Here is a 57671-nt window from a genome sequence, read left to right as displayed (position 1 = left end):
TATGTAAAACATTATGATTGAAATGATGCTCAAACCAAAAACAAACATTAATGTAAAGCCAAATGTGTCATGAAGAACGTATAGGGTAAATGGAGATAAAATGATTAGCAAAAAAATATTTTTAATTATCATTTTTTTTGCAACTGCTTTAGAAAAATGTGAATATTTATTCTTTATTAACTCATAATGATAATAATCTGACGTATTCAGATACATCAGAACTCGTAGCTGTATTTGGATAAAATTTGAAAAACAACCATTTAATCCTGAACTCGTAACTATTTTTTGAATTGTTTCATCAACACCAACAAAATCCATATATATTAACCGCCTATACAAAACAAGGACAATTATAAAATCAGTTACCACATACAGTACTAAAGCGAATTCTAGTAAAAAAAATCCAAAATCAGATTTAATATCAACTAACGAAATTGTAAAACAAAACAACAGAAAAAAGTTAGCCAACGACATTATTTTATTCATTTAACTACCCATACATTACTTTATTTGCACTTGACAGTTGTATAGTAATTTACACGAAGATTATTGCAGTAGTGTGAATTTGTCTTTCGGTCATGTAACTAATTAGTTCTCGCCAGAATTGAGTGAGCTTTAATTAAAAGTTATAAATTAATCAGACTAATCGCTTTAATGAACTTATGTGGTTCATTTACACCAAGATAAATGGCATCAATACCGTTGACAGGATGTGTGAGTAAAATACGGACATTAGGTACACCACTGAAATTGTAACGCTTAATATGTTCACTTCGAGCAATCACATCGTGATTGATATGAATTGAGGTGATGTTAGACAGACTAATCGTAAATTGGTTAAACACCCCATAGCGCACATATAATGTTTGTTGGTCAATGCTGATAGGACGACGTGACATCGCGCGATACTCTGCAATGAAAAAAGCCAAACTAAAACAGGTTAAACCTGTAATGATGTTTGCAGCAAAAGGTGACCATATAAAATGAATAAGTAAATGCATTAAGGGGATTTCAAAAGCAATCATTAACATAAAACCAAGTGAATTCGATTGATTAGCATCCTTATGGTGATAATAAAAATGTTGCTCCCCTTTATAGCTACTTGGTTTAATAAAACGACTGCAAAAAACAAAACTCCATACTCGCGTTTCAAGCATTAGCACACTGGCCAGTATGCCATTGCCTACGAGGTTTATAATTGAATTATCAATAGCTATATCAGGATCTTCACCGCTTTTTACGGCTTGCCTAATAGCAAGTATTACGCACAAAATAGCACTTAACTCTATGATAAAAAATCCCGTAATTAGTACATAGCGTAAATCTGTTAAGTGTAGCCATAAGACTTGATTTTCAGCTGGAATAACATAACTACCGAGAGCGACAAACAGCGCAAAGTAACTTAATGACTTGAGCAAGGCTAACTTGTTGGATTTTACACACACAAAACAAATTAATGGCATTGTCACCATCATATCAATCAGTAAAAGCCATTCACTTTTTACTCTGCCAAAATCGTTCAGCCACATATCATGGGTATAAAAATACCACCAAGCTATCGACATGAAAACGAAGCAAACAAAAGGAAGCTTTAGTATTAACTTGTGCTTTGTCATGGTGGATATATTCCTTTATAAACACATTATTTAGTATTGTTACCATTAGTCATTAATAGCTGAATTAATTACTCTCGCCTTAGATAAATAAAACAATCCGTGGCTTGTTTAACATCATCAACCAGATAATCTTTAGTATGTTTTTCAACAAGCTCAAAACCTTGCGCTTGGCATAGTTTAATCACATCTTCAGATTGAAAATAGTGTATATGCACGCGGTCACCCACTGCTGATTCTTGGGTGACGGAATTCTGATAATCATCTTCCATAAAGCTAATAAACAATAAACTGTTGGCAGCTAATACATTAGCTAAATCAGTAATAAATTGTGTTAACTCGAATTGCTCTAAATAAGGGATACAAAACGCACATATAGCAATATTAAATGTATCAGCTGAAGATTGAGGGCATAAATCATTCAAGTCACGCATATCTCTAACATGATAATGACATTGCGGATTGTTTTGCTTAGCAAGTTTAATCATCGCTGGTGCAAGGTCAAAACCGGCAATATCAATATTCAGTTTTTCATTATCTGTGGAGCGCCAGTTCAATAAGTATTGGCTAACATTACCAGGGCCGCAACCAACCTCTAGTATGGTTGATCTATGCAATGTTTGCTTTTCAAAGATTAGTCCACATAACTTATCTAAACTGTCGCTATATAAATCACAGTCCATGTATTTATCTTGATATTTTTGGGCCATTTTATTAAAAGTTGAGACAGTCTCATTGACCTTATCCATACAATTATTCAGTCCATTTAGTCAGCTTACAGAAACAAAAATATTCAATTCACAGTGGGTAAAAGATTAACCAATATTACAATTTTTGGATATAAAAAAACCACCCTTAGGTGGTTTTTACAATCATTGCGTATCTAGAACTAAACTAGTGCTAGTGCTAGTGCAATAATTAAAGTGCGCTAATCGCGTCTTTACATAACTGAGTAATACGATCCCAGTCACCCTGCTCCATTGCATCAGTTGGCGCAATCCAGCTTCCACCAATACAATCAACGTTTGGCAGGGCCAAGTAACTTTTGTAACTCGATGGCGTAATACCACCCGTTGGACAAAAACGAATATTAGCTAAAGGACCCGAGAAAGCTTTAAGCGCATTCACGCCGCCAGACGCTTCTGCAGGGAAGAATTTAAAGTGGGTATAACCCAGCTCCATTCCAACCATTACTTCAGAAATACTCGCAACGCCAGGAATTAAAGGCACATTACCTTTTTTCGCAGCTTCAAGTAATCCTTTTGTAGCACCAGGGGTAATGATAAATTGTGAACCTGCATCAATGGCTTGCTGAAGATGAAGTTCATTTAAAATTGTACCTGCACCCACAATCGCTTCTGGTACTTCTTTAGCAATTAATTCAATTGCTTCTAAAGCACACTCTGTGCGTAAGGTAATCTCTAAAACACTTATGCCACCCGCAACCAATGCTTTCGCTAACGGTACAGCATGCTCAATTTTATTGATAACCATTACAGGAACAATCGGACTGCGTTTAAAAATATCTTGCGGCTGTATTGTCCAGTTATTCTCAAGCATTCGTTAATCTTCCTTAAAATTAGTAAATTTCGTCAATGGCACTGGTACTGCGAGCGCCTGTTTCAGGACTGCTTAAACTATTTCGAAGTGCACCAAATAGTTCGCGTCCCATGCCATAACTTGAATGATGTAAATCCACTTTACCGGCAACACGTGCAGCTAAGGTTGCTTCATCCACAAGTAAACTTAATTCGCCAGTTTCGGCATTAACACGGATTAAATCGCCATCTTCTACTTTGGCAATCATTCCACCATCTAACGCTTCTGGCGTTAAATGAATTGCAGCAGGTACTTTACCCGACGCACCAGACATACGTCCGTCGGTGACTAATGCAACTTTAAATCCTTTGTCTTGGAGCGTGCCAAGGTACGGCGTGAGTTTGTGTAATTCAGGCATACCATTAGCTTTAGGTCCTTGTCCTTTTACAACAACGACACAATCTCTGTCTAATTCACCCGCTTGGAAAATGGCATCAAGTTTGTTTTGATCGTCAATAACAACGGCAGGACCTTCAACAATACGGTTACCGTTAGGTACTGCAGAGACTTTAATCACTGCACGGCCTAAATTACCTTTAACCAATTTTAAACCACCATTATTTTGGAATGGTGTAGCAACATTGGTTAAAACTTCTTTGTCTAGACTTTCAATCGGTCCATCTACCCAGGTTAGCTTGCCATCAAGAATACGTGGTTCTTGAGTGTATTTACGTAGTCCGAAACCTGCGACGGTATTAACATCTTCGTGAATAAGGCCAGCATCCAGTAATTCTTTAACTAAAAATGCCATTCCGCCTGCAGCGTGGAAATGGTTAATATCTGCATGACCATTCGGATACACTTTCGCCATTAATGGCACACAGTCTGATAAATCAGAAAAGTCATCCCAGTTAACAATAATGCCAGCTGCACGAGCGGCGGCAACAATATGCATTGTTAGGTTAGTTGACCCACCTGTTGCAAGAATACCGACAATACCGTTAACCACTGATTTCTCATTAACGACTTCGCCAATTGGTGTGTATTGGGTGCCCATTTCGGTTAAACGACACACTTGCTTGGCAGCCATAGCGGTTAATTCATCACGTAATGGATCGTCTGGATTCACAAAAGATGACCCAGGAAGCTGCAGCCCCATGATTTCAAGCATTAACTGGTTTGAGTTTGCAGTACCGTAGAAAGTACATGTCCCCGCACTATGGTAAGAGCTTGATTCAGCTTCAAGCAATGCAGCGCGATCAACTTTACCTTGGGCAAATTGCTGACGTACTCGTGCTTTTTCTTTATTTGGAATACCCGACTTCATTGGCCCTGCTGGGACAAACATCATAGGCAAATGACCAAAGCTCAGTGCGCCAATCAATAAACCAGGTACGATTTTGTCACAAATACCCAGCAGTAATGCACCGTCGAACATATTGTGAGAAAGACCCACTGCAGTTGACATAGCAATGACTTCACGGCTAAGTAAGCTGAGTTCCATGCCAGGCTGACCTTGAGTCACACCATCACACATTGCAGGAACACCTGCTGCAACTTGTGCAACACTACCGACTTCCTGACACGCTTTCTTTAAAAATTCTGGATAAGTCTCATATGGTTGATGTGCAGAAAGCATGTCATTAAACGCAGTAACAATACCAATATTGGCTTTTGTTAATTGACGCAATGACTCTTTATCTGCAGGCTGACAAGCAGCAAAACCATGAGCTAAATTACCGCAGCTTAATGCACTGCGATGAACACCTTTGGCACTGGCATCATTTAATGCCGCTAAATATTTTTTACGAGAATCTTTGCTGCGTTCGATAATTCTATCGGTTACAGCTTGAACTACTGAGTGCATAATGGACTCCTTTAAGCGCTATAGAACACATCAACGGGCGTCTTGCGCTGCGCTAATACTGCTCTAATAGGCATTTCGTTCACATCGTCATTTTCTAACGCTTGGCGATATACGGATAATTTTGACTCACCTACAAGGTGAAGATAGATTTGACGGCTGTTTAAGATTGCACCTTTAGATAAAGTAATACGTGCATGTGGCGCTGTCGTTGGATTAACCGCTGCACACAAAGACTCGGTGGTAAACGCATTATCTAATTCAGCGCTGCACGGGAACCAAGAACAGGTGTGTCCATCTGTTCCCATACCTAAAACAACGACATCAAAAGGTTTAGGGAAATTAGCTAATGACTCAATGGTCATATCACAGCCTTTCTCTGGGCTATCAAACATGTTTTTTAAACCGCGAAATTTTGCATTTGCAGCACGATTTTGTAATAAATGTTCACGGACTAAACGCTCATTTGAGTCATTGGCTTCAGCATCAACCCAACGTTCGTCAGCCAATGTAATGTATACATCAGCCCAATCAATAGTTTTATTACTGAGTAATTTGAATAATTTCAATGGTGTTGAGCCACCAGAAACAACTAAGCTAGCTTTACCTCGGCTATCAACTGCGTCTTGTAATTGGCTAGCAATTTTATCAGCAAGCTTTGCTTCTAAATCGCTAGGTGTTTCAAATGATTTAAATACAGATTCTTTTATCATCATCAATCCTTACTCGTCCCAAGAACGGCCGTCTTTAGTAATAAGAGCAACTGAAGCAACTGGGCCCCAAGTGCCTGCAGGGTAAGGCTTTGGCTTTTCGCCGCCGTTTTCCCAAGAGCTCATGATGCCGTCAACCCAAGTCCATGCTTCTTCAACTTCATCACGACGAACGAATAAGGCTTGGTTACCAATCATGGCTTCTAATAACAAACGTTCATAAGCATCAGCAATGCGTTCGTTTTTGAAAGTATCGGTGAAACTTAAATCAAGCTTGGTAGTTTGAATGCGCTGTTTCTCTTCCAAACCAGGCACTTTATTCATCATTTGAATTTCAACGCCTTCATGAGGCTGTAGACGAATCGTTAATTTATTTGGAGGTAAATTACGCATGCTGTCGCGATACAAGTTCAACGGTGGATTTTTAAAGTAAACCACAATTTCAGAACTCTTAAATGGCATACGCTTACCACTACGTAAGTAGAAAGGTACGCCTGCCCAACGCCAGTTATCAATATCAACACGCAGTGCTACAAAAGTTTCAGTGCTTGATTTAACGTTTGCACCTTCTTCTTCAAGGTAACCAGGTACTGGGCTGCCTTTTAAGAAACCAGCGGTGTATTGACCGCGCACAGTATTCTCAAAAACGTTATATGGTGTGATTGGACGCAATGATTTAAGGACTTTTACCTTTTCATCACGAATGCTGTCAGCATCAAGATTGACTGGAGGATCCATTGCAACAAGGGTTAACACTTGTAATAAATGGTTTTGGATCATGTCACGCATTTGACCTGCAGTATCAAAATAACCCCAACGGCCTTCAATACCCACTTCTTCAGCGACAGTAATTTGCACATGATCAATGGTTCGATTATCCCACTTCGATGCAAATAAAGAATTTGCAAAACGAAGTGCTATCAGATTTTGTACTGTTTCTTTACCTAAGTAATGGTCAATACGGTAAACCTGATTTTCATTGAAATACTCAGATACTTTATTATTGATAACTTTTGAAGACTCAAGACAAGTACCAATTGGCTTTTCAAGCACGATACGCGTATCAGAGTGAATAAGGTTTTGTTCATTAAGACAACGACAGATATCGCCGAAGATAGAAGGAGGTGTTGCAAAATAACTTACCATGACGCGCTTAGTAGGCTCTAATAAGTCATGGAATGCTTTATAGCCTTCAGCTTCTGTAAAGTTAGTGCCGATGTAATGGCAACGAGCAATAAATCTTTCTAGGGTTTCTTCACACAATTCGTCTTTAACAAATGTGTTTAACGCTTTATGTACTAAGGCGACAAACTCTTCATGAGTGAAGGCATCTTTAGCGACACCAATCACTTTCGTATCTTTATCTAGCAGGTTTGCTTTATCTAATTGATAAAGTGAAGGCAGTAATTTACGTCTCGCGAGATCGCCCTTCGTACCAAAAAGTACAAAATCGCAAGCCTTAGCCCCTGATGATGAGTTACTCATTGCTTTACATACTCCTTTATATTGTGTGCTCATTGGCTATTATTTTGTGCTGCCGATGATTTAAAACACACTTTTGTTGTAATATAACAACAGAATTAGATTTGTGCATCAATATTTTGAAAATATTCGTTTGTCTTGTATCTAGCCTTTTTAACATAAAACCTGATAGTATTTTGGTGATTAAATTACTCTACTATCTCTTTATAGTTACAGAATAACTCAGTAAACTGACTACATAACGTTTATAGAAGTACGAAAATTACTTCATTTACTATTAAAATGTAATTTATGATATAAAATTACATCATCCATTTTAGCGGACAATTGCTTATGAATACCCTTGAAAAGGTGCAAAAGAGCCTTACACAATTTAGTAAGTCAGAGCGTAAAGTGGCAGAAGTTATCTTATCTTCTCCACAAACAGCTATCCACTCTAGTATAGCTACGCTTGCGAAAATGGCTGACGTCAGTGAGCCAACGGTGAATCGCTTTTGTCGCCGTCTAGATACTAAAGGCTTTCCTGATTTTAAATTACATCTAGCGCAAAGTCTTGCTAACGGCACGCCTTATGTTAGCCGTCATGTCGAAGAAGATGATTCTCCAGAATCATATACAACAAAAATCTTCGAATCTTCAATGGCATCCCTTGATACAGCACGTCAAAGCCTAGATGTAGTAGCAGTTAATAAAGCAGTCGATATCCTGACTCAAGCTAAAACCATCTCATTTTTCGGCCTAGGTGCTTCATCTTCTGTTGCTCACGATGCGCAAAATAAATTCTTCCGCTTTAATGTTCCAGTTATATGCTTTGATGATGTACTGATGCAACGAATGAGCTGCATTGGCTGTGATGAAGGTGATGTGGTTGTACTAATTTCACATACTGGACGTACCAAATCATTAATTGAAATAGCCCGTATTGCACGTGAGAACGGCGCTGCCGTGATTGGTATTACTGCACGTAATTCCCCTCTTTCACACGAATGTACTCTACCAGTGACGATGGAAGTGCCAGAAGATACAGATATGTATTTGCCTATGGCATCTCGTTTAGCACAGCTCGTCACAATTGATGTTCTGGCAACCGGGTTTACCCTTCGCAGAGGCCCACGTTTTCGAGATAATTTGAAGCGTGTTAAGGAAGTTTTAAAAGAATCACGGGTTAATAAAGATCTTACTATTTAAATATTTCCTTTAAATGACAAGACTGAAAAGCCGAACAGTATTAACTGTTCGGCCTTTTTTTTGTCTAAAGATCGATTATGTCACAAAAATAAAACACAAAAACCGTTCTTTTTGTTTGTAACTTTCCTACATAATGCCAAAATCTCTGTTAATATAGTTTCATTATATGTACCGAATTCTTTTTCTTTAAATTAACGGAGTATCTTATGTTCCGCAGAACTAAAATCGTTACTACACTTGGCCCTGCAACTGATCGTGATGACAATTTACGTAAAATCATCGCAGCGGGTGCGAATGTGGTGCGTCTTAACTTCTCACATGGTTCACCAGAAGATCATCTTAAACGTGCTACTGACGCTCGTAACATCGCTAAAGAGTTAGGTGTTCATGTCGCAGTATTAGGTGACTTACAAGGCCCTAAAATTCGTGTTTCTACTTTCAAAGATAACAAAAAAATTCAACTGAATTTAGGTGATATCTTTGTTTTAGATGCGGCATTAGGCAAAGGCGAAGGTGACGAAAAGCAAGTTGGTATTGATTACAAAGAGTTACCAAGCGACGTTGTTATCGGTGACATCTTAATGCTTGATGATGGTCGTGTTCAACTTCGTGTTGATTCAGTAGACGGTCAAAAAGTTTTCACTACTGTTACTGTTGCTGGTCCTCTATCAAACAATAAAGGTATCAATAAGCAAGGTGGCGGTTTAACTGCACCAGCATTAACTGAAAAAGATAAAGCTGACATTTTAACAGCTGCTCAAATTCAAGTTGATTACCTTGCCGTTTCATTTCCACGTACAGGTGCAGATTTAGACTTAGCTCGTAAACTTGCTGAAGAAGCTGGTAGCTATGCATTAATCGTATCAAAAGTGGAACGTGCTGAAGCTGTTGGTACTGACGAAGCAATGGACGATGTTATTAAAGCATCTGATGCTGTAATGGTTGCTCGTGGTGACTTAGGTGTTGAAATTGGCGATGCTGCATTAGTGGCTGTTCAAAAGAAACTCATTAAGCGCTCACGTCAACTTAATAAAGTTGTTATTACAGCGACGCAAATGATGGAATCAATGATTTCAAGTCCTATGCCAACACGTGCAGAAGTAATGGATGTAGCTAACGCTGTATTAGATGGCACAGATGCGGTAATGCTTTCAGCTGAAACTGCTGCCGGTGACTTCCCAGAAGAAACTGTGTTAGCAATGAGCAACGTTTGTAAAGGTGCAGAACAACATCCTTCAGTGATGTCTTCTAAACATAGATTGGATCAAAAGTTCAATTCTATTGAAGAAACTATCGCCCTTTCTACTATGTATGCAGCTAACCACCTTGAAGGTGTTAAAGCGATTATCAGTTTGACTGAATCTGGTGAGACAACTAAATTAATGTCTCGTATCAGTTCATCATTACCTATTTTTGCGCTGTCACGTCATCAAAAGACGTTAGCAAAGCTTGCATTATTCCGTGGTGTGATGCCAGTTCAGTTTGACTCTACAGCAGTCGCAGCAGATGCATTAGCTTCTGAAGCACTAAAAGCTGTCGCTAAAGCTGGTTACCTTAAATCAGGTGACATGGTCTTAATGACTAAAGGTGATGCGATGGAAACAGTTGGCGGCACAAACACTTGTAAAGTGTTAGTCGTAGCTTAGTTGATTTTGTAACTACATTTACATCAAGCTCAATGGTAATTAACTCGCTATTTAGCTTCATAAAAAAACCACCTCAATGAGGTGGTTTTTTATTACGTGTGTTTTAATCTTTCAAATAACATTAATTATAGAGATTCAAAATCATTCACATTAATCGCAGCTAAACGTTTTGTATCAGCATCAACCAATTGGTCGTACTCTTGCTGATCAATAACATTGTTTTCTAACGCTTCACTGAAACTAGCTAGAGCTGGAAGTTTTGGCGTGAGTTCACCTGCCTTCTGTGCTTTTCTCAAGCGAGCATATAAATGCTTACACTCAATCTTTGCAAGAAAAGCTTGTTCAACTTCAGCAATACCACTCTTATCCCCTTCAAAATCAGCACATAAGAAAGTAATACGATCCCTTGCTGGTGATGGTTGTAAGAAGTTGTCTGCTAATGTCGTCGCTTGTTTATCTGATGGCGCATTAAAATGATTGCCTAATGGGAATATAATCACTTTCAATAATATGCCGACAAGCTTACTTGGGAAGTTACGTGTTGCTTCATGAAGCGCTTTAGCCGCAAGATGTAAACGTTCTGTCATTACATAATGCACAATCGGCAAATCGTCTTGTTGACGGCCGTTGTCTTCAAATTGCTTTAAAGTGGCAGATGCTAAATAAAGTTGGCTAAGTACATCACCCATACGCGCAGAAATCATTTCTTTACGCTTTAAGTCACCGCCCATTATTAGCATAGACAAATCCGTCATGATGGCTAAACCCGATGATAATCGGCTCATGTCTTTGTAATACTGCTGGGTGGTACCACTCACTGGCGATGAATTAGTTTTACTGGCTGTTAATGCATTAAAGAACGCCATAGCACCATTACGTGCTGCGTAGCCCATATGACCCATCAACAAAGCATCAAAACGGTTAATTGCTGCTTTTTGATCTTCCATCGCTGCCGTTTCCATTTCAGCAAGGACATAAGGATGACAACGTGTTGCTCCTTGACCAAAAATCATCAGAGAACGAGTGAGGATGTTTGCGCCTTCAACCGTTATCGAAATTGGGCTAGACATGTATGCATGACCTAAGTAGTTTTTAGCGCCAAGCTGAATGCCCTTACCTGATTGAATATCCATTGCATCTTCAACCACATCTCGACCCAGTTCAGTCATATGGTATTTGGCAATAGCCGTTACTACTGACGGTTTAACCTTGAGGTCAATACCTGTTGTCGTTAAACAACGCGCGGCTTCAAGTTGATAAGTATTAGCAATGATACGGGCTAAAGCTTCTTGTACACCTTCAAACTTACCAATAGGCATACCAAATTGTTGTCTGACATAACTGTAAGCAGTTGTTGTTTTGGTCGCCATTTGCGCTGATGCCGTGGCAAGTGCAGGTAGAGAAATACCGCGACCAGCTGATAAACACTCAACCAACATTCTCCAACCTTTACCGGCAAATTGAGGGCCACCAATAATCCAATCAAGGGGGATAAATACATCTTTACCTGTGGTGGTGCCATTCATAAATGCCATCATAAGTGGGTTATGGCGACGGCCTATTTCAACCCCTTCATGATCGGTAGGAATTAACGCACAAGTAATACCAATGTTTTGTTCATCACCTAATAAACCTTCAGGATCGCGCATTTGAAACGCTAATCCGAGTACGGTCGCAACAGGTGCTAAAGTGATATAGCGTTTATCCCAAGTTAAACTTAAACCTAGGGTATCTTCACCATTAAACTCACGACGACAAACAATACCAACATCTGGAATAGCACCAGCATCTGAACCTGCTTCAGGGCCAGTTAACGCAAAACACGGTAATTCTTCACCAACCGCTAATGCCGGTAACCAACGCTCTTTTTGCTCTTGAGTACCATAGTGAGTCAATAATTCACCAGGACCTAGTGAATTAGGTACCATAACTGTCACAGCAGCACTGATACTTCTGGTTGCAATTTTACTTACAATAGTTGAATTCGCATAAGCAGAGAACTCACGACCACCAAACTTTTTAGGGATAATTAAGGCGAAAAAACCTTCTTTTTTAAAGTAATCCCATAATTCAGGAGGTAGATCTTTACGATTATGAACAATGTCATAATCGTCAATCATTGTGAGAGCTGTCATCACTTGATTGTTAATAAAGTCTTGTTCTTCAGCAGAGAGTGTTGGTTTGCCGTAGTTATGTAATGTATTCCAGTTAGGGTTACCACGGAATAACTCACCTTCCCACCACACATCGCCAGCTTCCATAGCTTCTTTTTCAGTACTTGAGAGCGGTGGTAACACTTTTTTGAAAAAACTAAAAACAGGACGCGTAATAAAACGCATCCTTAAATTTCGGACACCAAATAGCACAATCAGTGCTATTAAAACTAGTATGAGGACAGTCATGTTAATCCCTTATTCCTTTGCTAAAATGGGTACTGAAACGCCAGCTGCCATATATGGTATGACTTTACGTATAATTGCTTCGGTATCGTTATGTTCACCATAATCTGCTGCAGCAATTTCATTTAATGCATCTGCAGAAGCCATAGTGAAAACAATTGTGCCTAAGGTAAAGTGTAGACGCCAAAACATTTCTGCAGGCGGAATATGCGGCGCACTTGCTGAAACCGCTCTTACGAACGCTTCTAAATATTGTCCATAATGCGTTGTGATAAACCAACGCAAATGACCTTGACTCTCAATATAACCACGACCTAACAACTGTAGAAAAATCGTTGTTCCACCATGACGTACCTGATTGAGTTCCAGCAAGGGCTTAATTAGCGATGAAAATATTTCATTCAAATTAGCAAGCTCTGGATTTTTAAATAACCTTTGTATTTCAGCTGCTGCACTAGGCATAAACACATCTAAGTAGCGTGCTAACACCGCTCGAATGAGTTCTTTCTTTGAACCAAAATGATAGTTAACGGATGCCAAATTGACTTCAGCTTTACTGGTAATTAACCTTAACGATGTTTCTGAAAAACCTCTTTCGGCAAATAATTTTTCAGCGGCATCAAGAATTCTTGTTTTTGTATCTGTTCTGCTTGCCATTCCATGACCCATTTCAATTAAAACACTCGTTTAAATTAAACATTGAGCGCACACTTGTCAATCTAATTTACTGTTAACAGACTAAGTTAATAGCAGGTTTATAGGCATCACAGCGGGTTCTGTTAACTTATATGCAATATAAGCCTTATTTATGTAAACTAACGCCGACAATAAAAATAAGGAAAACGATAAGATGAAACACCCTTTTAAACAGCCGTCCAAAATTGCATTGGTTATTTCAATTGCATTAGGGCTTACTGCCTGCCAACAAGCAGAAGAAGAAATCATCACTTCAACAGCGGAAGTTCAAAATACTGTTATTAAAGCAACATCTACAATTGATAGTGAATCAGCAATTAAGTTTATTAATCAAGCAGAAGCTGAGTTGGCTCAACTGTCTATAGAAGGCGCTCGTACTGAATGGGTATATAGTAACTTTATTACTGAAGATACAGCCGCACTCTCAGCTGCTATTGGTGAGAAAATGACTTCTCGCTCAGTTAGCTTTGCTACCGAAGCCGCCAAATATGCCAATGTAGAACTCGATCCTGTCAATGCCCGTAAGTTACATATTCTACGCAGTAGCCTTGTTTTGCCCGCACCTCTCGATCCAGTAAAGAATGCAGAACTTGCACAAATCAGTTCAGAATTAAACGGCTTATATGGCAAAGGGAAATACTGTTTTGATGATGGACGTTGTCTCACGCAGCCTGAACTTTCAGCGTTAATGGCAGAGTCTCAAGATCCCGCTGTATTATTAGAGGCTTGGCAAGGTTGGCGTGAAATAGCTAAGCCGATGCGCCCTTTGTTTGAACGAGAAGTTGAACTTGCTAATGAAGGCGCTAGAGACTTAGGTTTTGCTGATCTATCTGAATTATGGCGTAGTCAATATGATATGAAACCAGACGACTTTTCAGCAGAACTCGATAGATTATGGGGTGACATTAAGCCTTTATATGATTCTCTACATTGTTACGTACGTGGCGAGTTAAACGAGCAATATGGTGATGACATAGCACCTAAGCAAGGTCCAATTCCTGCTCATCTATTGGGTAACATGTGGGCACAGCAATGGGGAACCATATACAATTCAGTGGCACCTGAAGATGCTGATCCTGGTTATGATGTAACAGCACTACTTGCTGCAAATAATTATGACGAAATTAAAATGGTTGAACAAGCTGAAGGCTTTTTCTCATCTCTTGGTTTCGATGAATTACCAGATACTTTTTGGACACGTTCCCTTTTTGTTCAACCCAAAGATCGTGATGTCGTTTGTCATGCATCGGCTTGGGATTTAGACAACGAAGATGATATTCGTATTAAGATGTGTATTCAAAAAACTGCTGAAGACTTTACTGTTATTCATCATGAGCTTGGCCACAATTATTATCAACGAGCCTATAAAAACCAGCCTCATTTATTTAAAGGCTCTGCCAATGATGGTTTCCATGAAGCTATTGGCGATACCATCGCATTATCAATCACCCCAAGCTACTTAAAACAAATAGGTTTACTTGACGAGGTACCTGATGCTTCTAAAGACATAGGTCTATTATTAAAACAAGCACTCGATAAAATTGCTTTTATGCCATTTGGCTTAATGATTGATCAATGGCGCTGGAAAGTCTTCAATGGCGAAATATCACCTGAACAATACAATCAAGCTTGGTGGGATTTACGTGAAAAATATCAAGGTGTGGCTGCACCGATAGCACGTACAGAAGCAGATTTCGATCCCGGGGCTAAATACCACGTACCAGGTAACGTGCCTTATACACGCTATTTCTTAGCTCATGTACTTCAATTCCAATTTCACAAATCTTTATGTGACATTGCTGGTAATGAAGGCCCTGTCCACCGATGCAGTATTTACGGCAACAAAGAAGCTGGCGATAAGTTAAATCAAATGCTAGAAGCTGGACTCAGTCAGCCTTGGCCTGAAGCACTGAATATTGTTACTGGTACTAAGTCAATGGATGCTAAAGCGGTATTGGATTATTTTGCGCCATTGCAGGTTTGGCTTGATGAGCAGAATAAAACCGAAAATCGTCAATGCGGTTGGTAATCGAGTCAATATAGATACACCTATTGGTTTTGGTAAATAATCAAAACATTAATGAGCACCTAATTAAGGTGCTCTTTTTGTAGCTACAGTAATATTTAGCCTTAAATCAATTCTAGGCACATTAACCTGATGACTGCTAATGTCAGTCTTTCCATATCCTAATCAATTAATATAAATCGAATACAAATACCAACAACATAACCTTTTCCTTCTTCAATCACACAAAATCTTATTTACCCCTTTACTAAACACAACGCCACAATTTAACCAGATCAAAACAAATGAGAAACAGGTGAGCAACCAAAACCTACACACCTTTTAACGACATTAATATGACACCTGTTGTTATTTTGACTTATACGATCTAGATCACATAAATAGCCGTTTATGAGACAAGTCTTTGTGGTAATTTACGTTCGAACACAAAGTGAATGGAGTTACTTGTGCAGCGAATGCGTAGGTGATCCTATTACATCAACAATCCACATTCGGATTTCTGTTGATTTCAATACCGTTAAAAACCCGCCTTCGTTTAAAAATATAATTAATCATTCAATTATTAATTAGCCCTTCTTCATTCTAAGTATTGTTTTCTTGAATTATTCAGGAGCAAGGAGTTTTGTGTGAAAAAAAGTAACTATGTAAAACTAAGAAATGGTCGAGCTAAACGGATCCGTAAAGGTTCGACATTAAATTATGCTAACCACAAAACTAGCATTCACTTTCTCTTCATCACTATGGCAGTGTTGTATTTCGTCATGTAAGTGCAAAGCCGGTTCAATGATGCCTTTTGTGAATAATTCAGCAACAACACATAACATGTAAGCTACTGTTAATTAACTTATTAGTTCCGATCTTAAACATTTTATAACCATCAGCTTTGCTTTATTCAATATCTTTTATGAAATGTCTCACTAGTTCACATTTATGGATAAAACATAGTTATTTTTTTAGATGAAAATGACAAAGTTATTAATGGAATCAATTTCACTAGCACTCAAACCTCAGTACTACTAACTAATATTTGAACGTGAGTGATCGTTAATTAATGACTGTTATTAGTGATTGTCAACAATGGTTGTTGATTACAATTTTTTGCTTAAAAAGATTTAATCATTAGCTTTGATTGAATGCTTCTATTGAGAAGAATATTGACTCCGAATCGGTGTATCTAAGCCGCAATATCCTTTGTTTTACTTAATACAATTTAATGATCTCCAGGAGTTATGGTCGAGTCTACAAGACATCAAACCTAATCCCTCAGCCTTCTAAAACATTAAATCGGTTTCAAAAAATGAAACCTAGGCACAACATGAACAAGAAAAGTTATCAAAAACACAGAAATGAGCGATCACAACGTTTAAATAACGAAAGCAGTGATAAAGCAAACAACACAACCACAATCATTATATTTGTGATTCTTATCGGTGTACTTGGCTATTTACTGATATAACTGCAGCAAAGATAAACAACACGTAAAGCCCTTTCCCACGGGCTTTATTAATCACATATTCCTAACGACATATGCATTATCTAAAGCCGCTGCCTTTGCGATTGGTTTCACTTGCTACTACGCGTTGCTGTTCAGATTTGACTAACATCACAAACAAAGCTCCTGTTCCACCTTGTTCGCGGGTTGCACTGTGAAAAGCTTGTACCTCTTCTAACTGAACTAACCAATGATTAACAGCCGACTTCATCAATCCAGCAAAAGGTTTGCTTTTAAACCCTTTGCCGTGAATAACTAATATATTTCTCTCACCTCGCCCATAGGCTTGTAAAACAGCATCGATTAACAATTCACGTGCTTGAACCAAACGATAAGCATGCAGATCTATTACAGATTTAGTTTTATATTTACCTAAACGTAAATGACGAAACACTTCTTCTTGGACACCATTGATTTTATAGCTAATGATCTCCTCTGGTTCAACCGGTAGTATCAAAGCAGGATCAACAGTAAGTTTATCCAAATACTCGTTTTGTGCTGCCGCAGCTCGTCTTGCTAACTGTGAGTCAGTCGGCAAATGAGTGGATTGATTAAAATGACTATCATTGACCTTAAGTGGCTTAACACCTGCCATTTCTTCCCAAAATAAATCACTGTCTTCTTGCTGCATCATCAACTCCTACACAATTTGTAAAGATTCCACGCTTTTGCTGCGGATTATAATAATTTATAGTGTCATCCATATCTTGAACTGCATACGCATTCATTTAAAACTCATTTTAAGAGCATTATATTTACATGAGCCATATAAAACTTTTGTTTATTTTCGTTTTATCTTTTTTCAGTCACTTTTCAACTGCTGAAACAATGACAGACAACGACTTAATTAATGCTAACTATAAAGTCTTTTCTTCAGGATTTGAAAAATTAGATCTCAACATCATTGATCAAATTTATGCTGACGATGCCGTTTACATTTCAGAAACCTTCGATAAAGAAATTGTGACAGGTAAAGAAAATATCTTATCCTTGTATAAAGTCTTTTTTAAGAAAATCGCCAAAAAATCAGCCCATATCGATGTCGATTTTAGAGTCATCAACCGAGAATTGACCGATGAAAATGCAACCGATGTAGGTTATTACTTAGTGCGTTTCCATCCCCGTAAAGAAACTGGCGAACCAACGAGTGTATTCTCAGGAAAGTTTGTTCTCGTGTCTCGTAAAGTTGGTGAGCAACAATGGCAGTTTATTGTTGATTCAAATACTAAAGTTAAACCTGATTTCTACTTCTCTGCAAAACCAAGTTCAAACTTATACTACGGGCGTCAATTTAATCCGCTAATAGAATCACACGAAGAAACCACGGCTTTACTTGAAAATCATCAAGAGTCTGACGAACACGACCATTAATTTGTTCATGATTAGTCAATAAAATCGAAATTAGAAATGCCTTAACGACGGTGAATCGATAAAGATATTCTGTTACGCTTTAAAAATCTGTACCATTGTCATTTCAATACTAATCAATAAAATGCCAGCAGATCATTAGCCATTAACATGACAATAAACATTCAATCTCCTTGCCCTTGCGGCAGAACACTCACTTACGCCCAGTGTTGCCAGCCATTTCACTTAAAATTTAACACTGCAAATGATGTAGAAACACTCATGCGCTCTCGTTATTGCGCTTTTGTTCTACAGCATCATCAATATTTAATCGACACCCACCACCCTGACTACTTAAACGGCTTAACCGTTGAACTTCTAGCGCAAGGCGCAGATGACACTGAATGGTTAGGATTAGACGTAGAAGAATCGCAACATGATTTGGTCGAAGGCACAGTCGCTTTTAAAGCATGGTATATAAACAATAATGACATAGATGCTATTTACGAGTGTTCACAATTTCAGAAGTTGAATGGCATGTGGTATTACACAGAAGGAGAACAAAGAGCGGCTGAGTTACCCAAACGAAATGATAAGTGCGTTTGCTACAGTGGAAAAAAGTTTGAAGCTTGTTGCATGCGAAAAATTGTCTAACGTTAAAGCTTTAAAGTGAAATCAATGCTTAATGTACCGCTGTATTTTGCTCAAAAATGAACTTTGAAAATTCGTTTTCTCTTATAGCGGGACTGTATAAATACCCTTGTGCATGATGGCAACTACTATCTTCGAGGAATATTTCCTGCTCTTTAGTTTCAACCCCTTCCGCTGTCAATGATATGTTCAAGGCTTTGGCCATTGCGATAATTGCGCTAACTATCTCTCGGCTTTCATGGCTAGTGGTTAAATCTGATATAAATGAACGATCTATTTTTAACTTAGTAATAGGAAATTGCTTTAGATAACGCATAGAGCTATAGCCCGTACCAAAGTCGTCAATGGCTAAGCCTACACCCAAGTCAGCTAATTCTTGACACAAACGAGTGGCATGTCGAATATCACCCATTAATTCTGTTTCTGTTATTTCTAGAATCAAACTCTGTGGTTTTATTCTATAACGAGTGACTAAATTCCAAACTTGCTCGAATAAATTGCCACTGAAGAACTGTCTTGCTGCAACGTTAACATGCATCACTATGTCGACATCTTTACGCTGCCATAAATTAAGCTGTTTACAAGCCGCTTCGAGTACCCAGTCACCGATAGCATTAATCATTCCTGATTGTTCTGCTATTTCAATGAACGCACCAGGATAAAGTATGCCCTTTTTAGGGTGATGCCAGCGTATTAACGCCTCAGCACCAATATATTTATGGTTTTTTAAATCCATTAACGGCTGATAGTAGAGCTCAAATTGCCTACCACGGATAGCAGACATTAAATCTCTTTCTATATCAGCATTATTTTTAAACGTGGCTAATAAATCATCATTGAATATCTGAAAATTCAACATGGCTTTCTTCTTGGCATATTGCAGTGCAATATCAGCACAAGATAAAGGTGAGAATTGTGTTGCAACAGCAGCGACATCCACAACCGCGATGGCCGCTTTAGGATCGACTTTTTCGCGACCGATAACAGAAGGAACAGCTAGCTTTTGATAAAGCTTAAAAACAACTTCTTCAAGAATTTCTGTTGATTCAAGATCAGGTAACAAAACGGCAAACTCATCACTGCCTACACGTGCAACATCAATGGCATTATTACTCAGTGCAAAGTGTTTTAATCTACGTGCAACTTCAGTTAACAGTGCATCACCTTGCTCATGACCACTGGTGTCATTAAAACGTTTGAAGCCCATCAAATCGATTAGAAACAGTATACCGTTTGAAGCTCGGTCAAGTTGCTGGGTGAAATGCAGCCGATTATGCAAGCCTGTTAAAGTACAATTCCAAGCAAGGTTTTCTAATTCGTCTTTATGTCGACGCTGCTCAGAAACATTAATACAAGAAACCAAGGCATAATAATTACCTTGCTCTGTTACAAAGCGGTTGGCTTGATACTGTACCCAGTATTTAGTGTTATCGACTCTCTCCAGCTCTGCTTCACCTTGAATCGTTTCACCAGCAATTAATTTTTCAGAGAGTTCATTGGCAAGTTCGCGTTTACCACGGAAAAAATCTAAAGTAATTAACTCGTTATCTTGAACAATTTCGCGAGCAAGCCCTGTCATCTTTTCATGAGCAGGATTGACGTACTCAATGATCTGAGTTTTCAGATTGATTAACATCAGTACATGCTTAGCTTGTTCTGTCGCACTATGAAACAAAGTTAGTCGTTCATTATTGTCATAGGCATAACGCGTTGCGAGGGTCAGTGCTAATTGATCTGCAAATTGACATGCAAATTCTATGTTTGGTATGGATAATTCAACTTGGTGATCAAACTCAATACAAAGTAGACCTTCGATATGCCCATTTATTCGGATGGCCACATCAAGATTAGATTCAATTCCAGTTTGTTTATAATAGTCAGAAAAACAGCTTAAACGCTTATCAGTTGCTGAAATGCTACTGGCAATATGTCTATAACGGCGGATTTCTTCAAAATATGATTCAGAGGCAAAATTATCATGACGTAATTGCTTAATCGCATCACTAATAGCGACTACAGGGGAAAGGCAGGCAACAACTTTTTGCTCAAGTGCTTTATTTCGTAGAGAAATAACAGACACACAAGTGGCATTAAAATGCTTCAACAGCAATTTACAGACTAATTCAGAGGTTCCGGTGAAGTCCCCCTTTTCTTTAGCCACAGAGTTTACAATTAACTCTAATAAGTGTTGCTCAGTTTGCTTCATTATTATTCCCAAAAAGACAGCATAGCAATCGGGTTGACCTCATTCTTAGGAGGTCTTTATCCATTTAAAATCAGGGTAATTATCATACCCATAAGTGTTATACAGAAAAAAACCTGTATATAGGAATAAACAAAAGGTCTATCCCAAAAGTATTAGTGTTACGAAGGTTACACTTACGACATAAAATTGCAAGATGTAACCCTTAAATTTAGATTGTAACCAAGAGTTTTCGCTTTTACAGACTGTTTTCTAACTGAAAAATCATTTTTTCAGCTGTAAACTCAAACTCAATAAACACCGTGATGTGATTGTCGGTTTCATCAAAACGAGTGTTAACAGAGTCAAAACGTGTTTCTGCTTTTTCAATAATCGCCTGAGCATCCGCTAAGGCTGTTTCGCCTTCAACTTGCAAAATCAACTGTGTATCTTGTTCATCGATCACAGTACCGATATCAACAAATGAACCACAATCATTACAGCTATCACTAACTTGAACGTCTTGCTTAGTAATCGTTTTAATCATATTAATCGCCTTTCACTGCTATAAAGCGTCAGCATAACGTAAAAACTGTCATTTATTATCTAGCTAGTTCACACAATTAGCAGAACATAATATTCAACAAATGTGACAACAACAATCATTACAGTTTAAAAATCAAGCAACTGCATAAAGCTGGTTTGCTAAAGTCTCACTTATTTTACGCTGAGTGGCTAATTGATCTAAGAAATGAATTTGATTTATTTCTGTAATTTCTGGAACTGATTGTTGGTGTTTTAATTTAGTAAGCTCATCGCAATTAGCCAAAACGATTTGCATTTCATCCTCATATTGCCCGCGAGTCACTAATGCTTCGGGTTTTAAAGCTTGTTGTAAATGAAATTGCGATACCCCGCCGCGTTGAAAATCAGTGGCGTGATCTATAGCTTGCTGTTGTGATAAATCACATACGAGTTGTTGAGCTTGAGGTAACTGAAAAGTTTTGTATAGTTTTTCATCGACATTGAGTTCTTTATCAAGTTGAAATTGTGACATGTCACGAGCATCAACAGACAACATAGATAAAAGAAGGCCAAATTCACCACGACGATCATGTTCAATCGCATCATTTAAACGATTGCCCAGTTGTAGTTCATTGACTAAAGGAAACTCAATTTGCATATAAAAACATCATTAATTACTGCGATTGTTATTTTATCGACCACTTGAACAAATACTTGAGAGTTATTTTCGATTTTGGCTTTACTTATATTTAATTCGTGACTATTATTCTCGCCGCAATTGAGGAGGGGTTCCCGAGTGGCCAAAGGGATCAGACTGTAAATCTGACGGCTCAGCCTTCGAAGGTTCGAATCCTTCTCCCTCCACCATTTGCACCAATGATAAATATACCGTTTCGTGGAGGGGTTCCCGAGTGGCCAAAGGGATCAGACTGTAAATCTGACGGCTCAGCCTTCGAAGGTTCGAATCCTTCTCCCTCCACCATTTATCGGTATGGTTATTATTAAAATAAATTGTTGTGGCCAACAATTTTGCATAAAAAGTAAGACAAGTAAGAAAATGTGGAGGGGTTCCCGAGTGGCCAAAGGGATCAGACTGTAAATCTGACGGCTCAGCCTTCGAAGGTTCGAATCCTTCTCCCTCCACCACTTCTTATGCTTTAAAATGAAATCTCATTTTATTCTTTATTTCTTGATTAAGTCTATCTCGTTTTTAAACTGATATTTTTTTGATCTTGTTCACATTAATCGGAACACCTTCTATTACCTAACTGTAAATTAATGATTTTTACCTTTCATCGGCTAAAACATCCTTTAAGCAAAATATAAATAAGACTATGATATTGATCTCTTTTCTTTTAAAGGTTCCATTATGTCTAAACAATGGGTTAAACAGGCAATCGCCAAAATCGAAGCGGACTTTCAGAGAAGCGCTGACACGCACTTAATCAAATTAGACCTTCCGCAACTTGATGGCATCGATATTTACCTTAAAGATGAAAGCACTCACCCAACTGGCAGTCTCAAACACCGATTAGCTCGCTCATTGTTCTTATATGCCATATCCAACGGCTGGGTAAACGAACATACCAGTATCATAGAGTCATCATCAGGCAGCACTGCCGTATCAGAAGCATATTTTTCACGTTTATTAGGTCTACCTTTTATTGCCGTCATGCCTTCATCGACCGCAAAAACCAAAATTGAGCAAATCGAATTTTATGGCGGCCAATGCCACTTTGTTGATCATAGCAGTAAAATATATGCAGAATCGCAACGTTTAGCAGAGGAATTAAATGGTCACTATATGGATCAATTTACTTATGCTGAACGTGCGACCGATTGGCGTGGTAATAACAACATCGCTGATTCTATATTTAATCAAATGCAAAAAGAGCCCTATCCAATACCTGAATGGATTGTGATGAGTCCAGGCACTGGTGGTACATCCGCTACCATAGGCCGTTATTTAAACTATCAGCAATTATCGACCAAGTTATGTGTTGTTGACCCAGAAAACTCGGTCTTTTATGACTACTATCATCAAGGCGATCAATCAATCACGTGTGAAAATGGCAGTAAAATTGAGGGTATTGGTCGACCAAGAGTTGAGCCTTCATTTATTGCAGGTGTTGTAGATGACATGAAAAAAATCCCAGACGCTGCTTCTCTTGCAACCATGAATTGGCTTGCCAAGTTGATTGGAAGAAAAGTCGGTCCCTCTACAGGAACTAATTTATACGGTGTGCTGGAACTTGCCTGCGCAATGAAACAGACAGGCCAAACGGGTTCGCTAGTGACGCTTTTATGTGATTCAGGTGAACGTTATCTTGATACTTATTATAATGCACAATGGATTGATAACAATATCGGCTCAACAGCGCAGTATGATGCATTGTTGGAAAAGTTTAATACGTCTGGATCACTTAAATAACTTATTTATTGACTGATTAGTTTGCATAAAAAAACCGCTTAATAGCGGTTTTTTTTATAATCAGAATGCTGAGTAACTTAACGTGAAGTTCTCTTGTACAACTTATTAATCAATATCTAAATACTTATGTGTTTGGATTGATAATCGCCAATTACGTGCAATACAGGTTTTCATCGCAAGTTCAGTCGCTCTTGGCTTTTGACTGATTGGTTGCAAACAAATGGTTTTACCTGTGGTATCTATTGGGTTTAACAATTCATCCAATTCATCGATATGTTTTTGAGTTGCTATAGGATGTTTTATCTCATTTGCACGCATTAATGCTTGATCAAGTACGGCATAACCACCCTTCATGTTCACTTTTGGCGATACGGTAACCCAAACGTCTTTATGACAAACCACATCAAATGTGCCACTGGTTTCAATTTGTATATCGTAACCTGCGTCAATCAATTCATTGGTTAATGCTGATAAATCATATAAACATGGTTCACCGCCCGTTAGAACAATATGCTTTGCGGTAAAACCTTTCGCTTTAAAGGCATTAATAAGGCTTGATGCATTATGTTCTGACCAGCGGCCGATAGTGCCATCAACTTGAATAACTTGTTCTTGTGAGACGTTGTTTTCAGCTAGCACTTCCCAGGTTTGCTTGGTATCACACCAGGAACACCCTACAGGACAGCCTTGAAGACGAACAAAAATCGCTGGTACGCCAGTAAACGTTCCCTCGCCTTGGATTGTTTCAAACACTTCGTTTACTGGATAATTCATGTAAATGCCTTACTTTTAAAAAGTGCAGATAATCATCTGCTATATAAAGAGTATGTTTTGTTTCGAGGGCGCATTTATAGATGATTTTCAATGTAGCTGCAAGTTTTTGCTATAGCTTGCTGCAATAAGATAAAATAGCGGGATAATGTATTTTTCAAACTAATAGCGAGTCATTCTTAAACAACTGAGGTTCAGTTTGTTTAATAACGAGCCGATATGAGTTTTACAGTGAGATTTTATGTCAAAAGCAATCGTTGTTTTTAGTGGTGGTCAAGATTCCACAACGTGCCTAATACAGGCAATGACAGAATATGATGAAGTTCATGCAATAACCTTTGACTATGGTCAACGTCATCGTCAAGAGATTGAAATAGCTCAATCATTAGCTAAACAGCTTAATATCGCCAGTCACAAGGTCATGGATGTCAGCTTATTGAACGAGCTCGCTATTTCAGCGTTAACTCGAGATTCAATTCCAGTCTCACATGAACTTATGGAAAACGGTCTACCAAGTACGTTTGTCCCAGGTAGAAATATTTTGTTCTTAACTCTTGCTGGTATTTATGCGTATCAGCTAGGTTGCGACGCCATTATCACGGGCGTTTGTGAAACCGATTTCTCGGGTTACCCAGATTGTCGCGATGAATTTATTAAGTCCATGCAACAATCACTGGCATTAGGTATGGATAAGCCACTTAAAATTGTGACACCATTAATGTGGCTAAACAAAGCTGAGACTTGGGCACTGGCAGATAAGTACCACTCGTTATCATTAGTCACTGAAGAAACGCTCACTTGTTACAACGGCATTAAAGGCAGTGGCTGCGGAGACTGCCCTGCGTGTTTATTACGTCAACGTGGGTTGGATGATTATCTTAGTAATAAATCTACTGTGATGGCGTCTTTAGAGTCTAAGCAATAACGTTATTCGAATTATTTGATTCTAATCAGAATCGTTATCAAAGATTAAAATTTATTCTTAGCTACAATTAACACTATGACTCAATTTAAATGGATTTTTACTATGCCAAGAAGCCGCAACAGCAGTGCAGGAACCTACTATTTCGCAATAGTAATCAGTGTCATTTGCACTGTGTTATTTGTCTCAACGATGACACCAATGGCAAACATAAACATTGATGCTTTGCTCAGTTATCGTTACGACAATATCGCTGCTGGTGAACTATGGCGGATTGCGACTGGCAACTTACTCCATACTAACCTATGGCATTTGCTAATGAACTTAGCTGGTTTTTGGGTCATTTTGTTTTTACATGAGATGCACTACAAAGGTCATGCTAGCAAGTTTATGGGATTGTTTTTCAGTTTATGTATTCTTGAAGGCCTAGGTTTGTACTTCTTTTATCCAGAACTTAAAGGATACGTCGGTTTAAGTGGTCTACTGCACGGCTTATTTACCTTTGGCGCGTTATTAGACATCCGAAAAGGGTATATTTCAGGCTACTTATTACTCGTCGGAGTCTGTCTTAAAGTGGCTTATGAAATGTACTTTGGCGCGAGTGAAAGTGTTAGCTCACTGATTAACGCAAGAGTCGCCACTGAGTCACACTTCATTGGTGTACTTAGCGGATTACTTTGTGGTCTTGTTTGGTTGCCTCTTATCAGGTTTTTCAAACATCAGAAATTGGTTTCAGGTTAGCATTAAAAAATTTAAATGGGAGCCAAGCTCCCATTTCCGGTTTACTCTTTATTGACGTAAGCCAGCATTATTAATAAAACAAGTACCCCAATCAAACCGATAGGCAACCAAGTATTTATCTGCAGTACAGTATCAACACTAGAGCCCTGATGAATCCCCGTGGAATTGATAAATTGCTCAATTTTATTCAGGCCTAGGTAGTCACTCCATATGCTAATGAGGCCTAAAATCTGGATACAGGAAATAGTAAACAAAATTTGGTTTTGGCGTTTATTCGACTGTTCTGCTTTTCTAGCATAAGCTCTTTCTAAATAGTCCTTAAAAAAGCTCACGTATGTTTTTGCATGCTCTAAACTACTTTCAACATTCCATTTAGACTCAATTTTCTGGTAAACGTCTTCATTATCAGATTCTATAGCTAGCTTAAAATTTTCATTGTTCATTCGTAACAACTCAATTTTATTAATATATTCATCAATAACGTTCCGTTTGGAGCTTAATGTTTTCTTCGTGTTATTAGCTAAGATATGACTATTTAACTTATCTAGCACACGACTATAAAAACTCACGTAGTACCAAGTCGACTGTATATGATGTTGTATTGGTGCAAAACGATAATATCGACCAATATCTTTGGTAATAATGGTGTGAAAGCGACTAAAAAAAGCATAGTGCACGCAATCATTGTCAATAATCGTTGTGTTATTACCTTTAACCCTTTCAGCAATGGCATTGCAGCTTAAAAACTGTTGTTTCACTGCTTTATTTTGCGGTGATTCATCCACAAAAAAAGTAATGTTTCCAGAATTGTTACCAATGTAGGCAAGAGGTCGAGTGCTACTTCTTAATGAGATATGACTGATTGCTTGGATCTGTTTACATACAGTTAATCGAACAGCATTACCCCACTCACTCAGTGATGAGTCATCGTGTTCTTTAACCAATAGATTCCTCAATGTGTTGTAAAAGTCGACTCCTCCTTCAATTAACTCTGTAGATAATAAAGTTTCTAGTTGCCCATCAGGTATATCAAAATGTAGCTCTACCACCAGCACAAAATTGAAAAAACGTTGGTCAAAAACCAGCTCATAGGTGGTGTTATCTAGATCAAGATACTCACTGATATCATGTTGGCCATTCACTAGGAATTGTTTTTGCGTTAAGTCCTGCTTAAGCAGCTCATTAGACACTTTAGAGTCTTGGTTACCATAGATACTTTTATAATTGGATAAATCACGATGTAATTTATTAAATTGCTGTAACCATTCAACTTTAAAATCATTCTTATCGAATGTACCAATTAAGCGGCCAATTCGGCTTTTTTTACTAATAAGTTGTTCATACTGCTCTGCATCAACCTCTATAGGTTGAACATACATGACACGTAATTTGGGCATTTTAAATTCTTATTATGGTTTTTTGTGATTAATACTGCCGATATTTAAGGCTGCTATAAAAATTGCTTTTCGGGATGAGTTAAATAGTCATCAGATAGTTGCTCTTTACGGTAATCAATCGTGAGCTCTTCATTAGCTTGAATATCTCGAAGAGTGACTAGACGCATAGGGTGATATCTAATTTCGGTATTAGGGGTTCTTGAATGGTTTATATAGCTATATTTAGTTCTGAAATTACGTACCAGCAACGTTGTGTTGTTGAGGTAGTTACACTCCATAAAAATATAATTTTTATATGGCTCAATTTCTTGCGCCATTAACTGCTCAATTTTTTGGTAATCGGAAATTGAAACCACCTGCCCGTCAAAAAGATACAGTATCTGTTCTTCTTTTAATAAATCTGTGGCAAATAAACCAAATCCGTGTAATTCACTTTGTTTAATATCTGTCTTAGCGATGGTATTAAGCGTTGCTGCTTTTACAAAGTTAAGTTCTTGGGTTTTATCACCGGCATCGGAAACTGACATAAAGAAACCTATAATAGTGGATTAACATAATTTCAAAGGAGAAAAGATTACTTTAACTTATCATTCTATACTTTGAAATATCAGCACTTTAGAACAACAAAAAATATTCGTCAAAAGAATTTCGAACCATTAAAATATGTCATTAATAGCAGCGAGGTGCGCATTTCAATGTCAATTACCGGTATTTTCTTGTTGGTATATAGTGGGCCGCCAAATTTGCATCAGAATCTCAGGATTTGTTATTGGCAAAAAACCAAACTGAGCATAGAGTTTATGGGCATCACTTGTAGCAAGCATCATTCTTCGAAGACCAATTACATCTTTGTGATTAACAATCGAGTCAATCAGCCATTTGCTTAAACCTTTCCCCCTGTGTTCATCAACAACAAACACATCCGCTAAATAACCAAAAGTTGCATGGTCCGTAATTAATCTTGCAAAACCGACTTGTTGATTTGATTCAGTTAGCACGCTAAAACAACTTGAATGCTCTATCGCTTTTTGTAACACGGCCATCGGAATATCTTTAGCCCAATAGGAGTGAGTAAGAAATTGATGAAGGATGTTGATATCAATATCTTCTTTATCCGTGCTAATTTTAAACCCTTTCACTTGGAGGTCTTTTCTATCACTGCCTCTTTTATCCATGCCATCACGCCTTACACAATTAGTCATTAGGTTTTATTTACAGAATGTTCAATCAGGCTCTTTGTATAAGCAAGTAAGGCTTTATCATCCATCCTTGACGACTTTGCTAAGCCATTTAATACACCTTGTTGATCAGCCTCTGAGCGATGCTGGCCTAGTTTCAGTTTTCCCTCAACATGGGTAATTTCAATTTTAAAACCCACGATGGCTTTAGCGAGTTTTTGCTTATATTCCTCAGGAATAAAACCGCCACTTTCAGCTAATGACGGTTCATAATATTGAATCGTGTCTGAAAGGATTTGTAAGATCTCTTCGCTGCTTGTTAGGCTTATATGCCCCTTTACATGTACGGCAGCATAATTCCAGGTCGGCACCGCTGGATAACTGTCATACCATGTGGGAGAAATATAGCCATGAGGACCAGAAAAGACCGCTAAAATAGCTTGGGTATCAAACGCTTTCCAATGACTATTCGCTTTAGCAAGATGACCATATAAAGTGCCTAGTTTTCCTTCATCACGTTTTAATAATAAAGGGAGATGTGATGCAGTTAAATCTTGAGTGGTTAAAATGGCAAAGCTGAATTCATCTATAAAGTCATGGATCTGTTCAAGTGATTCCATTTTTAAATTCTTAGGTATATACATATTGCTCCCTGCTATAAAAAAGCTTAAATAAAAAGCTTATATAAACTTCCTATGCTACGTGTTTAGGTTAACTTTTTATCTTAATACTTATCCTTTGAATAAATAATCTTACCTAGCTAAGTTCAAGTTATTTAGTCTCTAAGTAACAAGCCAAACGCTGCTGTAATGGCAAAATGGCATCTTTGTCATTCATATATTCTTCAATCGACATTAATTGCCAATATTGACCTTCATCTCCAAAGTGAATCGACTCAATCTCTAGCTGTGTCGCCTGTGCAACAAAGAAGTATGAAATACCATCAGATGTTTGATTAATGGCTTGTTGTTTATATATCAATCTCTCAGTAGGTAATGCAATAGAAAATTCTTCATGCAATTCACGTAACACACATTGTTCAGGCGTTTCATTTCCTTCACGCCCACCCCCAGGAAAGTCCCACATATTTGCAAACGGAATTGAACTGATATTATCACGTCGATAAACCACTAATTGCTCGTTATAAAACAATGCCAATTTACAACCAGTGAATCCTTGTTCGTTACTTTTGTCGTTGTCATTGATAATTAAATTCAACATCGTTAAATAATCCCTTAAATAACAATAAAAAACCAGTGACTAGCACTGGTTTAGTAAACAGGTTTTAATAAAACCACAAGTTACGCGATAACAATAAACCCAACGAAAGTAATGGCCGCTGCAATCAGTGTATAAGGTAGCTGAGTAACAGCATGACTCACCAAGTTACACCCTGCACCTTGCGCTGCAAGTACAGTCGAATCACTATAAAAACAAGCCTGGCTACCAAAAGATGAAGCTGATAATAGTGCGCCAATCACCAAAGGAATATCAGCATTAACAGCTTGTGCTAATGGCATAACAATCGGAATAGAAACTGCAAAAATTCCCCAGCTAGACCCAGTAGCAAACGCAAGTATCGCCATAGCAATAAATACCACAGCCGGTAACAGCTGCGCTGTCATATATGGGCTTAAGCTTTCAATGACAAATTGCGGTAGCAATAATTGATCGCATACATCTTTGAAAATAAATGCTGCGATAACGGTGCCGATTGCAGGCAGCATACTTTTAAAGCCATCAATCATTTGCTCCATCATCTCTGCAAATGGCATGAGCTTTTGTACTGCGTAATAAGGAATAGTTATCACCATTGTTGCTAATAAACCTAACCAGACATCAATGTCAAAATACACAGTAAAGCCTACCAACATGATTATCGGCACTAGAAAATTATGTAGTTTCCCTTGGTGATCAGCAGTTTTAAATTCATCTTCCATCGCTTTAACAGCGTAATCATTACTGGTTTGGATATCCGCAGATTCATCGACAGGGATCCCAATACCTTGGCGTGCTTTTAACTCAGCTTTTTTCATCGGCCCAATTAAAGGAATAATACCTAAAATAACCAGCGGCACCATAATGACAGCAACCCAGGCATACAGCATATAAGGTATCGCTGACATATATACACTGATTGCTTGCCCCGTTTCTGCAATGCCATTGTCTACCAACAAGCCACCAAAAAATACTGCCCAAGTTGACAATGGCACTAATACACATATTGGCGCAGCAGTTGAATCAACAACATACGCTAGCATTTCACGAGAAATTCGAAACTTGTCAGTCACTCGCTTCATGGTTTCACCCACTGTAAGCGCATTCAAATAATCATCAATGAATATGGCAACACCCAATACAAACGTCATCATCAAAGACGATTTAGGGCCTTTGGCGACTTTCAGTGCATTTTTACCAAAGGCAAATGCACCGCCCGTTCTAACCAATAAAGCAATCAAAGCACCAAAAGTACCACACACTAAAATAAGCCAGCCGATGGTTTCATCTGCCATGACTTTAAGTGATATTTCTGAAAAGTTTTTTAATGCTTCTGCTGGCTCAAGCATCAATAAACCCACAACAGCACCTATCACCAAAGCGAGAATAGGTCTTCTTAATATAATTGCTAATATCAAAACAACCACAGGCGGGATCAAGCTGATCGCAGATGGCTCTGTCATGACGTCTTTCCTTGTTTAAATTTGATTTTGAAAAATGGAGATGCAAAATAATGTCGTTATGTCTTGGAGTCAACAAAAATAAAACATAAACAGCAAATAAAATAAGAATTTTTGACAAAGAAATCAACTATGAATAATTCATCATGACTGAATAAGCAGTCACCATATCGCAGGTAACTGAATAAACAGTCAAGGTTATAGGTTTGTTCTTATTGAAACGTGGAATTTAACGAGCAATAAACGTCACATCAAAGCGCCCTAAACCGCCGTATTCGAGTTTAAGAGGTACATCTAGTGCCATTTTAACCACACCATAATACGAACCAGTAATGATTGCTTGGCCAGCTTGCAAACTAATCCCTCTTTCACTTAAATGATTTACTAACCAATACAAAGGGTTTTGTGGCAAATCACATGGGTGCTCTCCCACTACATTTTGTTGTTGTTCACCTTGTTGAAGTGACAAAGCAATATTAGACGCACTATAAGCTAAAGATTTTTCAATTTCAGGCCCCAAATATAGCCCCTGATTGCTTAAGCCATCTGCCAAGCGTTCAAAGTGATTAGCTGGATAGTCCTTTGTAAACCTTGGTTGTATAAGCTCTAAAGCCATTCTAGTTGGACAATAGACAACCGTGATTGTTAATTATGGATTATTAATTATTAATACTTTGAGTAAAATAAACGAATGAGATATCCCCTTTCCTGCCTCATTCGCCCTACGTTGAATTTGCGATTTTTAACACAGTGATTGCTAAACATGATGGAAGTATCAAAAACACCTTCGGGTGTTTTTTTATGTCTACAGCATAAGAAGTCGTTACTTCACACGTCATGAGGATTATAATTCTATGTAATTTTTTATCTTGCTTGCTAAGTTATCTGTGATTGTCGGATTGCCAATTATCGAGAACCTTACTAGGAGCACCATGACACAACTCACCTTAGACAAAATTGATTTCGCGATTCTCTCAGCGCTACAACGCCATGGGCGCTTATCCAATCAAGAATTAGCAATCAATGTGGGGTTATCGCCTTCTCCGTGTTCTCGTAGAGTTAAAGCTTTAGAGGATGCTGGTTTTATTGCAGGTTACGCAACACTATTAAATGCAGAACAATTCAACCTAGCCTTAACGGTGTACATTCAAATCCGCTTAGAAAAACACGCCAGTGACATATTAGAGGCATTTGAAGCCGATATTATTAATTATGAAGAAGTTCAAGAATGCAGTTTAATCACCGGCAGTGAAGCTGACTATCACCTTAAAGTGTTAGTCAAAGACATGCAGCATTACAAAGTATTCTTACTGGATAAACTCACGACAAACCCACATATAGCGGGGATCCATTCAAGCTTTGTACTTAAAAAAGTGAAAAGTAGCACAGCCATTCCCATCAGTTAATGTGCGCTATATCAAGTTTGTGCCAATCTGTATAAATATATTAAATTGCGCCAGCAAACCTTCCTGGTTGTTATAACGAAAATATATTTCAATATATGTAAATATATCACATCAATTTTCTATACACCCTTTATATACAGCAATTAAATATCGCCACAGGTATTAATCCAGCAATATAAAACCATTGCACCACGTCAATAAAACACTATGATGCGCGCTCTTTATATTTTCATCCTCATCAGAGAGCCATCATGAGTGCACAAGCAAACGGACATTTTAGTTCAAGAATCGGTTTTATTATGGCCGCAGCAGGATCTGCTGTCGGTGTAGGTAATATTTGGGGATTCCCAACACAAGCAGCAACCCACGGCGGTGGCGCATTTTTACTCGTATATGTGTTGCTCATTATCCTACTGGGTTACCCAATGTTGATGGCTGAGTTAATGGTGGGTCGTCATGGGCAGACTAACCCTGCAGATGCCATGGCAAAACTGGGCAATTCTGCAATATCAAAGCAGATCGGTAAAACGATCGGTATGATTTCGATTATCACAGCAACACTGATTTGTACCTTTTACAGTATTCTTTCTGGCTGGTTTGTCAGTTTTGCGCTAGCACCCATTGCACAAATGGCAGACCAACCTGATATTGCAAACTGGTTTACCGAGTTTTCAGTTTCAAGGAACTTAGTCTTTTCTTTAGTGTTTATCGCGTTAGTTGTTCTAGTGATCCGACAAGGGATCCAAAAAGGTATCGAGCGTTGGTCTAAGCGTTTAATGCCATTGTTGCTGATAATGCTGGTGTTAGGGGCGGTTTATATCTTAACTCAGCCAGGGGCAATGCAAGGTTTAAAGGTATTATTAGTTCCTGACTTTTCAATGATATTTAATGCTGATGTATTAATTGGTGCCTTAGGACAAACCTTCTTCTCATTAACTGTGGGAACAGGAGCGATGATGGTTTATGGCGCCTATCTAAATAAACAAGAGAACATCGGCCAATTAACTGCTTACGTGACGTTAACTGACACCATGGTAGCTTTTCTTGCTGCGCTAATGATTATTCCAGCAATGTACGTGGCGCAACACAATGGCGTTCAAATATTTGCCGACGATGGCAGCTTACTCAACTCAGATACCCTTGTGTTTAGTGTTCTACCTGCATTATTCGACTCTTTTGGTGGCATCAGTCAATATATTATCGCTATCGTGTTTTTTACGTTAATGACCATTGCCGGATTAACTTCTGCTATGTCGATTGCTGAAGTGCCCACCAGCTATATCGTCGAAAAGACATCATTAAACCGCAACAAAGCGACGTTAGTTGTCGGCGTCTTTATCGCCATCATGGCCAGCATCATTGTGTTTAACTTTAGTGCATTATTCGGACTCATCATTACCTTAACAACAGAGCGAGCACAGCCTTTAATAGCTTTAGGTATTGCGATATTCATGGGTTGGGTTTGGCATAGAAATAAGTTAATGGAAGATATTGCGCAGCAGGATTCTGTTAACCCAGATAGCTTTTTTTGGCGCTTATGGCCTGTCTACGTTAAGTATATTTGTCCGCTATTAATAACAGTGATAATTCTACAATTATTTATTGGTTAGCTAGAAGCTTATCTGTAAGCGAGGGGTTCATCTGCAAAGTCGTTATTAAACATTGATTCTGTAAAGGGATCTTTTTAAAACAATAATCAATCACACAAAGGCCATGACGACATGGCCTTTTTTATCACTGTAAAATATAAGCGATTTACACTTCCCATTTCACATCTACAAATCAGGTTACACACAATACTGTATAAATAAACAGTATTATGATAAATTAAACTATCCCAGTATAGTAATAATGTCATTAGTTTACATAAGGCATTGAATTATTAATAAAAAACAAAAGAGAATCATCTAATGAATGTGATGGGCATCATGCTTAAAGCTAATGAAATGCGAATAGTAACTTTAACGGGCAGCAGAACCTGTCATGAAATGGTTAATGCTAAATTCAATAAGCTCGCTTTGAATAAGCACCCTGAGCAAAAAGATGTGAAAGAACTAGTACAACAAATTATGGACTATTGTAACGCCAACAACATCAATAAAGCGGTGATTAATCGACGCTCTACCACAGGTCAAGGAGCTGGTGGTGCGGGAACTTTTTTATTAGAAGGCGCCATATTAGCTACATTAAATTGTGAAATAGATTTTGTGCATCCAGCAACATTAAGAGCTACCGATAAGCGTGAAGCAGATCATAAGTCAGCCAAACCTAAAACAGTCGACTTGGGCAAAGCTTATGATCTGGCTTATGAAGCACTAGCCCTCAATTAAGCTATGTAAAAAGCGCTCTGAACGTGGAATGTAGTAATTATCATAGTCAAATGACATTACTACACTGGATGTTTTGGCTATGATTTCATCTCTAGGTACAAAACCAATCACTCGAGAATCAGAACTATGATCACGGTTATCGCCTAGTGCTAGGTAATGACCTTCTGGTACGGTAACCTCAGAAAAATTTGAAAGCCTAGAGCCACTATTACTGTTACGAACGAAATGGTTAACCGTGCTAGTTTCAGAAAATAACTGCTCAATTTTGTCCTCGGATGAATCAGTTGCACTTATTGGTTGATAGGCTAATGTCTTTCCATTAATGCTGAGCACATTATCCGTCAATGCAATGACATCCCCTGGTATGCCAATGACACGTTTAACCAGTCTATTATCAGCAGCTGTAGATTCGAAAATAATAATATCGCCGCGCTGAGGATCTGCAATCTTATAAAGCGAAATGTGCGTAAAAGGTACTCGTAAATCATAAGCCATTTTATCAGCATATAACCTATCACCTTCGATGATTGTCGGTTTCATTGAACCTGACGGCACAGTATACCAATCTGCAACGGCACTTCTAAAAACACTCATTAAGATAATAAATAACAATATCGATTTATTAGCTTTAATCGCTTTTATAATCCTGTTCGTCATATAAACTCCATTTTATTAAATAACAAATTCACTTGTAGATTAGCGAAATGGAATGCAATACAACAGTGAGTTTAAATGATGTTTAATCTTCAATATGATGTGCGAATTTAATTAAGCAGAAGTGTGGCATTATTATGCCAAATATAGAAATGCATACAGGGAAGCTGACACTTCCCTTTCTATGCGTTTATTTGACCCGCGTGCTGATCCATTTAGCTAATATATTTGCTGACGCGCCATGAGCAATAAGACTGATAAAAACAGTACAAATAACTGTCATCGCAATAAAGTCACCACCCGGCAAATCACGATCAAGCATGATGATAACAAACACAATGGATGCTAAACCGCGGGGTCCAAACCAGCCTAAAAATAATCTTGAGGGGACATTCTCACCTCTTCGCCCCAAAGATATAAAGATAGGTATCATTCTAACAACAGTTAAACTTAGTAGAGCATACAGAAGCATCGTCCAAGTAAACGTTTCAATAGCATTGCCAATGACAATGGCACCAAATAACAACCAAGTCAGTAATGCGAGAATTTCGCCAATACCTTCTGTGGGTAATATCAATTTATGTTTGACGTCTTTCATCAAGTATCCAAACAACAACCCACCAGAAAACGCAGCAATATAACCACTCCCCTCCAATTGTTGAGAAATAGCAAAACAACATAGCGCTAAACTTAAGACAATGTTTTGGCTCCAAGCCTCAGTGATCCAATTTTTCTTATAACTGTATCTGATTAACTTTGATGCGATAAAGCTTGCTGATAACCCCACCGCTAAACCAATGCCTAATTCTTCAGCTAAATAGGTCATTGCTAAATGGGATACTTGCCCTTCTGCAATACTGCCACCAGCAAGCGCAAGAAATACAAATAAAATAGGTACACAAATCCCATCATTTAAGCCACTTTCAATATTGAGACCTTCACGAATTTTTGCAGGCACTACAGGGCTGGAAACCACAGCTTTACCTAAGGCGGCATCGGTTGCAGCTAACATGGTTGCCAACGCAGCGAGTTCAAATAGAGATAAATTGGGAAACAGTAGATAACCAGCAATAAAACCTAACCCAATGGCACCTGGAAGCCCATATAGCAGCATCCGTGTCGGAATATTAATATGCTGTTTTAATATCGATAAATTACTGTTTGAGGCATCACAAAATAACACTACAGCCAAGGTTAAATCGGCAAACACCCGCATAGCTGAATTACCGAGTTCATTGCCCAACCAGCCAAAAGCTGACGGTCCCAGTATGAAACCCACGACAACAAACACCATAGGGCCAGATATCATCGATCGCTCGACTCGGCCTGCAATTAAACTGTAGCTAAAAGCGAAAACAGCTAATATCGCTAATTCTAAATACATGACTCAATCTCCATATCGAGGCGCTAACGCAATTCATTGCATCATCTAAATTTAATTAATCATTAACAATACCGTGTTTATTAAATTTCTAGCAAGTAGAGATTATCTAGATGAGATAATTAAACCAATATTATAAATTGTCGTATTTGTACAATCCCCTTTTGTTAGTTCTTGCTAAAATCTCTCCATCAATTTCGTCATCGCTTAAAACACGTTGATAATTTACAGCCCGTCTTCGAGCTAAATAACCATAAAGATTTGCAAGGTCTTCAATATGAACTCTCAAACATCATTAGCACAACTTGGCTGGCGACCATTTTTTCAACAACAATTGTCGCTCAATGAACTTGAGTTATTGTCTGTAGAAAATCTTAATGAAAAGCTATATGCAGGACGTGTTATTGAACACCATCGAAATGGGGTTGTGGTGATGAATGGCTCAGGCCAATTTTCATTAACCCAAACAGTCCTTCAAGCAACACAGACTGACAGACTGTGTGTCGGAGATTGGCTGTTATTTAATACTCAACTTCAGTTTGAACGGTTACTAGAAAGACAGTCATTGTTTCAGCGAAAAGCACCGGGCAGTAAAATCGATACTCAGCTAATTTCCTCTAACGTGGATAGCTTATTTATTGTTTGTTCGCTCAACCAAGACTTTAATTTAAGCCGAATTGAACGTTACCTTGCGTTAGCAAAAGAAGCGCAAGTAGAACCCATTATAATCCTGACGAAAGCCGATCAATGTGAAGATACTGATGTTAAGCGTCAGCAAGTACAGTCACTTGATCCATTTATGATGGTTCATGCATTAAACGCTCTAGATAAAGACCATTTAATTGAACTCAGCGGTTATTGCAAACAAGGTAAAACCATTGCATTGCTTGGGTCATCTGGTGTGGGGAAATCTACCTTAGTCAATGGATTAATGGGGGTAAATACTCAATTAACCAGTGGGATCCGTGAAGATGACAGTAAAGGGAGACACACCACAACATCTCGTGCATTGAAACCCCTCGCCCAAGGCGGTTTGATTATAGACACACCCGGCATGCGAGAATTACAACTCAGTGCTTGTGAGCAAGGGGTAAGTGAAACCTTTAGTGAAATCACTGAACTGGCAACACAATGCCGCTTTGCAGATTGTCAGCACAACTCAGAACCTGGTTGCGCGATTCAAAATGCATTAGATAAAGGGGATATTGATCAAAGACGATTGATTAGCTACCAGAAACTAATGCGAGAACAAGCCATGAATAGCGCGACGTTAGCGCAAAAAAGAGCTAAAGATAAAGCACTTGGAAAAATGATTAATTCAGTGCAAACAGCCTCGCGTTCTTTTAAAAAAGGCACTTATTAACGCTGTGGTAATTAAGTTTTTAGCTCAATAAATTAATCTATTAGTTCTGTTAAAAACCATTGCTGGCCAAATAGTATTTTAATTCATTTAACCAGCGAGCTTCCCTTTACTATTCATAACGTTTAAATAGGAAATACTGTTCGGGGCAGCCGTCAAAACCAGGCACTGTTCCAATAACCTCGAAACCACATTTCTGGTAAAAGTTTGGGGCTTGAAATGCCAACGTATCGACTTGCGCGGCTTTACACCCCTGCTGTTTGGCTTCCTGTTCAGCTAACTTCATCAACTGATATCCGAGTCTTTGACCACGGTATTCATCACTGACCCACACCACGTTGATTAAAAATTTATGGTATATCGTTCGCCCAGATATGCCAGCAACGATTGTGTTATTGCTATCTCGCATAATTACAGTCAAGGGTTTGGACGTTTCATTACCCATGTGGCTAAAATTAAACTCCCTAACACCATCAACAAGTTGATCAACAATTTTCGACTCTTCTGAGTGTAAAACTTCTATATTCACATCCTTTCCTCTTACATGTTTTTTCACATTCAAACTTATGATTATATTGATTTTATCATTAAAAATAATCTATAACTGCTATAAATGCAAAAGCCATTTGTTTACACAAATGGCTTAATTAACATTTCAGTCATTTAAGAGATAAACGTTATAGATATGCTTTCAAAAAGACCAAGTATTTGTTTGAAGCACTGACGCGATTTTCTTTTTTACTAAAGCCATGACCTTCGTCATCAAAAACTAAGTAATCAACATGAGTACCACCAGAGCGGATAGACTCGACCATTTCATCACTTTCGATTTTTAGCACTCTTGGATCATTGGCACCTTGTACAACAAGTACTGGACTTTTAACTTGATGACCAAAAAATACTGGTGAAATGTTATGTAAGCGCTCTTTGTCAGTCGCAGGGTCTCCAAGCTCGTCATAAAGACTTTTTCTAAATGCTTCCCAATAAGGCGGAATACTTTCTAGGGTTCTTACCCAATTGGTGACACCAAAAATATTAATGCCGACTTTAAATTCATCGGTAAATGCCATTGCAGCCATAGTTAAATAACCGCCATAACTGCCACCCATCACGCCAATTTTTTCAGCATCAACCCAATCTAGGGTTTGTAGGTACTTTTTGTTGTAAACCACATCCTGTAAATCGTCTTCACCATGACGTTTATCATCTAAATGGAAGAAGGTTTTGCCATAGCCACTTGAACCACGATTATTTATTTTTACAATAGCATAGCCATTATTCACTAAGTGCTGAACTGTAGCTGAGTAGCCTTTACGCGATTGCCCTCCAGGACCACCGTGTATATAAATTAATGCAGGAACCTTGGAAAATTCAGCTTGTTTTGGCTTATACAAAATAGCCGGAATTTCGACGCCATCGAAGCTTTTGAATCTAATCACTTCGCCAGCGACTAAGTTTTGCTCTTTAATGGCTGGATTGCCTGAGTTCGTCAGACGCAATACCTTATCAGTACCAACTTTATGGCTGTATAAATTTGATGGTGAAGTATCTGAATTGATATAGAACACCATTGATTTAGAATCTTGTGAAAAGTTAACCCCACGGAGATCGCCACTTGGTAATGTAGGCAAAGAGAGTTCACGATTATTGTTGTGATCGGTAATCGTTAATTGAGTTTGAGCATCAGCATTGATACCCGTGATTTGATAACGACCATCTTTCGAGAAGTAACTGAAACTTACATCCCAATCGGCTTTATAATTTAACTCACTTTCACTGGTAGCAATATCATAGGTCCATGCTTGGTTAAATTCCCCAAACTCATTTGTCGCATATAACAGCTGCTTATTGTCTTTGGTGAAGGTGTAAGCATAATAAGACACATCACCTTCATGCTCTGTAATTAAGCGAGGTTTGTTCATTTTTAGTCGTAAATCAACCAAATATAAATCAGTATTACTATTAGAGTGGTTCTTACTTAAGGCAATAAAACGACCATTGGGACTCATGCTTTCAACTGTAAATCCTGACTCATTTTTATAAATTAAATTACGACTATAGTCTGCAGTACTGTATTGATAAACGTCAAAATATTTAGCATCACGCTCATTGGTCATAACAAAAAACGAATCATCATCTTCATGCCATGACAACATCATGGCCTTCAAGCCTTCACCTGGAGTTAAATCTACTTCATTGCCTTCGAGGTCTTTAACAAATAGATGGTTTAATTCATCTCCCCCTTTGTCAGCACTATAAAGAAAGCGATCATCTTTAGGGAACCAAGATTCAACAAAAATTGATTCTTCTGTGGAAAACGTTAATTGAGTTGTTTTGGAGCCATCTACTGGCACTTTGTATGCGTTGAAGATCCCTGAATCATCATTACTTACCAAAACCGCACTTCCGGAATGATTAATAGATGAGCCAAACACACTGGTCGTTTTATAAAACTCTTCAGCTGTGTAAGTTTCAAAGTTGATTTGAGCTTGAGGGGATATCTGTGGAGCCGGCTCTGGTTGTTTTTTTGCGGTAGAGCAACCTGTCAATACTAACGCGATGACAGCAGTACTCATCAATGTCTTAAGCATAATATATCCTTATTTAGCTTGAAATTGGCATCTTAATAGAGCGACAACTCAACACCTTACCAAGAGATAGAACACAAAATAACCTAACATTAACCCACTATGATCGCTAACGACTTTATCGATTAATCTCTATTTTATTGTGGGTGTGTTAGTTTTTGCTAAGCCTTAATGGCCCTCAAGGATAGAGTTTCGTAGACATGGTAAAAATGAATCTCAACGCTCAGTACATTTAACTAGGCTTTATAACAAAAAAATCTGTGAGAATTTAAATTACTTTGCGGTTAGCATTCATCAGTTTCAACAGTGACACTTGGCCCTAGTGGAGTGGGAACTTGCTGATTTTGATATAACACTGTGCATTTAAAAGTGACACTTTTATCATCGTAGTCTTCAGTAAAGAAAATGAATATTTGCTGTGCTGAAGACGCTTTATCGGTAAACAGTACTGCAATATCTCTATTCGCGTTGGCGGTATCACGATCAACGGTATCAATGTCTAACCAAGCTTTAACTTGTGCATTAATATCAACAAAGCTATCTGAACCTCTCACTGAAGGATAGCCATTAAAAATAGGTACATCTGTGCCATTAATATCAATGACGTCAGCGCCTATGTTTTTGCCCTCTATCACGGCACGTGAATAAACTAAATCAAGTCCACTTTGCATCGCACCACCGATAGTGATGAGTGAATTCTTTTTAGCATCATTGCTCAAATTGATAAACTTAGGCGCTGCTACTACAGCAAGTACTGCGAGAATTATAATGACGACAACTAATTCAATTAGAGTAAAGCCTTGCTCTTGTTGTACGTGATTAGCCAAACGCTTCTCCAAATTATGAATCCTAGATACCTTAAACTAGCAGATTCTTGCTTTAAAAACCCAGATATATTCTTGCTTTAAACAGCCATTTTATACAAGTCATAACATAAATTAATTACTTGATTTGCTCTAATTTTTGTATCTGTTTCATTTCCATCTCAGAAAGTGCTTTATACCCTCTTGGATAAGGCCAGCCATACCCCCATCGATAAGTCGTGGGAAAATATGGACTGCCACCGACTCGAACTCCTGCCAACATTATATTGGCAATATGAGGCTCACCCACTTTTGCTACACACTGTTTTAATCGTCTGTCCGATTCAAGACGTTGCTTAAAAGTGCCTCCTTGCCAATAGTCGTAATCATGAGCAGTACAGCATGATAACCACAATTCATTTTGGCTAAAGGTTCCATCAGGAAATACACTACATCCATCTGAAGTGAACGGTTTGATTTGCTCAGCATGGACAGTGAAAGACGAAATTAATGTGATAATAACAAATAAGCCGCGCATAAATAATTCCAATAATACTTCTAATTTATAGCTGTTTTTAAACATCCGTTTAGGTTTTCAGTATTATTAATAATACGTCTTCAGCCAATCACAACTAGCTGGTTGAGATGAAATAAAATCAACCACTAAAACATTGAATTAAATAATTAACTGCTACAATCAACTATATAAATACTATTTGCAATCTTTTTTACTCATCCTTAGGAGGCTAAGAATAAGTATAACGTGTAAACAACTTAATAGTGATAAATGAGCATAGTGTAATACCCAAGGCATCGGCTAGGAGATCGCTTAAATCAAATGTCCTCGTACTAATAAACCCTTGGCTTATTTCTTCGACTAACACAAAGATACTGACGACTAGAACAGCATAGTAAATGCGAATATTTCTGAAGCTAAAATGTGCTAAACGACTGGCCAGTAATCCCATTGTTGTCAACAAACCAAATAAGCAAAAATGGCCAATTTTATCACCATAGGGAATAGTGCGAACTAAATCGAAAAAGACATTACTTCCACCTGTATTGGCTTGGTAAATAATCCAGCCTATAAACAAAGAGAAACTCACACAAACTAAAATACAAGCTACGTTTATTATCTGGCGATAGTTGAGATGATAGTTGAGATGATAGTTGTCTAAGGAAATTTTATGTAATGGCAATTTCTCTGGTGTATTTTGCATGTAAATGAATTCGTTAACCTGGTACATGTTTGATCTCAAGACTACAATCGGCGACAACATCACGCAAGAAACATTAACTAAAATACACCCTGTGGACGAACTGTATCGGCTAAACACTTTACTTGTCTCATATCTTAAAGAGTTAACACTCTCCGGCTATGTATTAACTTAAAAAGCGATGATTGATACTAGACAATCTTATTAGCTTAAATCATGTATTTAAGAAATTACTATTTCAGATTTAACGCATAGTTAACCGCTGCAGCTGCATGAATGCTTGTTGTATCATAGAGTGGTATTTCGGTGTCAGATTGATTAATCAGTAAAGCAATTTCAGTACAACCTAATATGATTGCTTGAGCCCCTCGAGAGAATAAATCCTCGACAATTTGTAGATAACTGGCTTTAGAAGACGGCTTAAACTCTCCTAGACATAGCTCCCGATAGATAATGTCATGAACAACTTTTTGCTGCTCATCATGAGGGACGATGACATCAATACCATGCAAGGACTTTAAGCGTCCTTTATAAAAATCTTGCTTCATAGTAAAGCCTGTTCCAAGTAAGCCAACGGTGTCAATATTATCAAGCTTAAGTCGGTCTGCGGTTGCATCTGCGATATGTAAAATGGGGATATTAATGGCGGCGTCGATATCGTCATAGACTTTATGCATGGTGTTAGTACATATCAACATAAAATCTGCGCCAGCCTGTTCTACTCGTTGAGCAGCTTCAGACAAGATAGATGCTGTTTGCTGCCAGTCACCTTGATACTGCAGCTTTTCAATCTCATCGAAATCAACACTAAACAAGCTAATTTTAGCTGAATGCAGACCGCCCAATTGTTGGTTAACGTCTTCATTGATAGCTTTATAATAACTAGCAGTTGACTCCCAACTCATGCCGCCTAATAGTCCAATGGTTTTCATTTCATTTCATTTCCTGAAGATTAATTAATTCAAATATAAAATGGTTCCGGTTTCTTTTAAACAAAAAAGTAATATAGGTATGAAAAACCATCACCAATAAATATTACTCATTGAATTAATTATAATAAAAGTATTTTTATAAACCTTAGCTGTGCAATCTTCTTTACTAATTAGGTATTGACATGAAATGCCCAAAGAGAGAATATGCCCACAGCATGAGCATATGCTCATAAAGGATTTAACAGATCTCTTTGAGGCAATAAATGAAACATGATATTGATTTAATCATATTCGATTGTGACGGTGTTGTTATTGACAGCGAAATTATCAGCGCCCAAGTTCTGATAAATGAATTAATCCCTTTTGGAATTAAAATCGACATTGATTATGTACAGCGTCATTTTCTAGGTTGCAACTTTAAATCAGTCAAACAAAAATTGAACCTGAACTTCGACCTGCAGTTACCCGATTATTTCGAAAGTCAGTATCGACAAAAGCTTGTCAAAAAGTTTGCCACAAGTTTAATGACAACCTCAGGTTTTACAGAATTCGTTAATCAATTAGAAATTCCCTATTGTATTGCTACTAGCAGCAGTAAAACTCGAACCAACAAGGCATTAGAAATTGTTGGTCTCACTCACTTATTTAATTCAACCAACATATTTACAGCAGAAGCTGTATCAAACGGTAAACCTGCACCAGATCTATTTCTACATGCAGCAAAATCCATGAAGGTTAACCCTGAAAATTGCTTAGTAATTGAAGATAGTTTTTTCGGTGTATCAGCTGCTATATCAGCTAAAATGCAAATTGTTCACTACATTGGCGGTCAACATCTCACAGAAAGCTTTACCATTGTAAGCCAAACATTTCCTGATATTCCCGTATTAGACAATTGGTCAAATATAGATTCTGTAAACCTAAATCTTATAAAAAATTAACAGGTATTATTGATGAACACTAAATCTAAGTCAGAGCTAAAGCGCCTTGAAGATGCAGCAAGAGCCGGCTGGCTCTATTACGTAGGAAAAAACACCCAAGACGAAATAGCACAAAAACTTAATGTGTCACGTCAATCAGCACAACGTTTAGTAGCGTTGGCCGTTTCCGAAGGTCTAATTAAAGTACGCCTTGATCACCCTATTGCACAGTGTATGGATTTAGCTGAACGTTTAAAAAGTAAGTTTGATCTTATTGACTGTGAAATAGTTCCTAGCGATCCAGCTGACCCTTCTGCAATTACAGGCCTTGCGCAAAGAGGCTCAAGAGTACTTGAACAATACTTAAAATCAGAACAACCGCAAACACTTGCATTTGGTACAGGCAGAGCGTTAAAAGCTTGTATTGACGAATTACCTGCAATGAAATGCCCTCATCATCAAATTGTTTCATTAGTTGGCACTATGATGTCTGATGGTTCTGCCTCTCCATACGATATTGTAGTAAGCATGGCTGATCGGGTTAAATCAAAGCATTACCCGATGCCTCTACCCGTTCTCGCTTCATCTGTAGAAGAAAAAAATACTTTTCACCAATTACAACCCGTCAACAATATTCTTAACTTAGCTAAACAAGCTGACGTCACATTTGTTGGAATTGGTCACATGGGGCCACGTTCGCCATTACTGGTCGATGGGTTTCTTAAACAAAACGAACTCGACGAACTTACACAAAACGGCGCTGTTGGCGAAGTCATTAGCTGGATTTTTAACGAACAAGGCCAATTACTTGATAGCAGTATTAATCACCGAGTAGCAAGTTCACCTATATCAGTCAACTCAACAAAACCCGTTTATGGCATCGCAGCTGGAGAAAATAAAGTCAGCGCAATTCATGCTGCCCTGCAAGGCAAACTCATCAATTCACTTATCACTAACGAATTTACAGCGGAGCTTATTCTTAAACAAAATTGATTCACCTACTAGTACATAAATATGAGCGTAATAATGCGCCACAAAACTAACAATGAAAGTATGGGGTATCTAATACGGGCTTTCATTGTTAAATAAAAAAGAAGTAAATCATTATGAAAATAGAGCAAGATACACCTTCATTCGCACATGTGAATGAAGAGCAATTGCCAGTGGCAAAAGAAAAACTACACGGTTGGAAACATTTTGCAGGGTTATATGCTGGGGAGCATGTAGCAGCAACTGAGTTTGTAATTGGTGCAACATTTGTGGCTCTAGGTGCGAGTACTAAAGACATAATTATTGGACTACTCATTGGTAATTTACTAGCGATGTGTTCTTGGTGGTTAATCACAACCCCTATCGCGGTAGAAACAAGAATGAGTTTGTACCATTACCTTAATAAAATTGCCGGTAACTCAATGACCAAGTTATATAATTGGGCTAATGTTATTATTTTTACCGTCATATCAGCTGCTATGATCACAGTCTCCTCTACTGCTGTGCGTTTCTTATTTGATATACCCGCCCAGCTGAATTGGTACCCCAACAATTTTTGGTTTGTGTTAATCGTATTGGCCGTTGGTTCAATTGTCGTTTTAGTGGCAATGTATGGTTTTACGACTGTCGCTAATTTCTCGAAAATTTGTGCGCCTTGGCTATTCGTTATTTTTTTATCCGGTTCCTTTGCTTTATTTCCTGCCATTGCCAATCATGTGCTAGGCACCACTACATTAAATTCCTGGGCTGACTTTATGCAGATAGGAGATACATCTATTTGGACAGGTGTTAACGATAAAGGCGAAACTGGTATTGGATTATTAGAGGTCATCGGTTTTGCTTGGGCTGCAAACTCAATAACCCATTTTGGTTTAATAGATATGGCTATTTTACGTTATGCCAAGCGTAAAAGTTACGGTTTGTTTTCTGGTGTTGGCATGTTTTTTGGCCATTATTTAGCATGGATTTCTGCAGGAATAATGGGGGCAGGCACTGCGGTATTATTACAAACATCAATTACACAGCTTGATCCAGGTGATGTTGCTTATCATGCGCTAGGATTGACAGGCTTCGTCATCATAATCGTTGCAGGATGGACAACTGCCAACGCTAATTTATATCGTGCGGGGCTTGCTGCTCAGTCTATTTTTACTCAAGTCTCACGTCGTAAAGCCACTGCCGTAGTAGGCATTGTGACTGTTATTGTTGCTTGCTTTCCGTTCGTCTTTACTCAAATGCTGCCGTTACTCACTTATGCTGGCCTAATCGTTGTGCCAGTCGGCGGTATTGTGTTTGCGGAGCACGTACTCTTTCCAAAAATTGGATTAACACGCTATTGGGCAAAATATCAGAATCTATCTAAGAGCACTCCTGCGATTGCCAGTTGGGGATTAGCCTTACTTTTCGGCTTTGGATTGAATTATATCGATATTATTTCTTTTTATTATTTATTCATACCAACTTGGGTTTTCACTATTGTGATTTACACCCTACTTGCAAAGCAACATGGTGCAGATAAACAGTATCCGGAAGCCAAAAAAGCTGATGAATTAGAACTTCAGCAAATTGAGCAATACCAACAACAGATAGCTAAAATGACGCCTGAATTTATTAATGATAATAGCCTTGGTACGCGTTTACTTAATATCACTTCGTTTTTGTCGTTAATTGCCATTACTTTTTTTGCAGTTCAAGTCATGTTTTATAGCCCGACTATGGAAATTTATAACTTCAATAAAAGTGAATTTGAACTGTACTGTTTCATCAGCACCATCATTTATTTTATCAGTGCTTATATTGCTCTAAAGCGACAAAGCAAATTGAACCTTCAAGTTGAAGTCACTCAGCCTGAAGAGAGTAAACCGTGTAAAAACAAACAAATGTGTAATAACGTGTGATGATAAGAACTGAGCATTTATGCATCAGATCTTTTGATTTAATTTTAAGACAGGAAAGCTCCTTATGAGTAAGTTAACTCAGACAAATAGTTCAGCTATATTACTGAATCAAAAAAATTTATGCTCGCTTCCACATAATGTAAAAATACCATCATATGACAGAAGCAAACTGTCAGCGGGTATCGTTCATATTGGTGTTGGTGGGTTTCATCGCGCACATCAGGCCATGTATATAGACACACTGTTGCAGCAACCAGGTTCTGAGCAATGGGGCATTTGTGGTATTGGTTTACTTGAAGGCAACCGCAGCTTAGCAGAGATACTAAAAAAACAAGATTACTTATATAGCCTTATCGTTAGGCACCCTGATGGAAAAGTTGAAAATCAAGTTATCGGTTCACTGATTGATTTCATATTCGCACCCGATGACAAACAAGCCGTTATTAATAAACTTGCTAGCGAACAGACCCAAATTGTGTCATTAACTATTACCGAAGGCGGATATAATTTTAATCCTGCCACTGGTGAGTTTGATTTATCTAACCCAGATATTCTTCATGATATTGCGAACCTCAATTCACCAAACACGACTTTTGGATATTTAACAGTAGCGCTTAAAATCAGAATGCAACAGGATATTGCGCCATTTAGCATTCAATCTTGTGACAATATTCAACATAATGGCGCTGTCACTAAAAAGATGTTACTTGCGTTTATTGAGCAATGCGACAATGAGCTTTACGCTTGGGTCAATGAAAATGTCTCATTCCCTAACGGAATGGTCGATAGAATTACACCTGTAACCACTGCAAATGATATTCAATATTTAGCTGAAGACATTGGCGTTGTTGATGAATGGCCAATTACTTGTGAGGCCTTTACTCAATGGGTAATTGAAGATGATTTTTGCAATGGTCGACCAAACTGGAATTTAGCAGGAGCCCAGTTTGTCACTGATGTAACCCCTTATGAAAAAATGAAAATTCGCTTACTTAATGCTGGACATTCTGTGCTTGGATTGCTTGGTTCGATCCATGGATTTGATACCATAGATGAATCAGTAAACGATCCATTATTTGCTGAATACTTACGTGTATTTATGGATAAAGAAGTCACTCCGTTATTAGAGCAACTTGAAGGGATCGATCTAACACAATACAAAGATACATTAATCGAACGCTTTTCAAATCCAAATATAAAAGACAGCCTATCCCGTATATGTTTAGAGAGCTCAGCAAAACTGCCAAAATTCTTAATCGCCACTATTATGGAAAACATAGCTAAGAATCCGACTCAACCAAATATTGAATTTGCCACACTTGTTATAGCAGCTTGGTGTTATTACAGTGATAAACAGGTTAACCAAAATGGACAATCGTTGGACATTCAGGATCAAATGGCCACTACATTGAATCAACATGCTTCGAAGACCGAATCAAACCCATTAGCATTTTTAGATATCACTGAATTATTTGGCGATCTAAATAATCAACCAGAATTTTGCAAGATCTACAAAAATTCAATTGAAGCGGTTTACGATAATCAGTTATCAATCAAAACAGTTATGCAGCAAGTAATCGATTCTAAAGGTTTATAATGGAAAACATTTTAATAGAATCAAAGCCTCATAAAGACATCGCAGTTACCTGTTTTGGAGAAGTATTATGGGATGTATTTGGTGATGATAGACGCGTTGGTGGCGCTCCACTGAATGTTTGTTTACGGTTAAGTTCACTTGGTATCAATACGCAAATAATTAGCGCTGTTGGCAACGATAATTTAGGGGCTGAACTGATCAATTTTGTTGAATCTCAAGGTGCCAGCATCGAGTTAATTGAACAATCAACCGATAAAATGACCAGCACGGTTCAAGTGACTCTGGATAAAAATGGATCAGCGACGTATGACATAGTTAAAGATACAGCTTGGGATAACATCAAACAAACACAAGCTCAAATTGATGCTGTTTACTCAAGTGATGTATTTGTTTTCGGCAGCTTAATTTGCCGTAATGAAACATCACATAAAACACTATTGAGTTTACTAGAACATGCAAAATTCAGTATTTTTGATGTTAATTTACGTGCGCCACATTATGATATGCAAACGTTACGCTCCTTAATGAATAAAGCAGATTTTATCAAGTTAAACGATGATGAGTTATATGAAATTGCTATCGCATTTGGATCACCCTTCAATGCTTTAGAACAACACCTTGAGTTTATTGCCGAGATTACTGACACTCAATATTTATGTGTAACTAAAGGCAGTCATGGTGCTTTGTTAAAAATTAAAGATCAAAAATTCTATCATTCAGGCTATCAAGTTAAAGTTGCAGATACTGTTGGTGCAGGAGATTCATTTTTAGGGTCATTAATTTATCAATTAATCACTTCAAAAGATGCGCAGCACGCAGTTAATTTTGCGTGTGCAGTAGGTGCATTAGTCGCTCAAAATCATGGGGCAACACCAACGCTTACTTTAAAAGAAATACATGAGTTTATGCAGATTATTTGATTGGGTTAATTAGTAAACACCCTACTTAGAAGGATGTAATGAGCATAAAGCTTATTACATCCTTTTTTTAATATAAATGACTCAAATACCATGTAAAACACTGAAAAAACTAATTTACTTCGATAAAAACAAGCTGATTCAGCTCCCCTATCGTGCTGTAATCAATTTCATCGAAATCAACACTAAACAAGCTAATTTTAGCGTAATGCAAGCCGCCCAATTGTTGGTTAACGCCTACATTGATCGCTTTATAATAACTAGCAGTGGACTCCCAGCTCATTCCGCCTAACAAACCGATGGTTTTCATATTATTTCCTAATAAACTGAATTAACACATTACTTTGCTGAACCTAACGGTCAGCTGGATGGTTCACGCCATCATATAGCTTTACTTGATCAATTTTCAGCGGATTAATACCTGCTAAGCAAGCCACATTAAAACCGAATTGATTCGGGTTTGAGCGTCGTTGATGATGGGTATAAATACCGCAATGACGGCAAAAATAATGTTTAGCTGTTTTGGTATTAAATTGATAGACGCTTAACTCGTGTTCACCTTGAATAAACTGAATATCATCTAAATTGATTGATGCAACAATAGCACCTCGGCGGCGACACATACTACAATCACAGCGCCTAACATCCTGTATTCCTTTTGGTAAAGAAAGCTCCATGACCACTAAACCACAATGACAACTGGCCCTATGCTTAGGCATAACCTCAACACCATTGACCTCAGTTAAATTTACCATGTCCTTTCCTTGTGAGTTCGAACTAGCTTTACGTTACCACGCTTAGTTAGAAGAATGATTTAAATTAAGATTAATAAAATATGCTAATAAAAAAGGAGCCTAAGCTCCTTTTTATTAAATGATGTATGAATTGTTTATTCAATCACTTTTGCTATCAATTGAACCAAAGATAATGATTACTGCTGCTTATACACCACACCATCTTTCATCACAAAACCAATATCTAATAAGGCTTCAATATTATCAAGTGGACTGGTATCAATTGCGATAATGTCGGCATACTTACCTACTTCAATAGTGCCAAGCTTATCTGACATATCAATAAGGTCTGCAGCATTTACAGTCGCTGATTTTAAAATGTCACTGGTTGGCATTCCCGCTTGATGCATCAATACTGCTTCTTGAGCGTTTATTCCGTGCTTAGAAACGCCACTGTCTGTACCAAAAGCGATTTTGACTCCCGCTTTATATGATTTTTCAAAGTTAGCTAGCATGTCAGGTCCAACCCTAATGGCTTTGGCTTTAATCGGTGTAGACATAAAATCTGACGTTTCAGCCATCTCAACAACCGTTGCACCAGCTAGCAAAGTAGGAACCAAATAAGCACCCGTTTGTTTAAACAGTTTAATGGTTTCTTTATCGGCATAGCTGCCGTGCTCAACACTATCAACGCCAGCACGAAGCGCTGCATTAATGCCTGCTGTTGCATGAGCATGGCTTGCCACTTTACGCCCTAAACCGTGAGCTGTTTCTACAATTTCTTTTAATTCTAAATCAGTCATTTGCTGACCAGTACCAGTATCGGTATCTGATAATACCCCACCAGTTGAGGCCACTTTAATGGCATCCGCGCCATATTTTATGGCTTCACGCGTCGCCTTTCGACATTCATATGGGCCATCGCAAATCGTTTTAGGGGATTTCATCGCTAAAATATCAGGTGCCATGCCATCAGCATCTAAATGGCCACCTGTTATAGTGACACCCGCTGCGGCAATAATACGTGGGCCTTCAATCCAGCCCTTTTCTACACCATCGCGCAGTGCATACATTTGTTCTGGCTCGCTTAATAAATCACGTACTGTAGTAAACCCAGACAATAAGGTGGTTTTGGCATAGTGAACGCTTTTCATTGCGACATCGGCATCAGATAGTTTTACAGTATCTGACACATTATTCGGTCCTAACTCCATTTGTAAATGAACATGCATGTCCATCAAGCCTGGCATAACAAACTTATCTGACAAATCTATCAAGGTGGCATCAACTGATATTTTATTTACCTCAACAAAACCTTTTTTCACCGCAATGATTTCACCATCTTTAATGACCACAGTCTGCTTTGTTAAAGGGGCCTTACCTGGTACAACAAGCAACTCACCTGCATGAATCACTTTTGTATCAGCCATTACCGAGTGAGACATTAAACAACCAAAAACCAACGCGCTAAGCGAAAAGGCTTTTTTATCATTCTTAAGGATTTGGATATTGTTAGAGTTTGAATCTTTAGTAGAGATGAACGATTTGAACTCAGTTATTTTATGCTTTGTTGATAATGGAAATAAAGTCATGGCATTTAAGCTTATTGTTATTAATCTTGTTCATTAATATACCTAAGCTTTTATTAATGTAAATATCAATTCACATAACTTTGTATTTTATTAAGCTTATGGTAATTTATTCAATAAACATCAATAATTCTCTAGCTGACTCATCTCCAATAACTCAGTTAGGGTTACTAATAACAAATATTCATCGTTCAATTTAAGGTCAAGGATTACTCATGAACAAAGGTATTTATCTGGTATGCATGATATCGCCACTCGTTGCGGCTATAACATCGACAATGGCATATGCTCAAAATGATGTCGATAACAGCCAAGTCCATAATACGCTGCAGCTTCAAGATGTGTTTTCTTTAGAATATGCATCTGGTTTAGCCATTACCGCTGACGGTGATGAAGTGTATTTTGTACGTAATTACATGGATATTCAGACGGATAAAAAGCTAGGTAACATTTGGAAAGTCGATAAAAACAAGCGCCTTACCCCTGTTACCAATGGCCTGCATGTTGATTTCTCACCAAGCCTATCACCTGACAACAGTAAACTAGCTTATATCTCAACAGCCAGTGGCTCAGCTCAAATCCATATGAAATGGCTAGAAACCGGTGAAAGTAGCCAAATGAGTCACTTTAGTCAATCTCCATCTAATTTAAGTTGGTCACCAGACGGCAAGTACATCGCATTTAATCGCTTCGTAAACAGTAAACCTAAATCTGTTGTTTCACTGCCTGGTAAGCCACAAAATGCCCAATGGGCAAAACCTGCCGTTTATATTGATGACATGTATTATCGCTTTGATGGTGCAGGTTTTAGTCAAGCAGGTAATAGTCAGATTTTTGTGATGTCCTCAAATGGCGGCGCAGCAAGACAAGTCACCCACGAGAAATTTGATCATCGTAGTAATATCAGTTGGTCTAAAGATGGTAAGCAGCTCATATACTCGAACAATAAGCGCGCAGAGAAAGATTTAGAATGGACAGACACCAATATCTACGCCGTTAATATTAATGATCAACAAGTCACCCAACTTACTGATCGAGTCGGACCAGATAACTCCCCAATCGTGTCACCTAATGGCAAAATGATTGCGTACTTAGGCTACGATCAAAACTTCAAAAACTATGAAAATACTGAACTGTTTATCATGGATATTGATGGTAGTAATAAACGTTCTATCACTGCCGACTTAGATCGCTCGATTAACAGCATAAAATGGGCTGATAACAGTAAAGCCATATACATGAGTTATCATGATAAAGGTGAAACTTATGTGGCGTATCAGTCATTAAAAGGTAAGCGTGACATTGCCGCTAAAAACCTTGGTGGCCTTTCATTTGGTCGACCTTACACGGGCAGCCAATTCGATGTCGCTGAAGATGGCACTATCGCATTTACCTATTCAGACCCTCAACGCCCCGCAGACATTGCCATTACCCGTAAAGGAAGAACTAACCAACTTACCGATTTAAATAATGATGCGTTGAGTTATAAAACCTTAGCTTCAATAAAAGAGTTGAACGTGAAATCATCTTTTGATGATAGAGATATTCAAGCATGGGTAGCCTATCCACCAGGTTATGAAGCGGATAAAAAAGCAGGTAAAACCTTCCCGCTAATTTTAGAGATTCATGGTGGTCCAGTAACGAACTACGGCCCTCACTTCTCTGCAGAAGTACAATTAATGGCAGCCAGTGGTTATGTCGTTGTCTATGCTAACCCACGTGGAAGCGACAGTTACGGTAAAGAGTTCGCACAAACCATTTATAACAATTACCCTAGCCAAGATTATGATGATTTAATGTCGGTAGTCGATGGCGTTATTGCCAAAGAAGCAATTAACGAAGAGGCATTATTTGTCACTGGCGGATCAGGCGGCGGCGTACTGACAGCTTGGATTGTCGGCCATACAGATAGATTTGCAGCAGCCGTAGTCGCCAAACCTGTGATCAATTGGTATAGCTTTGTGCTAACGACAGATATTTACCCCTTCGTAATTAAAAACTGGTTTGAGAAAATGCCTTGGGAAGATAGCGAGCATTATATGAAGTTATCACCAATCAGTTATGTAGGTAATGTCACAACACCTACCATGCTATTAACGGGAGAAGCAGATCAACGTACCCCTATTGCTGAAACTGAGCAGTTTTATCAAGCCCTTAAATTACGTAATATTGATACCGCTATGGTCAGGATCCCAGATGCGCCCCATGGCATATACAAACGACCAAGTAACTTAATGTCAAAAGTTGCCCATATCTTATGGTGGTTTGAACAATACCAACCAGAGAAAGCCAACTAACAGGTACAATACAAACAGCCAGCATATTTCGTTAAACGATATGCTGGCTTTTTTATTGGAATTCAATATATGTCTATCGCACTCGTTATTCTTTTTTAATGACCAGCTTTTTATAAATGGCGGAGAGATAAAGTTTCGAAAGATAAACGATAGAGAGATAAACGATGAAGAGATAAAGGATGAAACTTGAGAGATTCGTCAATATATAAGCTTTAAATATTAACTGGTTATGTGCTTTTTGTGCCCCACTTTCCTGAGACAATCATTACGAAAACACCGACAGTAATTATACCGAGCATTGAGCCTATGTAAGGTGATGTACTTCCAACGAAAATTGACATACCAAGTGAAACACCTAAGCAGATGGTTAAAGCACCTAGTTTGGCTTGATTAAGTTTATTATTAACTCTCATTTCGGGCTCCTCATCCTTGAATTTACTGCGAATCATCCTCAACACATAACGCCACTGTTTTATGAGCAAAATATTGTTGGCTAAAATGTTGAGGAACGAAAAAACCAACTGTATTTTTCCAGGTTAAACAGCTTGTATGTCTACCTTACTCGACATTTGCTGTTTTCTCTTTTGCAACTTTAACCATTAAAGAATGAAATAGAGAAGCAAAGACGAAACTCGTGAATAATAAAAGTAAGCAAAGTAACTTTATTCCGACTTCCTCATGCTCTATAAACGCATTTAACATTGCTGATAAAAGCATGAACCCAACTAAATAGTAACTATGTATGTTACCCATGGAACCTCCTTGTACACATAACGCTTTGCTAAGCGGCTAAAATGGCTGGCTATAATAGCGAGGTGCGAGCACAGCCAGCTGTTTTTTATCCTGCTGAAATGACTTGTTAGCATTCATTTGCACGGAACTAAAAAGTCTACATGGTAATGCTCATCGTGACGAACCCATGAACTCTTTTTAGAAAACTGAATATTGGATTTTAAATAACTACCGTATTTAGTTTTCAATAGCTTAGGTTGTAATTTTGGATCGAATATAACACGCCAAAGCTCAAAACCTAATTTTTTTGACTCTTTATGTAAGGTGACGATATGCGCCGCTAACGCAACATAATCTATAGAATACTCATCATATTTATCGTTTTGATCAAACTCAATGTTATACCCAAATTTATTAAGTGGATGAGTTGGTAAATGAACAGACTCATTATCTTTATTTACAACGGGTGTCATGAAATCTACAGAAAGACCATTTCGATGTGTTTTATGTGGTTTGAATTGCCCACCTTCCTCAAAACCTGTTTCAGCATATTTATAGATTTTATTAGGCTCTAACGTTTCTAGTTGCTTGTAAGAGCCAATAATGATTTCTTTAACCGAAGTATGAACATAATTTCGTCCCGCAAGCCTAGCGATAGAACTGTAGCCCTCAAAGTTTTTTCCTTTAGTTGGAAGCTGAACACCATTTTTCAAAGATCCATTGGATGTTGTTCCATAGCAAATACTCTCAATTGAATAAGAAGAAAAAGACACCAGAACTAGAAGGATAGAGATAAATTTCATATGAATGCTAACGCCCTAATAATGGGCAAAAAATTGTTGGCTAAAATGTTGAGGAACGAAAACAGCCAACTGTTTTTTGTCCTTATTAATTAGCTTGTTATATTCACTTTACGTCTAAATCAAAGACAACACTAACTGAAGCTGAAAATACAATATTTTCTTGTAAGTATCTACCGGGACTTGAAGGTTTATTCATTCGTGAGCCTGTTACTTCAATACGTTCAATATCGCTATTTGCCCCGTATCTATTACGCTTATTATTTGAAGTTGAATTTATGCTATAAATTTTACCTAGCTTTGCATCAAAAGCATTAGCCAATGAACTACCTTTTTCTTTAGCATTCTTCACCGCTAATGCGTTAACTTCATCTTTTAGTTTGTCTGCTTGTGATGCTTTTAACTCTATACTACGAATTTCATCAATTTGAACACTAAGTGCAAAATCCATAAATGCGTTTAAGTTTTTAAGATCGTTTAAAGTAACTTTTAAATTACGGTTAGCTGTGTACCCATCTAATTCTCTTTTATCATTGTTTGAGTATGAGTAATTAGGTTGTGTAGAGATACTTGAAGCCGAAACGTTGTCTTCATCAATTTTAAATTTGGCTAAACCTTCTAAGAAATTGTTAACTCTATCATCAACGTCTTTTTTGGCATCAGCACTTTTAGTTTTAAAGCTTTCAACTTCTAGGTGTATTACAGCAATATCAGGTTTAGCTTTTAATTGCGCAGTTCCAACAACTGAAACATGGCGATTATTAGGTAAACTACTATTTGAATAAGAAAAAGAAGAAAAGGCCAGTAAGGCAAACATGCTTAGATATTTCATAGAACCTCCTTGTGAATATAACGCCCCACTAAGAGGCTTTTAATTGTTGGTTATAATGTGAAGCGAAGCGGAACCTAACCAACTGTTAAAAGTCCTGCTTGAGTGGCTTGTATGGATAATAAACCCACCTAATTTACAAATACTTCCCTGTTTCGGGTAATGTGAGACCCAGGCTTTAGCTGCAACTAAAGCTTTCCTTGTCGTAGTTCGATTGAG

53 protein-coding genes, 3 tRNA genes and 1 pseudogene (1 of these 57 running past the window's edge) are annotated in these 57671 nt (G+C 38.0%); 22 read left to right on the top strand and 35 right to left on the bottom strand.

Annotation, left to right across the window (positions count from 1 at the left end; translation table 11 throughout):
- From L2737_RS15895 to zwf, 7 genes are all read right to left on the bottom strand, one after another.
- On the bottom strand, nt 1-486 hold the 5' portion of the coding sequence (locus L2737_RS15895) for a hypothetical protein (RefSeq protein WP_248956355.1). 282 nt of this gene lie to the left of the window's left edge; the window shows 486 of its 768 coding nt (coding positions 1-486); the start codon lies at nt 484-486; its stop codon lies off the left edge, out of view.
- 140 nt (nt 487-626) lie between these two features.
- Nucleotides 627-1616 (bottom strand): hypothetical protein, encoded by a 990-nt coding sequence (locus tag L2737_RS15890; protein WP_248956354.1) that lies wholly within the window; start codon nt 1614-1616, stop codon nt 627-629.
- 68 nt (nt 1617-1684) lie between these two features.
- Nucleotides 1685-2362, bottom strand: a complete 678-nt coding sequence (locus L2737_RS15885; RefSeq protein WP_248956353.1) for a class I SAM-dependent DNA methyltransferase — start codon at nt 2360-2362, stop codon at nt 1685-1687.
- Between the two features lie 169 nt (nt 2363-2531).
- Nucleotides 2532-3173: a bifunctional 4-hydroxy-2-oxoglutarate aldolase/2-dehydro-3-deoxy-phosphogluconate aldolase gene (locus L2737_RS15880; protein WP_248956352.1), complete on the bottom strand. Its 642-nt coding sequence runs from the start codon at nt 3171-3173 to the stop codon at nt 2532-2534.
- Nucleotides 3174-3192: 19 nt separating this feature from the next.
- Nucleotides 3193-5019, bottom strand: a complete 1827-nt coding sequence (edd, locus tag L2737_RS15875) for a phosphogluconate dehydratase (protein WP_229368591.1) — start codon at nt 5017-5019, stop codon at nt 3193-3195.
- Nucleotides 5020-5030: 11 nt separating this feature from the next.
- A complete protein-coding gene (gene pgl, locus L2737_RS15870) occupies nt 5031-5729 on the bottom strand; it encodes a 6-phosphogluconolactonase (RefSeq protein ID WP_248956351.1) in 699 nt (232 codons plus the stop codon).
- A 9-nt stretch (nt 5730-5738) separates the two neighbouring features.
- Nucleotides 5739-7211 (bottom strand): glucose-6-phosphate dehydrogenase, encoded by a 1473-nt coding sequence (gene zwf / locus L2737_RS15865; RefSeq protein WP_248956350.1) that lies wholly within the window; start codon nt 7209-7211, stop codon nt 5739-5741.
- A gap of 330 nt (nt 7212-7541) precedes the next feature.
- On the opposite strand from zwf, the gene L2737_RS15860 reads away from it, so the two are divergent.
- Entirely contained in the window at nt 7542-8396 is an 855-nt protein-coding gene (locus L2737_RS15860) for a MurR/RpiR family transcriptional regulator (RefSeq protein ID WP_076541003.1), read from the top strand.
- A gap of 206 nt (nt 8397-8602) precedes the next feature.
- The gene (gene pyk, locus L2737_RS15855) at nt 8603-10042 is read left to right on the top strand and encodes a pyruvate kinase (RefSeq protein WP_248956349.1); all 1440 of its coding nucleotides are present in this window, start codon (nt 8603-8605) and stop codon (nt 10040-10042) included.
- 125 nt (nt 10043-10167) lie between these two features.
- On the opposite strand, the gene L2737_RS15850 is transcribed toward pyk, so the two are convergent.
- Both L2737_RS15850 and psrA read right to left on the bottom strand, forming a co-directional pair.
- Nucleotides 10168-12444 (bottom strand): acyl-CoA dehydrogenase, encoded by a 2277-nt coding sequence (locus tag L2737_RS15850; protein WP_248956348.1) that lies wholly within the window; start codon nt 12442-12444, stop codon nt 10168-10170.
- A 9-nt stretch (nt 12445-12453) separates the two neighbouring features.
- The gene (gene psrA / locus L2737_RS15845) at nt 12454-13098 is read right to left on the bottom strand and encodes a TetR family transcriptional repressor PsrA (protein ID WP_248956347.1); all 645 of its coding nucleotides are present in this window, start codon (nt 13096-13098) and stop codon (nt 12454-12456) included.
- A gap of 193 nt (nt 13099-13291) precedes the next feature.
- On the opposite strand from psrA, the gene L2737_RS15840 reads away from it, so the two are divergent.
- Both L2737_RS15840 and L2737_RS15835 read left to right on the top strand, forming a co-directional pair.
- Nucleotides 13292-15166, top strand: coding sequence for a M2 family metallopeptidase (locus L2737_RS15840; RefSeq protein WP_248956346.1), 1875 nt, complete (start codon nt 13292-13294; stop codon nt 15164-15166).
- A 623-nt stretch (nt 15167-15789) separates the two neighbouring features.
- Nucleotides 15790-15930: a hypothetical protein gene (locus L2737_RS15835; RefSeq protein ID WP_157936199.1), complete on the top strand. Its 141-nt coding sequence runs from the start codon at nt 15790-15792 to the stop codon at nt 15928-15930.
- A gap of 765 nt (nt 15931-16695) precedes the next feature.
- On the opposite strand, the gene smrA is transcribed toward L2737_RS15835, so the two are convergent.
- The gene (gene smrA, locus L2737_RS15830) at nt 16696-17289 is read right to left on the bottom strand and encodes a DNA endonuclease SmrA (RefSeq protein WP_248956345.1); all 594 of its coding nucleotides are present in this window, start codon (nt 17287-17289) and stop codon (nt 16696-16698) included.
- A 125-nt stretch (nt 17290-17414) separates the two neighbouring features.
- Here smrA and L2737_RS15825 point away from each other — a divergent pair, with 125 nt between their 5' ends.
- Nucleotides 17415-18026, top strand: a complete 612-nt coding sequence (locus tag L2737_RS15825) for a YybH family protein (protein WP_248956344.1) — start codon at nt 17415-17417, stop codon at nt 18024-18026.
- Nucleotides 18027-18173: 147 nt separating this feature from the next.
- Nucleotides 18174-18656 carry a YchJ family protein gene (locus tag L2737_RS15820; RefSeq protein WP_248956342.1) on the top strand — a complete coding sequence of 161 codons (483 nt, stop codon included), beginning with the start codon at nt 18174-18176 and terminating at the stop codon, nt 18654-18656.
- Between the two features lie 28 nt (nt 18657-18684).
- Here L2737_RS15820 and L2737_RS15815 read toward each other — a convergent pair whose 3' ends face one another.
- The 3 genes from L2737_RS15815 to L2737_RS15805 form a co-directional block, all read right to left on the bottom strand.
- A complete protein-coding gene (locus tag L2737_RS15815) occupies nt 18685-20862 on the bottom strand; it encodes a sensor domain-containing phosphodiesterase (protein ID WP_248956441.1) in 2178 nt (725 codons plus the stop codon).
- A 232-nt stretch (nt 20863-21094) separates the two neighbouring features.
- Nucleotides 21095-21382, bottom strand: coding sequence for a DUF406 family protein (locus tag L2737_RS15810; RefSeq protein ID WP_102527228.1), 288 nt, complete (start codon nt 21380-21382; stop codon nt 21095-21097).
- A 132-nt stretch (nt 21383-21514) separates the two neighbouring features.
- Nucleotides 21515-22018: a VC2046/SO_2500 family protein gene (locus L2737_RS15805; RefSeq protein WP_229368580.1), complete on the bottom strand. Its 504-nt coding sequence runs from the start codon at nt 22016-22018 to the stop codon at nt 21515-21517.
- A gap of 124 nt (nt 22019-22142) precedes the next feature.
- Here L2737_RS15805 and L2737_RS15800 point away from each other — a divergent pair.
- The 4 genes from L2737_RS15800 (at nt 22143) to L2737_RS15785 (ending at nt 23791) form a co-directional block, all read left to right on the top strand.
- Nucleotides 22143-22227, top strand: a tRNA-Tyr gene (locus tag L2737_RS15800).
- A 30-nt stretch (nt 22228-22257) separates the two neighbouring features.
- Nucleotides 22258-22342: transfer RNA gene (locus L2737_RS15795), tRNA-Tyr, on the top strand.
- A 79-nt stretch (nt 22343-22421) separates the two neighbouring features.
- A tRNA-Tyr gene (locus L2737_RS15790) sits at nt 22422-22506 on the top strand.
- A gap of 223 nt (nt 22507-22729) precedes the next feature.
- A complete protein-coding gene (locus tag L2737_RS15785) occupies nt 22730-23791 on the top strand; it encodes a PLP-dependent cysteine synthase family protein (RefSeq protein ID WP_283108376.1) in 1062 nt (353 codons plus the stop codon).
- Between the two features lie 105 nt (nt 23792-23896).
- Here L2737_RS15785 and queE read toward each other — a convergent pair whose 3' ends face one another.
- Nucleotides 23897-24565 carry a 7-carboxy-7-deazaguanine synthase QueE gene (gene queE / locus L2737_RS15780; protein WP_248956341.1) on the bottom strand — a complete coding sequence of 223 codons (669 nt, stop codon included), beginning with the start codon at nt 24563-24565 and terminating at the stop codon, nt 23897-23899.
- 238 nt (nt 24566-24803) lie between these two features.
- Here queE and queC point away from each other — a divergent pair, with 238 nt between their 5' ends.
- Both queC and rrtA read left to right on the top strand, forming a co-directional pair.
- Nucleotides 24804-25487, top strand: a complete 684-nt coding sequence (gene queC, locus L2737_RS15775; protein ID WP_229371814.1) for a 7-cyano-7-deazaguanine synthase QueC — start codon at nt 24804-24806, stop codon at nt 25485-25487.
- A 102-nt stretch (nt 25488-25589) separates the two neighbouring features.
- Entirely contained in the window at nt 25590-26225 is a 636-nt protein-coding gene (gene rrtA, locus L2737_RS15770) for a rhombosortase (RefSeq protein ID WP_248956340.1), read from the top strand.
- A gap of 41 nt (nt 26226-26266) precedes the next feature.
- Here rrtA and L2737_RS15765 read toward each other — a convergent pair whose 3' ends face one another.
- From L2737_RS15765 to L2737_RS15735, 7 genes are all read right to left on the bottom strand, one after another.
- Nucleotides 26267-27622: a hypothetical protein gene (locus tag L2737_RS15765; protein WP_248956339.1), complete on the bottom strand. Its 1356-nt coding sequence runs from the start codon at nt 27620-27622 to the stop codon at nt 26267-26269.
- A 53-nt stretch (nt 27623-27675) separates the two neighbouring features.
- Complete coding sequence (locus L2737_RS15760) at nt 27676-28149, bottom strand: SET domain-containing protein (RefSeq protein ID WP_248956338.1); 474 nt, start codon at nt 28147-28149, stop codon at nt 27676-27678.
- A gap of 171 nt (nt 28150-28320) precedes the next feature.
- On the bottom strand, nt 28321-28797 hold the full coding sequence (locus tag L2737_RS15755) for a GNAT family N-acetyltransferase (protein WP_248956337.1): 477 nt from the start codon (nt 28795-28797) through the stop codon (nt 28321-28323).
- 26 nt (nt 28798-28823) lie between these two features.
- Entirely contained in the window at nt 28824-29444 is a 621-nt protein-coding gene (locus L2737_RS15750) for an FMN-binding negative transcriptional regulator (RefSeq protein ID WP_248956336.1), read from the bottom strand.
- A 127-nt stretch (nt 29445-29571) separates the two neighbouring features.
- The gene (locus L2737_RS15745; RefSeq protein WP_248956335.1) at nt 29572-30021 is read right to left on the bottom strand and encodes an NUDIX hydrolase; all 450 of its coding nucleotides are present in this window, start codon (nt 30019-30021) and stop codon (nt 29572-29574) included.
- An 80-nt stretch (nt 30022-30101) separates the two neighbouring features.
- A complete protein-coding gene (locus tag L2737_RS15740; protein ID WP_248956334.1) occupies nt 30102-31481 on the bottom strand; it encodes a Na+/H+ antiporter NhaC family protein in 1380 nt (459 codons plus the stop codon).
- Nucleotides 31482-31707: 226 nt separating this feature from the next.
- Nucleotides 31708-31998 carry a hypothetical protein gene (locus L2737_RS15735; protein WP_248956333.1) on the bottom strand — a complete coding sequence of 97 codons (291 nt, stop codon included), beginning with the start codon at nt 31996-31998 and terminating at the stop codon, nt 31708-31710.
- A gap of 412 nt (nt 31999-32410) precedes the next feature.
- Between L2737_RS15735 and L2737_RS15730 the strand changes: the two genes are divergently transcribed.
- The 3 genes from L2737_RS15730 (at nt 32411) to L2737_RS15720 (ending at nt 35214) form a co-directional block, all read left to right on the top strand.
- On the top strand, nt 32411-32884 hold the full coding sequence (locus L2737_RS15730; RefSeq protein WP_102435604.1) for an Lrp/AsnC family transcriptional regulator: 474 nt from the start codon (nt 32411-32413) through the stop codon (nt 32882-32884).
- Nucleotides 32885-33135: 251 nt separating this feature from the next.
- Nucleotides 33136-34494, top strand: coding sequence for a sodium-dependent transporter (locus tag L2737_RS15725; RefSeq protein ID WP_248956332.1), 1359 nt, complete (start codon nt 33136-33138; stop codon nt 34492-34494).
- Between the two features lie 336 nt (nt 34495-34830).
- Complete coding sequence (locus L2737_RS15720; protein ID WP_241906368.1) at nt 34831-35214, top strand: DUF3010 family protein; 384 nt, start codon at nt 34831-34833, stop codon at nt 35212-35214.
- On the opposite strand, the gene lepB is transcribed toward L2737_RS15720, so the two are convergent.
- On the bottom strand, nt 35200-35871 hold the full coding sequence (gene lepB / locus L2737_RS15715; RefSeq protein ID WP_248956331.1) for a signal peptidase I: 672 nt from the start codon (nt 35869-35871) through the stop codon (nt 35200-35202). The genes L2737_RS15720 and lepB overlap by 15 nt on opposite strands.
- Nucleotides 35872-36058: 187 nt before the next feature.
- Nucleotides 36059-37252 (bottom strand): cation:proton antiporter, encoded by a 1194-nt coding sequence (locus tag L2737_RS15710; RefSeq protein ID WP_248956330.1) that lies wholly within the window; start codon nt 37250-37252, stop codon nt 36059-36061.
- A 274-nt stretch (nt 37253-37526) separates the two neighbouring features.
- Here L2737_RS15710 and rsgA point away from each other — a divergent pair, with 274 nt between their 5' ends.
- A complete protein-coding gene (rsgA, locus tag L2737_RS15705) occupies nt 37527-38612 on the top strand; it encodes a ribosome small subunit-dependent GTPase A (RefSeq protein WP_248956329.1) in 1086 nt (361 codons plus the stop codon).
- A 109-nt stretch (nt 38613-38721) separates the two neighbouring features.
- Here rsgA and L2737_RS15700 read toward each other — a convergent pair whose 3' ends face one another.
- From L2737_RS15700 to L2737_RS15675, 6 genes are all read right to left on the bottom strand, one after another.
- The gene (locus L2737_RS15700; protein WP_248956328.1) at nt 38722-39138 is read right to left on the bottom strand and encodes a GNAT family N-acetyltransferase; all 417 of its coding nucleotides are present in this window, start codon (nt 39136-39138) and stop codon (nt 38722-38724) included.
- A gap of 148 nt (nt 39139-39286) precedes the next feature.
- Nucleotides 39287-41200 (bottom strand): S9 family peptidase, encoded by a 1914-nt coding sequence (locus L2737_RS15695; protein ID WP_248956327.1) that lies wholly within the window; start codon nt 41198-41200, stop codon nt 39287-39289.
- Nucleotides 41201-41481: 281 nt separating this feature from the next.
- The gene (locus tag L2737_RS22375; RefSeq protein WP_283108374.1) at nt 41482-42024 is read right to left on the bottom strand and encodes a pilus assembly FimT family protein; all 543 of its coding nucleotides are present in this window, start codon (nt 42022-42024) and stop codon (nt 41482-41484) included.
- 115 nt (nt 42025-42139) lie between these two features.
- Nucleotides 42140-42538, bottom strand: a complete 399-nt coding sequence (locus L2737_RS15685) for a hypothetical protein (protein WP_248956326.1) — start codon at nt 42536-42538, stop codon at nt 42140-42142.
- Nucleotides 42539-42746: 208 nt separating this feature from the next.
- Nucleotides 42747-43220 carry a VanZ family protein gene (locus L2737_RS15680; protein WP_248956325.1) on the bottom strand — a complete coding sequence of 158 codons (474 nt, stop codon included), beginning with the start codon at nt 43218-43220 and terminating at the stop codon, nt 42747-42749.
- Nucleotides 43221-43450: 230 nt separating this feature from the next.
- On the bottom strand, nt 43451-44149 hold the full coding sequence (locus tag L2737_RS15675; protein ID WP_248956324.1) for an aspartate/glutamate racemase family protein: 699 nt from the start codon (nt 44147-44149) through the stop codon (nt 43451-43453).
- Nucleotides 44150-44412: 263 nt separating this feature from the next.
- Here L2737_RS15675 and L2737_RS15670 point away from each other — a divergent pair, with 263 nt between their 5' ends.
- From L2737_RS15670 to L2737_RS15650, 5 genes are all read left to right on the top strand, one after another.
- Nucleotides 44413-45090: an HAD family hydrolase gene (locus L2737_RS15670; RefSeq protein ID WP_248956323.1), complete on the top strand. Its 678-nt coding sequence runs from the start codon at nt 44413-44415 to the stop codon at nt 45088-45090.
- A 12-nt stretch (nt 45091-45102) separates the two neighbouring features.
- A complete protein-coding gene (locus tag L2737_RS15665; RefSeq protein WP_248956322.1) occupies nt 45103-46062 on the top strand; it encodes a sugar-binding transcriptional regulator in 960 nt (319 codons plus the stop codon).
- Between the two features lie 113 nt (nt 46063-46175).
- Entirely contained in the window at nt 46176-47957 is a 1782-nt protein-coding gene (locus L2737_RS15660; protein ID WP_248956321.1) for a purine-cytosine permease family protein, read from the top strand.
- A gap of 64 nt (nt 47958-48021) precedes the next feature.
- The gene (locus L2737_RS15655) at nt 48022-49554 is read left to right on the top strand and encodes a mannitol dehydrogenase family protein (protein ID WP_248956320.1); all 1533 of its coding nucleotides are present in this window, start codon (nt 48022-48024) and stop codon (nt 49552-49554) included.
- Nucleotides 49554-50474 (top strand): carbohydrate kinase family protein, encoded by a 921-nt coding sequence (locus L2737_RS15650; RefSeq protein ID WP_248956319.1) that lies wholly within the window; start codon nt 49554-49556, stop codon nt 50472-50474. Before L2737_RS15655 ends, L2737_RS15650 begins: the two co-directional genes overlap by 1 nt.
- Before the next feature lie 160 nt (nt 50475-50634).
- Here L2737_RS15650 and L2737_RS15645 read toward each other — a convergent pair.
- The 3 genes and pseudogenes from L2737_RS15645 to L2737_RS15635 all read right to left on the bottom strand — a co-directional run.
- Nucleotides 50635-50781, bottom strand: a pseudogene (locus tag L2737_RS15645) (aspartate racemase); the annotation flags it as partial.
- Between the two features lie 43 nt (nt 50782-50824).
- Nucleotides 50825-51226 (bottom strand): GFA family protein, encoded by a 402-nt coding sequence (locus L2737_RS15640; protein ID WP_102527192.1) that lies wholly within the window; start codon nt 51224-51226, stop codon nt 50825-50827.
- Nucleotides 51227-51402: 176 nt separating this feature from the next.
- Nucleotides 51403-52650 (bottom strand): metal-dependent hydrolase family protein, encoded by a 1248-nt coding sequence (locus L2737_RS15635; protein WP_248956318.1) that lies wholly within the window; start codon nt 52648-52650, stop codon nt 51403-51405.
- Between the two features lie 359 nt (nt 52651-53009).
- Here L2737_RS15635 and L2737_RS15630 point away from each other — a divergent pair, with 359 nt between their 5' ends.
- On the top strand, nt 53010-55091 hold the full coding sequence (locus L2737_RS15630) for a S9 family peptidase (RefSeq protein WP_428848396.1): 2082 nt from the start codon (nt 53010-53012) through the stop codon (nt 55089-55091).
- A 227-nt stretch (nt 55092-55318) separates the two neighbouring features.
- Here L2737_RS15630 and L2737_RS15625 read toward each other — a convergent pair whose 3' ends face one another.
- The 3 genes from L2737_RS15625 to L2737_RS15615 form a co-directional block, all read right to left on the bottom strand.
- A complete protein-coding gene (locus tag L2737_RS15625) occupies nt 55319-55504 on the bottom strand; it encodes a hypothetical protein (protein ID WP_248956317.1) in 186 nt (61 codons plus the stop codon).
- Nucleotides 55505-55957: 453 nt separating this feature from the next.
- Nucleotides 55958-56626 carry a penicillin-insensitive murein endopeptidase gene (locus L2737_RS15620; RefSeq protein ID WP_248956316.1) on the bottom strand — a complete coding sequence of 223 codons (669 nt, stop codon included), beginning with the start codon at nt 56624-56626 and terminating at the stop codon, nt 55958-55960.
- 103 nt (nt 56627-56729) lie between these two features.
- The gene (locus L2737_RS15615; protein ID WP_248956315.1) at nt 56730-57455 is read right to left on the bottom strand and encodes an SIMPL domain-containing protein; all 726 of its coding nucleotides are present in this window, start codon (nt 57453-57455) and stop codon (nt 56730-56732) included.
- Between the last annotated feature and the right edge of the window lie 216 nt (nt 57456-57671).

This window comes from Shewanella electrodiphila, from assembly GCF_023283985.1.
GTDB lineage: Bacteria > Pseudomonadota > Gammaproteobacteria > Enterobacterales > Shewanellaceae > Shewanella > Shewanella electrodiphila.
Note: the sequence above shows the minus strand (reverse complement) of the source record. Positions and strands in the feature narration are given on the sequence as shown.

What these genes read in the sequence shown, in the direction of transcription:
- L2737_RS15890 (WP_248956354.1), bottom strand. Translation starts at nt 1,616, where the DNA reads ATGACAAAGCACAAGTTAATACTAAAGCTTCCTTTTGTTTGCTTCGTT.
- L2737_RS15885 (WP_248956353.1), bottom strand. Translation starts at nt 2,362, where the DNA reads ATGGATAAGGTCAATGAGACTGTCTCAACTTTTAATAAAATGGCCCAA.
- L2737_RS15880 (WP_248956352.1), bottom strand. Translation starts at nt 3,173, where the DNA reads ATGCTTGAGAATAACTGGACAATACAGCCGCAAGATATTTTTAAACGC.
- edd (WP_229368591.1), bottom strand. Translation starts at nt 5,019, where the DNA reads ATGCACTCAGTAGTTCAAGCTGTAACCGATAGAATTATCGAACGCAGC.
- pgl (WP_248956351.1), bottom strand. Translation starts at nt 5,729, where the DNA reads ATGATAAAAGAATCTGTATTTAAATCATTTGAAACACCTAGCGATTTA.
- zwf (WP_248956350.1), bottom strand. Translation starts at nt 7,211, where the DNA reads ATGAGTAACTCATCATCAGGGGCTAAGGCTTGCGATTTTGTACTTTTT.
- L2737_RS15860 (WP_076541003.1), top strand. Translation starts at nt 7,542, where the DNA reads ATGAATACCCTTGAAAAGGTGCAAAAGAGCCTTACACAATTTAGTAAG.
- pyk (WP_248956349.1), top strand. Translation starts at nt 8,603, where the DNA reads ATGTTCCGCAGAACTAAAATCGTTACTACACTTGGCCCTGCAACTGAT.
- L2737_RS15850 (WP_248956348.1), bottom strand. Translation starts at nt 12,444, where the DNA reads ATGACTGTCCTCATACTAGTTTTAATAGCACTGATTGTGCTATTTGGT.
- psrA (WP_248956347.1), bottom strand. Translation starts at nt 13,098, where the DNA reads ATGGCAAGCAGAACAGATACAAAAACAAGAATTCTTGATGCCGCTGAA.
- L2737_RS15840 (WP_248956346.1), top strand. Translation starts at nt 13,292, where the DNA reads ATGAAACACCCTTTTAAACAGCCGTCCAAAATTGCATTGGTTATTTCA.
- smrA (WP_248956345.1), bottom strand. Translation starts at nt 17,289, where the DNA reads ATGATGCAGCAAGAAGACAGTGATTTATTTTGGGAAGAAATGGCAGGT.
- L2737_RS15825 (WP_248956344.1), top strand. Translation starts at nt 17,415, where the DNA reads ATGAGCCATATAAAACTTTTGTTTATTTTCGTTTTATCTTTTTTCAGT.
- L2737_RS15820 (WP_248956342.1), top strand. Translation starts at nt 18,174, where the DNA reads ATGACAATAAACATTCAATCTCCTTGCCCTTGCGGCAGAACACTCACT.
- L2737_RS15810 (WP_102527228.1), bottom strand. Translation starts at nt 21,382, where the DNA reads ATGATTAAAACGATTACTAAGCAAGACGTTCAAGTTAGTGATAGCTGT.
- L2737_RS15805 (WP_229368580.1), bottom strand. Translation starts at nt 22,018, where the DNA reads ATGCAAATTGAGTTTCCTTTAGTCAATGAACTACAACTGGGCAATCGT.
- L2737_RS15785 (WP_283108376.1), top strand. Translation starts at nt 22,730, where the DNA reads ATGTCTAAACAATGGGTTAAACAGGCAATCGCCAAAATCGAAGCGGAC.
- queE (WP_248956341.1), bottom strand. Translation starts at nt 24,565, where the DNA reads ATGAATTATCCAGTAAACGAAGTGTTTGAAACAATCCAAGGCGAGGGA.
- queC (WP_229371814.1), top strand. Translation starts at nt 24,804, where the DNA reads ATGTCAAAAGCAATCGTTGTTTTTAGTGGTGGTCAAGATTCCACAACG.
- rrtA (WP_248956340.1), top strand. Translation starts at nt 25,590, where the DNA reads ATGCCAAGAAGCCGCAACAGCAGTGCAGGAACCTACTATTTCGCAATA.
- L2737_RS15765 (WP_248956339.1), bottom strand. Translation starts at nt 27,622, where the DNA reads ATGCCCAAATTACGTGTCATGTATGTTCAACCTATAGAGGTTGATGCA.
- L2737_RS15760 (WP_248956338.1), bottom strand. Translation starts at nt 28,149, where the DNA reads ATGTCAGTTTCCGATGCCGGTGATAAAACCCAAGAACTTAACTTTGTA.
- L2737_RS15755 (WP_248956337.1), bottom strand. Translation starts at nt 28,797, where the DNA reads ATGGATAAAAGAGGCAGTGATAGAAAAGACCTCCAAGTGAAAGGGTTT.
- L2737_RS15750 (WP_248956336.1), bottom strand. Translation starts at nt 29,444, where the DNA reads ATGTATATACCTAAGAATTTAAAAATGGAATCACTTGAACAGATCCAT.
- L2737_RS15745 (WP_248956335.1), bottom strand. Translation starts at nt 30,021, where the DNA reads ATGTTGAATTTAATTATCAATGACAACGACAAAAGTAACGAACAAGGA.
- L2737_RS15740 (WP_248956334.1), bottom strand. Translation starts at nt 31,481, where the DNA reads ATGACAGAGCCATCTGCGATCAGCTTGATCCCGCCTGTGGTTGTTTTG.
- L2737_RS15730 (WP_102435604.1), top strand. Translation starts at nt 32,411, where the DNA reads ATGACACAACTCACCTTAGACAAAATTGATTTCGCGATTCTCTCAGCG.
- L2737_RS15725 (WP_248956332.1), top strand. Translation starts at nt 33,136, where the DNA reads ATGAGTGCACAAGCAAACGGACATTTTAGTTCAAGAATCGGTTTTATT.
- L2737_RS15720 (WP_241906368.1), top strand. Translation starts at nt 34,831, where the DNA reads ATGCGAATAGTAACTTTAACGGGCAGCAGAACCTGTCATGAAATGGTT.
- lepB (WP_248956331.1), bottom strand. Translation starts at nt 35,871, where the DNA reads ATGACGAACAGGATTATAAAAGCGATTAAAGCTAATAAATCGATATTG.
- L2737_RS15710 (WP_248956330.1), bottom strand. Translation starts at nt 37,252, where the DNA reads ATGTATTTAGAATTAGCGATATTAGCTGTTTTCGCTTTTAGCTACAGT.
- rsgA (WP_248956329.1), top strand. Translation starts at nt 37,527, where the DNA reads ATGAACTCTCAAACATCATTAGCACAACTTGGCTGGCGACCATTTTTT.
- L2737_RS15695 (WP_248956327.1), bottom strand. Translation starts at nt 41,200, where the DNA reads ATGCTTAAGACATTGATGAGTACTGCTGTCATCGCGTTAGTATTGACA.
- L2737_RS15685 (WP_248956326.1), bottom strand. Translation starts at nt 42,538, where the DNA reads ATGCGCGGCTTATTTGTTATTATCACATTAATTTCGTCTTTCACTGTC.
- L2737_RS15680 (WP_248956325.1), bottom strand. Translation starts at nt 43,220, where the DNA reads ATGCAAAATACACCAGAGAAATTGCCATTACATAAAATTTCCTTAGAC.
- L2737_RS15675 (WP_248956324.1), bottom strand. Translation starts at nt 44,149, where the DNA reads ATGAAAACCATTGGACTATTAGGCGGCATGAGTTGGGAGTCAACTGCT.
- L2737_RS15670 (WP_248956323.1), top strand. Translation starts at nt 44,413, where the DNA reads ATGAAACATGATATTGATTTAATCATATTCGATTGTGACGGTGTTGTT.
- L2737_RS15665 (WP_248956322.1), top strand. Translation starts at nt 45,103, where the DNA reads ATGAACACTAAATCTAAGTCAGAGCTAAAGCGCCTTGAAGATGCAGCA.
- L2737_RS15660 (WP_248956321.1), top strand. Translation starts at nt 46,176, where the DNA reads ATGAAAATAGAGCAAGATACACCTTCATTCGCACATGTGAATGAAGAG.
- L2737_RS15655 (WP_248956320.1), top strand. Translation starts at nt 48,022, where the DNA reads ATGAGTAAGTTAACTCAGACAAATAGTTCAGCTATATTACTGAATCAA.
- L2737_RS15650 (WP_248956319.1), top strand. Translation starts at nt 49,554, where the DNA reads ATGGAAAACATTTTAATAGAATCAAAGCCTCATAAAGACATCGCAGTT.
- L2737_RS15640 (WP_102527192.1), bottom strand. Translation starts at nt 51,226, where the DNA reads ATGGTAAATTTAACTGAGGTCAATGGTGTTGAGGTTATGCCTAAGCAT.
- L2737_RS15635 (WP_248956318.1), bottom strand. Translation starts at nt 52,650, where the DNA reads ATGTCTCACTCGGTAATGGCTGATACAAAAGTGATTCATGCAGGTGAG.
- L2737_RS15630 (WP_428848396.1), top strand. Translation starts at nt 53,010, where the DNA reads ATGAACAAAGGTATTTATCTGGTATGCATGATATCGCCACTCGTTGCG.
- L2737_RS15625 (WP_248956317.1), bottom strand. Translation starts at nt 55,504, where the DNA reads ATGAGAGTTAATAATAAACTTAATCAAGCCAAACTAGGTGCTTTAACC.
- L2737_RS15620 (WP_248956316.1), bottom strand. Translation starts at nt 56,626, where the DNA reads ATGAAATTTATCTCTATCCTTCTAGTTCTGGTGTCTTTTTCTTCTTAT.
- L2737_RS15615 (WP_248956315.1), bottom strand. Translation starts at nt 57,455, where the DNA reads ATGAAATATCTAAGCATGTTTGCCTTACTGGCCTTTTCTTCTTTTTCT.